Below are 46,205 nucleotides of genomic sequence, written 5' to 3'. Positions count from 1 at the left end.
TAGGTCGGCCGAGAGGTCAGGTAGGTCGGCCGAGAGGTCAGGTAGGTCGGCCGAGAGGTCAGGTAGGTCGGCCGAGAGGTCAGGTAGGTCGGCCGAGAGGTCAGGTAGGTCGGCCGAGAGGTCAGGTAGGTCGGCCGAGACGTCATCTCGTGCCAAGTCGGCTGACCGCAGTGACGCCTCGGCCGACCGCAGTGACGCCTCGGCCGACCGCAGTGACGCTTCGACCGACCGCGGTGACGCTTCGGCCGACTGCGCTGACGCCTCGGCCGATTTTGGTGACGTCTCGGCGGGAGGGGGAGGATGGCGGGGTGAGCGAGCCCTTCGACGTACCCATCAGCGACGAGGTCATCCGCCTCGGTCAGTTCATGAAGCTGGCCAACCTGGTCGAGACCGGCTCCGAGGCGCGACCGGCGATCACCGCCGGCGAGGTGAAGGTCAACGGTGAGATCGAGCTCCGCCGCGGCCGTCAGCTCCGCCTCGGCGACGTCGTGGAGTACGCCGGCCAGGCGGCCCGGGTCTCCGACGAGGCCGACTTCGACGTCCCCTGGTGAGACGCGCCCCGGTGAACCGGGCAAGAACGAGAAACGAGGCGGTGACCCCGAAGGGTCACCGCCTCGCTGCCTACGTGCTGCTTACTTCTCGACCTTGACCAGGTCGCAGACGAAGATCAGGGTCTCGCCGGGCTTGATCGCGCCGCCGGCACCGCGGTCGCCGTAGCCCAGGTGGGGCGGGATGACGAGCTGGCGGCGGCCGCCGACCTTCATGCCGAGGATGCCCTGGTCCCATCCCTGGATGACCTGGCCGATGCCGACGCGGAAGTCGAGCGGCTCGCCGCGGTTGTAGGACGCGTCGAACTCCTCACCGGTGGACAGCGCGACGCCGACGTAGTGCACCGATACGCGGTCGCGCTCGGTGGCCTCCTCGCCGTCGCCGACGGTGATGTCCGTGATGACGAGGTCGGTCGGAGGGGTGGGGTCGACGAAGTCGATCTCAGGCTTCTGGCTCATGAAATCAGTCTACGTATCGAATCTCGCTGGGGCACACCGCCGCCGCGTCGACCGACGTGGCGTAGACCGGGGTCAGGCCGTCGGCCCGCTCGCGGCCGAGGTTCCACTCCAGCCAGTCGCCCTCGCGGTCGTTGGTCCCGAGCACACAGCTGCGCATGTCCTCGGGCAGCTTCTTCAGGGCCGGCACCGCATCGTCGCTGAGCCCGGAGAGGAAGTCGGTGTCGATCTTCCCGGTCTCCGCGTAGCGCGAGACGTTGTGCTCGGCGATCCACGCGTCCGGGTTGATCGCGGCGATCCCGAGCAGCGCGACAGCACCACTGACCAGCGCGAACCGCCCGAGCCACAGCCCACCGGCGATGGCGCGACCGGCCACTGCGGCGACCAGCCCGGCGATCACCAGCACACCCAGCCAGGCCTCGAAGACATCGACGAGCAGGCGGAGCTGGGTGAAGCCGTACGCCTCCTGGTAGAGGTGCATCCGATACAGCGCCGACCCGACGACGACCAGGGCCTCCGCGGCGAGCAGCCCGAGGGCGATCCGCAGCCACAGCCGGTCGGCCGTGGTCTCCACCGGTGCCTTGCGCGCGGCCGCCCAGATCACCAGCAGGGTCAGTGCGGTCGCGACGGTCAGCTGGCCGAACCCCTGGTGGACGTACTCGGCGTAGGTCAGTCCCGTCGTCTCGCGCAGGTAGTCCTCACCGCCGAAGACCGCGGTCGCCTGCGCGGTCAGGAACGCGGCGAACACGGCGACCACGACACCGACCGGAGCCAGCCACTCGTAGCGGTTGGCGACGGGCTGGGACGTACGCTCGCCGCGGTCGATCCGGGGCGGGTTCACGGCGAGGTACGCAGCGGCCAGCACGATCCCGAAGACGAAGACGGTCATGAAGATCCGGGCTGCGAAGGTGTCGGGCCGTACGTCCGGCACGAACTGGTCGACCCAGCTGCCCAGCACCGCGTCGGCGGTGGTGAACAGGAGCCCGAAGATCACCAGGCCGAGCAGTGAGAGCACCGTCGTGCGGGCGACCGCCGCCCCGTGCCCCTTGCCGGAGACGCTGGTCAGCGTGCGGCCCAGCCACGGGATCCCGCGCAGCCCGGCCAGGGGCCAGGAGATCCCGGTCAGCATGATCCCGAGCAGGGTCCTCGCCCGGGTGGAGGCACACAGGATCACCGTGACCGCCGTGAGCAGGCACAACGCGACGAGCCATTCGGCGTCGCGGAGCACCGCGACCGAGGAGAGCAGCGCGAACAGGACGTAACAGACGACCGGGAACCAGCTTCGACGCTTCTCGTTCGCCAGCATCACGACTCCGCCGGCGGCGAGCATCACGATGACGGTGCCGAGCCCGGCGTTGCGGTCGGGGATCAGCAGCCCGCCGAGCAGGCCGGCGACGACGGCGCCGATGAAGAGCCCGAACCTGCCCGCGACGCCTGAGTCGGGCCAGTAGGTGCCGAAGATGTCGTCGAGCACCGACGGGGTGGCATAGACGGCCTTGGGGTCCGTGGTCGGATTGTCGACCGGCTTGGCAAGCTCAGCGGGTTCGGCGGGTTCGGCGGGGTCGGCCGCCGGGGGAGTGGTGGACATCTGGCTCTCCTCATGGGTGGGGGTGAGATGACTGGGGCCGGGATGATCGGAGACCACGCGTGCGGATGGCCGCAGCGGAAGCTCGACGCGTACCCGGGCGCCCGAGGCACCGGGGAGCGGGTCGAGAAAGGCGATCGTGCCCCCGTGCAGGTCGGTGACCCACCGGGCGATGGCGAGCCCGAGCCCGGTCCCGCCGCCCTCGCCGGAGGCGCTGAGCGTGCCGAAGGGTTCGAAGACGCGCCCCCGGTCGGTGGGCGAGATGCCGGGTCCGGAGTCGAGGACCTCGAGGTGGTAGCGCTCGCCGTCGACTCCGGCACGCACGGTGACGATGCCGCCGCGGGGACTGTGCCGGGAGGCGTTGTCGAGCAGGTTGACGACGAGCTGGCTGAGGCGATCGGGGTCCGCGTCGACGACCAGGTCGGCCGGTACGTCGATCTCGTAGCTGACCGGCCGCCCGTTGACCCGCGTCTCCGCGACGCAGGCCTCCAGCAGCGGCCCGAGCTCGACCGAGGCGGTGCTCAGCGGAGCCTTGCCGGCATCGACACGTGCCAGGTCGAGCAGGTCCTCGACCAGCCGGCTCAGGCGCTCGGCCTGGCCGAGCGCGGTCTGCAGCGCGGCCGGGTCCGATCCGACGCCGTCGACGAGGTTCTCCAGCACCACGGTGAGAGCAGCCAGCGGCGTACGCAGCTCGTGGGAGACGTTGGCGACCAGGTCACGGCGCTGGCGGTCGACGGCGCCGAGGTCGCTGGCCATCGTGTTGAACGCACGCCCCAGCTGACCGACCTCGTCGGCACCGACGGCAGGCACCGAGACCGAGTAGTCACCCCGCGCCATCCGCCGCGCCGCACGCGTCATCTGCCGTAGCGGCGAGGTCATCCCCGCAGCCAGCAGCTGGGTGACGGCGAGGGCGATCCCGATCGTGACCGGGATCGAGATCCACGGTGAGACCCCGGCGACCCGCCCGACCGAGCCGACGATCGCCGCCACCAGGGCGCTCGCGGCGACCAGGAGCCCGAGCTTGACCTTGATCGAGGAGACCCGCTCCAACGGGGTCATGCGCCGGCCTCGAGCGCGTAGCCGACGCCGTGCACGGTCCGCACCCGCTCGGACCCGATCTTGGCCCGCAGCCCCTTCACGTGGCTGTCGACGGTGCGCGTGCCGGAGGCGTCGTTCCAGCCCCAGACCTCGGAGAGCAGCCGCTCGCGCGTGACCACGGCGCCCGGGTCGGCGGCCAGGCAGACCAGCAGGTCGAACTCGGTCGGGGTGAGTCGGACCTCGTCGCCGTCGACCCACACCCGTCGGGCGGCCGGATCCATCCGCAGCCCGCCGATCTCAGCCGTACGCCGCGGGGCGCCCGCCAGCTCGGCCGCCCGCTCCACCCGCCGCAGGAGCGCGTTGACCCGGGCGACCAGCTCGCGGGCCCGGAAAGGCTTGGTCAGGTAGTCGTCGGCCCCGACCCCGAGCCCGACGAGCACATCGGCCTCCTCGACGCGCGCGGTGAGCATGAGCACCGGCACGGGGCGTACGGCCTGGATCCGGCGGCACACCTCGAGGCCGTCGTAGCCGGGCAGCATCACGTCGAGCACCACCACGTCCGGGGATGTCGACTCGAAGCAGGAGACCGCCCCGGGGCCGTCCCATGCCCGGACGACGTCGTAGCCCTCCGCCGCGAGCCGGTCCGAGACAGCCTGGTTGATGACCGGCTCGTCCTCGACGACGAGGACCCGGCGCGTCACATGTTCTGGCACATGCTCAGGCTAGAAGCCGAAGCGGCCGGAAAGGCTGCAGAAGTTGTGCAGGTCCTGTGAAGGTCGGGCCGACCGCTCAGGTCTGGTGGACGTATGCCTCGAGCTGGTCGCGCTCGAAGGCGAGCTGGTCGATGCGGTGCTTGACCAGGTCGCCGATGCTGACGATGCCGACCAGGCCGCCGTCGGGGGAGACGACCGGCATGTGCCGGATCCGCCGCTTGGTCATGATCGCCAGGATCTCGTCGATGGTGGCCTCGGGGGCACAGGTCTCGACCTCGGCGGTCATGATCGAGGAGACCTCGGCGGCGAGCAGCGCGTCGTTCTCGTGGAGGCGCCGGACCACGTCGCGCTCGGAGACGATCCCGGCGACAGCGGAGCTGTCGCTGCTGACGACACAGGCGCCGATGCCGTGCTCGGAGAGCACCCCGAGCAGGTCACGCACGGTGGCGGTTGATGCGATCGTGACGACTTCTGCGATCGCCTTGCGAGTGAGTACGTCCGCGATCTTCATGCACCAACGGTAGCGGCCGTGACGCACGTCACGCCAGGGTCTGTTCCGGAACGTGCCTACTCGGTTCCCGGACGGCGGAACGCGGTGACCGACCCCGGCTGCGCGGCCGGCCAGTCGGCGTCGTTGTTGCCGTCGGGCAGCCCACCGAGGAACGAGAGCACGGCGTCGTGCAGGTGACCGTTGGTGGCCAGCGCGTTGCCGCCCCACGGCCCCGGGTCGCCGGCCAGCGAGGTGAACTGGCCACCGGCCTCACGCACGATGATGTCGAGCGCGGCCATGTCGTAGAGCTCGAGCTCCGGCTCCACCGCGATGTCGACAGCGCCCTCGGCGACGAGCATGTAGGACCAGAAGTCGGAGTAGGCACGCGTGCGCCAGCAGCTGCGCATCAGCGCCAGGAAGTCCTCGAGCCGCTCGCGCTCCTCCCAGCCGTGCAGCGAGGAGTAGGACAGCGAGGCGTCCTCCAGGCGGCGCACGTCCGAGACCTGGCAGCGGGTCGACTTCATCAGCGACTTGCCGGTGTGGGCGCCCTGGCCCTTCGCCGCCCACCAGCGCCGCCCGAGCTGGGGCGCGGAGACGACCGACATCACGACCTCGTTGTCGACCGCGAGCGCGATCAGGGTCGCCCACACCGGCACGCCGCGCACGAAGTTCTTCGTGCCGTCGATCGGGTCGACGATCCAGCGGCGGCTGGACGAGCCCGAGGAACCCGACTCCTCGCCGGTGATCGCGTCACGCGTACGCGCTCGAGAGAGCGTGCGCCGGATCGACTCCTCCACGGCCTTGTCCGCGTCCGAGACGGGGGTGAGGTCGGGCTTGGTCATGACGTGCAGGTCGAGCGCCTTGAACCGCGACGTCGACAGCGAGTCGGCGTCGTCGGCCAGCAGGTGCGCCAGCCGCAGGTCGTCGTTGAAGTCAGGAGTGCTCGCCACGAGGGTCCACTCTAGTGGTTACGGCCCCGGAGCGAACCCTCCCCAGGTAACCGGTTCCCCACGAAAACACCGCCTGGGGCATGGCGGGATCGACCAGGTCAGAGCGCGTACGTCGGCACCGACCGCGCCTCGAGCAGGCGCCGGAACGAGGCGACCCGTTCCGGATCGAGCCTGCCGTCCTCGATCGCGATGTCAAGCCCGCACTCCGGAGAATCCGCGGAGTGCGAGCAGCCGCGCGGGCACTCCGTCGTCGCCTCCTGCAGATCGGGGAAGGAGACGATGAGCCGTTCCGGCTCGACGTGAGCCAGCCCGAACGTACGGATTCCCGGGGTGTCGATGATCCACCCGGCGTCGCCGGGCAGCGGCAGCATCAGCGCCGAGGTGGAGGTGTGCCGCCCGCGCCCCGTGACCGCGTTGACGTGCCCGACCTCCCGCCCTGCGTCGGGGACGATCGCGTTGACCAGCGTCGACTTGCCCACGCCGCTGTGGCCGAGCAGGACCGACGTACGCCCGTCGAGCTCGTTCTGCAGCGCGCTCATGTCGCCGCCGCGCTGGGTCACCACCCACGGCACGCCCAGCGAGCGGTAGGTCGAGACCAGCGACTCCGGGTCGGCCAGGTCCGCCTTGGTGATGCACAGCAGCGGGTCGATGCCGGCCTCGTAGGCGGCCACCAGCGCGCGGTCGATGAACCCCGTGCGCGGCTCGGGGTCGGCGATCGCGGTGACGATCACCAGCTGGTCGGCGTTGGCCACCACGACCCGCTCGACGGGGTCGTCGTCGTCGGCCGTACGCCGCAGCACGGTCTCCCGGGGCTCGAGCTCGACGATCCGGGCCAGTGCCCCCTCCGCGCCCGAGGTGTCGCCGACGACCTTCACCCGGTCGCCCACGACGACTCCCTTGCGGCCGAGCGGGCGGGCCTTGACCGCCCACACCTCGACCTCGGGTGCCTCGTCCATGACCAGCGTGAACCGGCCACGGTCGACGGTGATCACCCGGCCGAGGTCGGCGTCGTCATAGCTGGGCCGGTCCTTCGTCCGCGGCCGGGTCCGGCGCCGGGGACGGTCGTAGTGCTCGACGTCCTCGGTCCCGTAGCGCCGCTGTGCTTTCGCCATCAGGTGCTCAGAAGAGCCCAGCCCAGAAGGGCGCGAAGTCGGTGAAGGTCTTGGAGGTGGTGGTGATGTTCTCGACCAGGACGCCGTCGACGGCAGCCCCGATGATCACCCCGGCGTGGGCCATCCGGTGGTCGGCGTAGGTGTGGAACACCCCGCCGTGCAGCTGCGCCGGCCGGATGGTCAGCCCGTCGGGATGCTCGGTGACGTCGGCCCCGAGCCCACCCAGCTCGCGCGCGAGCGCGGCGAGCCGGTCGGTCTCGTGGCCACGGATGTGGCCGATCCCGCTCAGGTGCGACGGGGTCTCCGCGAGCGCGCACAGTGCCGCGACGGCCGGGGTGAGCTCGCCGATGTCATGCATGTCCAGGTCGATCCCGGTGAGCCGCTCCGGCCCGGTCACGGTGAGCCCGTCGTCGGTGACCAGCACCTCGCAGCCCATCAGCGAGAGCACCTCGCGCAGCTGGTCGCCGGGCTGGTCGGTGGCCTGCGGCCAGTCGCGCACCGTCACGGTGCCGCCGGAGATCGCGGCGAGCGCCAGGAACGGTGCCGCGTTGGAGAGGTCCGGCTCGATGGTGCGGTCCAGTGCCTTGATCGGCCCCGGTGCGACCGTCCACCGGTTCGCGTCAGCGTCGTCGACCGCGACGCCGTGCTCGCGCAGCATCGCGACCGTCATGTCGATGTGCGGCAGCGAGGGGACGGGCTTGCCGTCGTGGCGGATGTCCACGCCCTGCTCGTAGCGCGCACCCGCCAGCAGCAGCGCGCTGATGAACTGGCTCGAGGCCGAGGCGTCGACCACCACGGTCCCACCGGGCACGGTGCCCTGGCCGTGGATCGTGAACGGCAGCCCCTCGCCGTCGATCTCGACACCCAGGTCGCGCAGCGCGCGCAGCACCTCACCCATCGGCCGGTTGCGCATGTGCGGGTCGCCGTCGAAGGCGACCGTGCCGGTGGAGAGCGCGGCCACCGGAGGTACGAACCGCATCACCGTCCCCGCCAGCCCGCAGTCGATCTCGGCGTCGGCGCCGAACGCCCCGGGCGTCACGACCCAGTCGTCGCCGTCGGTGTCCACGTGCGACCCCAACGACGTCAGCGCCGCCGCCATCAGCAGCGTGTCGCGGGACCGAAGCGCCCGACGTACGACGCCGGGTCCCTCCGCGATCGAGGCCAGCAGCAGCGCCCGGTTGGTGAGCGACTTGCTCCCCGGCAGCGACACCGTCGCCGTCACCGGCCCGTGCGCTCGGGGCGCCGGCCAGGGGTCGGCCGGCCCGTTGGCAGGGTCAGCGGAACGGTCGGTCGTCGTAGTCACAGGTCCAACTTTAGTGTCTGCGACCTGTCGAGCCTCAGCGCGTCCGTCGGCCAGGTGGATGAGATCAGCGCAGGCCGATCGCCTCGAGGAAACCCTTCCACGTCAGACCGCCCGTCTTCGCGCTGGCCTCGGACTCGGAGGCGTCGTCCTCGGGAACCTCGCTGGGAGCGCTGTCCTGGCCCGGGTCGGCCGGGCTGCCGGACGTGCTCGGGAAGCCGGGCAGGCTGGGACTGCCGGTCGGGGTCGGCACCTGGGGCACGTCGGGAGTCCCGGGCGGGGTGGGCACCTGGGGGACGTCCGGGATCCCGGGCGGGGTGGGCACCTGGGGCACATCCGGGGTCTCGGTCGGCGTGGGCGACGGCTGCGGAGAGACGGTGCCCGAGACGGTGGCCGAGTCGTTGCCCGACGCGGGATCGTTGTAGCCCACGGGGGTGAGGCGCGCCGTCACGTTCCAGTCGCCTTCGGGGACGAAGTCGAGGTGGAGGACGCTGGTGCCGTTGTCCGCGCTCGTCAGGGTGCACGTGCCGGAGACCTGGCCGTCCTCGCCAGGGGCGACCTCCTGCGAGCAGGCGGACATCGACTGGTTCGGGTAGGGCTCGGCGATACCGGACGCCTCATAGGAGAAGGTCGCCTCGTAGGCGCCCTCGGGGATGCCGGAGACCGTGACCTCGACGTGCTCGTAGGCGCCGTAGGGGATGTGCGCCATCGTGAGCCCGGAGTCGTGCTCGGGTGCCGCCTCGAGAGTGAGTTCCACCGCGGCGACGTCGGTGCCGCCGTGACCGTCCTCGATCTTGTAGCTGAAGGAGTCCGAGCCGGCTTCCGTGCTCTCGTCCCTGGTGTAGCGGACCGTGCCGTCCTCGATGACCGCCGTTCCGTGCGTCGGCCCGTCGGTGATCTCGGCGATCTGGAGCGTGTCGTCGCTGTTGTCGTCGGTGTCGTTGGCGAGCACGTCGATCGTGATGGGCTCCGGCTCGGCGCCGGAGTGTGGCACGACCGCGCTGTCGCCGACGGCCTTCGGGTCGGCGTTGGGGGTGATCACGTCCACCGAGCCGGCGACGTCGCCGCCGTTGCCGTCGGTCAGGACGTAGTCGATCGTGTCGGTGCCGCGCCAGCCCACATCGGGCTGGTAGGTCACCGTGGTGACCGGCTCGTCGGCCATCCGTAGACCGCCGAAGACGGCGCCGCTGACGCCGCCCCCCTTGCCGCCCGACGGCGCGCTGCCGCCCTTGGTCACGGTGCCGTGCGCCGGTGAGGCGACGGTGGCCGACTTGACGGTGAGCGGGTCGCCGTTGGCGTCGGTGGCCCCTTGGGTCAGGTCGATGACCGACTTGCCGCCGGGCGTGCCCTTCACGTCGGCGATCGGAGCAGTGATGACCGGCGCCTGCTGCGCCTGAGTGGGTGCCGGGTCGGCAGGCGGGTCGGCGGGCTGGTCCGCGGGCTGGTCGGCAGGCTGGTCCGCCGGCTGGTCTGCCGGCTGGTCTGCCGGGGGAGCGGCCGGAGGAGCAGCCGGGTCGGCGGGATCCGCGGGAGCGGCCGGGGGCGGGTCGACAGCGGCCGGCGCCTCGGCGGCGGGCTCGTCGGCAACCGGCGCCTTCGGGGCCGGGTCACCGCCGGTGAGCGCGAAGCCGGCGACCACTGCCGCGGCAGCCGCTGCGGCGACACCCGCGCCGACCCCGACCGTGCGTCCGACCGGGTCGCCCAGCACCCAGTCCCTGGCCCGCCCGAAGAAGAGCAGCAGACCGCCCTTGGCGGCGACGCCGCTTCCGACGGCGAGATAGCCGGCACCCGCGGCGCCGAGGAGGGCAGGAGCGAGCCAAGCACCCATCCCGGAGTTGACCTCGGTGAGCTCGAGGTAGATGGCGGTGCACGGACGGCAGTCCTGCAGGTGGTCGTCGACCTTCGTCGAGTCACGCTTGGACAGACCGTTGCGGATGTAGGCGCCCAGGTTGGCGCGGGTGGTGGCGCAGGCCTCCTCGCCGGCGTCCTGCGCGTGCATCGAGATGAACGCCTGCTTGAGACCCTCGCGAGCCCGGTAGGCGAGCGCGGAGACCGAGTTGGCCGACATGCCGAGCATCGGCGCGATCTCGGCCGGCTTCTGGCCCTCTACCTCGGTGTGCCACAGCACCTGCTGCCAGCGCTCCGGAAGCTGCTGGAACGCCTTCGCAGCGGCCTGGTTGTCGAAGCCCGACACCGCGGTGTCCTCGAACGGCACACCCGGGTCGAACGGGGTCAGGTCGTCGGTGGTGGTCAGCTTCGAGGCGGCGCGGATCTTGTCCACGTGCAGCCGGCGCAGCGACGTCAGCAGGTAGGCGCGGAAGGCCAGGTCCGGACCGCCGCCCCGCTGCAGCACGTTGAGCACCTTGGCGAACGCCTCGGAGACGAGGTCGTCGGCGTCGCCGGGCGACACCAGCTGGCGGGCGAGGCGTCGGGCAGCCTCGACATGGCGCTCGAACAGCGTCCCGTACGCATCCAGATCACCACCACGGACAGCGGTGATCAGCTCGGCGTCGCCAGGGGCGTCGAGGGTAGGTAGAGAGGTGGGGGTCGATTCGCTCACAGCACCAGAGACGTTAGAAGGACGGAGGTATGACGCGGGTTGCGCCAACGGGAGGCATGCGCTGTGCTAACGACCGCGGAAGCCCGCACGTCACGCTCCCTCCCCGGATCTGACAACAAGTTTCGCGAAACCCAGAAAATGTGGGTCGCTACCGCGTCATGGTTGCCGATTCGGTACGTCAAGTCCATGTGCAGCGCGGTAGATCGGCGCGCGCACCACTGTATCGATGACCCAGCAATTTCGGACAAGGAACGACACCAACGCCAGGAAACACGAGAAAAGAGGTGAGTTGTGCGGCTGTTCTCCCGAGGTCGGCGTGCGCCTGCATCCACCTCGCCTGAGATCACCGAGCTCTCCGACGGGCAGCGCGCGGCGCTCCCGCCGCGCTTCGAGGCCGTCGCCGAGGCGCTCGCCGAGCACAGCAACTACGTCGCCGAGGCCTGCTGGGTCGTCGGCCATGACCTTGCCGAGTCAGGTGTGCCCCTGGGCGAGAGCCTCGAGGACCTTCGGCTGACCACGCAGGCCGTGGACGACCGCGACCCGGCGTTCGTCGAGGTGCACGCGCTGTCCGTAGCCTGGAGCGAGGCGACCCTGGGCTACCTGCACACCATCTCCTGCGCAGACCCGCTCACCGGTCTCGCCACCCTCGCGCACCTGCGAGAACGCATCTCGGACCTCTACCGTGAGGCCACCGCGCGCAGTCACGCGCTGGTCGTCACCGACGCCCATCTCCCGGGCGTCCCCGGCGGGAAGACCGACAGCATCGCCACCGCCCGCCGGATGTCGCTGCTGGGCCAGACCGCCCGGTCGGTCTTCGCGACGGCGGCTGCCGTCGGACAGGTCGGCCACAGCCGGATGGTCGTGGTCGCCCCGCGTGACGAGACGCTGGTCAAACGGCTCGGCCTCCTCAAGCGGATGGTCGAGCACAGCGCCGACCGGATCTGGATCGAGGGACTCCCCGAGAACGACAGGTCGGCGGGCTTCCTGCTCGACGAGCTCGCCCGCGGAGCCTAGAAATACCGCCGAACACCACCTGCCCCCGGCGCTAAGGTGAACGTATGTGCGGTCGTTACGCGTCCAGCCGCCAACCCGACGAGCTGGCCGAGGAGTTCGAGATCGATGAGCTGCGTCTTCAGGAGCCGCTCACCGAGAGCTACAACGTGGCCCCGACCGACGACGTCTATGCCGTCGTCGAGCGACCTCCGCGAGAGGAGGACGCGCCCACCGAGCGCCAGCTCCGTTCCGTACGTTGGGGCCTGGTCCCGTCCTGGGCCAAGGACGTCAAGATCGGCAACCGGATGATCAACGCCCGGATGGAGACGGTGAGCGACAAGCCGGCCTATCGACGGGCGTTCGCCAAGCGGCGTTGCCTGCTCCCGGCCGACGGCTACTTCGAGTGGTACGCCACCGAGGCCAAGGACGCGAAAGGAAAGCCCCGCAAGCAGCCCTACTTCATCACCCCGAAGGACGGGGGCGTGCTGGCGATGGCCGGCCTCTACGAGCTCTGGCCCGACCCGGCCAAGGCCGAGGACGACCCGGCCCGCTGGCTGTGGTCGTGCACCGTGATCACCACCGAGGCGGAGGACTCCCTGGGGCGGATCCACGACCGGATGCCGCTCATGGTGGAACCCGAGCGCTGGGACCAGTGGCTCGACCCGACGCGTCCGGGCGACCTGGATCTGCTGACCCCGGCGGCGCCCGGCCGGCTGGAGGCCTACCCGGTCTCGACGCTGGTGAGCAACGTACGCAACAACGGCCGCGAGCTCGTCGAGCCGCTGCCGATCGAGGAAGCCTGGGGATGACATGGGTGGAACCACGACGCAGATGATCGACACGCCCTACGGACAGGGGCGGCTCTACACCCGCCGGGCGCGGCGACCACAGGCGACCCTGCTGCTCTCCCACGGTGCCGGCAACGGCATCGACACCCACGACCTGATGGCGCTCAACGACGCGCTGCCGGCCCAGGGGATCACCGTGGTCCGTTTCGAGCAGCCCTGGCGGGTCAAGGGGAAGCCGGTGGCCACGCCGCCCAAGTCGCTCGACGCGGCGCTCACCCTGGCCGCCAACTGGATGCGGGTGCGCACCCCGCTGGTGGTCGGAGGCCGCTCCGCCGGAGCCCGCTCGGCGGTCCGTACGGCGCGCGGCTTCGGCGCCGCAGGGGCGCTGTGCCTGGCGTTCCCGCTGCACCCGATCGCCAAGCCGGGCATCTCGCGTGCCTACGAGCTTCTGGAGTCCAGGGTGCCGACGCTGGTGCTGCAGGGCACCCGGGACAGGTTCGGCAAGCCCGAGGAGTTCCCGGAGGGGATCGAGGTCACCCCGATCCCGGGAGCGGACCATTCCCTCGTGGTCGGCAAGCGTGGCCCGATCACGCAGGCCGACGCCGACGCGATCCTGGTCGAGTCCACCCTGGAGTGGCTGGTCCGCGAGGTCATCGTCTAGCGGGAATGTTTCTCGGCCGCCGCGGCGTTCACTCGACATGACCATCCTGCTCGAACGCCCTACGGTGAACGTGTCGCAGATGAGCGCCCCGATGCTCACGCGCGTACCCTGGGACGTGATGAGCGAAAACGAAGAGGTCGTCGACCTGGCCACCGAGACGCCCGAGGAGCGTGCGCTGCGCTTCGAGCGGGACGCGCTGCCCTTCCTCGACCAGCTCTACTCGGCGGCGATGCGGATGACCCGCAACCCGTCCGACGCGGAAGACCTGGTGCAGGAGACGTTCGCCAAGGCGTACTCCTCCTTCCACCAGTTCAAGCCCGGCACCAACCTGAAGGCCTGGCTCTACCGCATCCTCACGAACACCTTCATCAACACCTACCGCAAGAAGCAGCGCCAGCCGCAGCAGTCGATGTCCGAGGACGTCGAGGACTGGCAGCTGGCGCGGGCCGAGTCGCACACCTCGACCGGTCTGAAGTCCGCGGAGATGGAGGCGCTCGAGCACCTGCCCGACTCCCAGGTGAAGGACGCCCTGCAGCGTCTCCCGGAGGAGTTCCGGCTCGCTGTCTACCTCGCCGACGTCGAGGGATTCGCCTACAAGGAGATCGCCGAGATCATGGAAACCCCGATCGGCACCGTGATGTCGCGGCTTCACCGCGGCCGGCGCCAGCTGCGCGATCTTCTCTCCGACTACGTTCGCACCAACGACCTCACCGGCGCTCGTGGAGGTGCGTCATGAGTGCCCACAAACATGACGCCTCACCCACCGACTGCGCGGACTTCCTCGAGCAGATCGTCTTCCTGATCGACAACGAGCTCGCCGCGGCCGACGCCGACCAGGTCAAGCTCCACCTGCAGAGCTGCAACCCCTGCCTGGAGACCTACGACCAGCAGCGCATCGTCAAGGCGGTCGTGGCGCGCTCGTGCACCGAGGTCGCCCCGGGCGAGCTGCGCGCGAAGATCATGGTCCAGATCCAGGAGCTCCGCACCAGGTCCTGAACCGGTCCCAGACGCGACGAGAGCCCCAGCCGAATGGCTGGGGCTCTTACGTCTTGACTGCTCTGACCTCGTGAAGAGGACAGTGGTCAGGCGTTGGGGCGCTTGCCGTGGTTCGCGCCCTTCTTGCGGCGCGCGCGGCGCTTGCGGCCAGTCTTGCCCATGATGATCTCCTCCATTGGGGTACGTGGACCCCGAGGGGCCTCGGGACAGTCTCTCAAACCCATGCGCGGGAGGGCGAATCTCGACCCGCAGTCAGGTCAGGTACGTGGCGTTCGACTTCTTCAGCGCCGCGACCACGACCAGCAGCAGGTCTCCGCGGATCTGCGGGATGTCGTTGCTGAGCGCGAGCTGGATGTAGAGGGCCCGCAGGAAGGCCTCGGCGTTGCCGGTGAGCAGGAACGGGTCGCGGTCGGGCGTCTCCGGGGTGGCGGTGGCGACGGTGACGATCCGATTGATCCACGGCTCCATGATGTTGAGCGGGACCAGGTTGCGGCGCAGCACGGACATCGTGGCTGCCGCCAGCCGGTCGGGCTCGCCGTGGGCGTAGATGGTGTCGCCTCGGGCGAGCACCCGGTCGGCGACCACGTCGAGGATCACCGTCAGCTCGGGCTTGCCGAGGTGCTCGGAGGCGGCCAGGGTGCCGAGCGCGTCGGCGCCGCGGGCAACGGCGTGCGCCCAGCCACGCTCGGGAACGAAGGCTCGCAGGTCGCGCTCGCGCAGCAGCCAGGTGGCGATCCGGTCGCCCCACTCCAGCACCTTCTCCGCGCGCACCAGCGAGCGGGCGTTGTCGCGGGCGATGCACTGAGCCAGGGCCTCGACCGAGGACGCCCGGCGGAAGACACCGTTGTTGCCGGAGTCGCCGAGACCGACCACCAGCCCGGCCGCCATGCCGTCGCCCAGACCCCCGAGCAGGTCGTCGTAGACGCCGCGCTGGATCCACGTCGACAGGGCCGGCACGGCCAGCCCGCTGCGTACGTCCGGGTCCGGGTCGCCGAGCATCCGGGTGAGCTCGATGGTGAGGTCTCCCAGCGGCCGGTCGGTGGGTACGGCGAGACCGGTTGAATGAACCTCGCGCCAGTACGCCTCCGACATGGGGAACATCCTGCCAAACCCGGCCACGCGCCGACCACCGACCCGCGCAATGCGCATACCAAGGTCTACATCTACGCTGTCGGCGTGCCGACCCTGAGTGAGCTCGCGCAGAGCCACACCGAACTCGACAGCGAAGATGTCGAGTGGCTTCAGCTGCTCATGGCCGACTGGCAGATCCTGGCCGACCTCTCCTTCGCCGACCTGGTGCTGTGGCTACCGGACAAGTCCGGGAACGGCTTCTGGGCGGCCGGTCAGATGCGTCCCACGACCGGTCCGACGGCCTATGTCGACGACATCGTCGGCATGTTCGTGCCGAAGGGGCGTCACGCCACCCTGGACGATGCCGTCGACGCCGGCCGGCTCGTTCGTGAGGGCGACCCGGAGTGGCGCGACGACCTCCCGGTGCGGGTCGAGACCATCCCCGTACGCCGCGCCGGCCGCATCATCGCGGTGCTGAGCCGCAACACCAACCTGCTCGGCGTACGCACGCCCTCCAAGCTCGAGCTGTCCTACCTGCAGACCGCCGCCGACCTGACCCAGATGGTGGCCAACGGCTACTTCCCGGCGGTCGGCCAGCGCAGCGACCACACCGACACCCCTCGGGTCGGGGACGGGTTCGTGCGGGTGGACGCCGACGGCGTCGTCGACTACGCCAGTCCCAACGCGCTCTCGGTCTTCCGCCGGCTGGGGCTCTCCGGCGACCTCGCCGGCCAGTCCCTGGCCGGGATGACCCGGGCCCTGGTGCCACCGCGCAAGCGCCCCGACGAGGAGACGCTGAGCGCGGTCCTCGGCGGTCGGGCACACCGCGACACCGAGATCGACACCGGGGTGATGGCGATCATCATGCGCTCGATCCCGCTGCGGCCACGTGGCGAGGCGATCGGTGCGCTGGTGCTGCTGCGCGACGTCACCGACCTGCGCCGACGCGATCGTGAGCTCGTCACCAAGGACGCCACGATCCGCGAGATCCACCATCGGGTGAAGAACAACCTACAAACCGTGGCTGCGCTGCTGCGGATGCAGTCTCGCCGGGTCGACTCCGGAGTCGCACAGGATGCGCTGAACGAGGCCGTACGGCGTGTGGGGTCCATCGCACTGGTCCACGAGATCCTCTCCCAGCAGGCCGTCGAGGAGACCGTCGAGTTCGACGAGATCGCCGACCGGCTCGCCTCGATGGTGGGAGAGGTCACCTCGGTCGGCGTCGCCGTGCGGGTACGCCGTGAGGGCTCGTTCGGGTCGCTGCCCTCGGAAGTGGCCACGCCGATGGCGATGATCGTCACCGAGCTGCTGCAGAACGCGGTTGAGCACGGCTATCGCGGCAACGGTCCGGGCGACCCCGAGACCGGCAAGATCGTGCTGTCCGTACGACAGCAACCCGCCGGGCATCTCCAGGTGACCATCGAGGACGACGGTCATGGACTACCCGACGGGTTCAGTCTCGACACATCGACAAACCTGGGGTTGTCGATCGTGAAGACTCTCGTCGAAGGCGAGCTCGGGGGCCGGCTCTCGTTGGGGCCCCGGCCGGATGGCCATGGGGCGAGAGCTGCGGTCGAGCTGCCGTTGGAGCTCTAGGTGGATCGCTAGGGGTTGATGGCCTCTAGGGGTAGGTCAGACGACGGTGCGGACACGGGAGCGGGCGTTGCGGCGCTTCAGCGCACGACGCTCGTCCTCGCTCAGTCCACCCCACACGCCGTGGTCCTGACCGGCCTCAAGAGCCCACTGAAGACACTGCTCCCGGACGTCGCAACGCCGGCAGACCTGCTTGGCTTCCTCGATCTGGAGGATGGCCGGACCGGTGTTTCCGATGGGGAAGAACAGTTCCGGGTCTTCATCGAGACAAGCCGAACGGTGGCGCCAATCCATGGCTGGGTAGACCCTCTTTCTGACGTAGGATGGGCAAGGCCCTGGTGGTTCGAGACCCTGCGAGTCGGCACGTGGCGGGGATGTGTGAATGTCTTCACGTGCGTGCTGGTCTCTAGAGTTCCAAGAAATGGACTCCGAAACAACCCCTAACCAGTGTCTGGTTCGTCACCGGACCGTAACACTCAGTCTTCCTGGGGCTAGACAATTCGGTAACGCGGTGAGTTACCCGCAGAACCGGTGGTGTATGCTCTCGCCGCTTTCACGCCCGTGAGCCTCAGTCTACGGGGATGGCCTAGGCTGCTGAGGTGACCGCGCCGCATCGCCCCTGGACTCTTTTGCTGACCCTGATCGCCGCAGGCGTCGAGGCCGTGGCGATGCTGGTGTGGGCAGCGCTGGAGTTCGTGCGCATCCCCGACGCCGCCTCGCTCACGACCGCGATCGCGGGCGGCCTGTTCTTCCTGCTCTGCGCCGCCGGCATCGGCTGGTGTGCCGCCATGCTCTGGCGACTGGAGTCGTGGGCGCGGGCGCCGTTGGTGCTCGTCCAGCTGATCGTGCTCGGCCTGGCCTGGAACCTGCGCGACGATCTGGCGATCGCAGGCGGGCTGGCCCTGGTCGCGGTCGTCGCCCTCGTCGGCATCTTCGCGCCGCCGAGCATCGCCGCGCTCGAGGAGCGCTAGTCCTCCTCCAGCGCCTTGCGCAGCTGGAGGAGCGATCGGTTGAGCAGCCGGGAGACCTGCATCTGGGAGACCCCGAGCTCGGCGGCGATCTCGGTCTGGGTCTTGTTACGGAAGAACTTCAGCATCAGCACCTGCTTCTCGTGGGCGGAGAGGCTGTCGAGCACGGGCTTGATCGACTCCCGCACCTCGACGTCGTCCAGGCGCAGGTCGTGGGCGGTCAGCGAGTCGAGCATCGGCGCGGTCTCATCGGTCTCGGAGTCGAGGGACAGCGCTGCGTACGCATTGCTGGACTCCAGGCCCTCCACGACGGTCTCGAGGCTGACCCCGAGCCGGGTGGCGAGGTCGCGGGCCGTGGGGGAGCGGCCGAGCTCCTGGGAGAGCTCGGCGGTGGCGTCGCGGAGGTTCTGCTGCAGATCGCGAAGGCGACGGGGAACGCTGACGGCCCACCGGCTGTCGCGGAAGTAGCGCTTGATCTCGCCGAGGATCGTGGGCACCGCGTACGTCGAGAACTCCACGTCGCGGGAGAGGTCGTAGCGGTCCACGGCGTTGAGGAGGCCGACGACGCCGACCTGGACGAGGTCCTCGTGAGGCTCGCCGCGACCGTAGAACTGGGAGGCGCAGTATTCGACCAGCGCCATGTTGAGGTGGACCAGCTCGTCGCGTGCGGCGGTCCGTTCCGCGTCGGGCAGGTCCGGCCCGGCGAGGGCCCTGAAGAGCTCCCGGGAGCGTGCGCGGGCGTCATCCACCTCGCTGGTGCTCCTGGACCTCGACGACCGGATCGTCTCCTGCGCCATGTCAGCGCGCGGCTCCAAGCGGGGTCGCTCCCGCGACCAAGGAGATCCTGAGCTGATCACCGTCGGGGGTGGCGGTGACCTCCCTGGCCAGCGTGGTGAGCACCTGCCAGGCGAAGCTCTCCTCGTCGATCTCCGCCTCGAGATCGCGGGTCGTGGTCACGGTGACCCCGATGGTGTCCTCGCCGAGGTCGAAGACGACGTCCAGGTCAGCGGCCTCCGCGGCGCACTCCAGGCAGATCGCCGCCGCCTCGCTGACCGCCATCCGCAGGTCCTCGATGTCCTCGAGCGTGAAGTCGAGGCGCGCGGCCAGCGCGGCCGTCGTCGTACGCAGCACGGAGACGTAAGCGCCTTCTGCAGGAAGGCGCAGCTCGACCTGGGGCATCTGGGTTGTCAGTCCTTCTGTGGGAGTCTCGATGATTATGCAACGAGACCGCTCTCTCCGGGCGGTTAACCCACCACAGCCGCCCCGAGATCGGAGCGGCTGTGGCGTACGGCTGAAACTCGAGAAGGTGTCAGGCCTTCTTGTCTTCAGATCCCGGCTGGCGCCGTGATCTGGCTTCTCGCAAGTCGGCCTTCGTGCCTCAGGCCTTCTTGGTCGCCCAGAAGATCTCGGCGATCTCGTCGATCTTGGCGAGGAGCTTGTCGGCGACCTCGATGTCGAGGGTGCCCTTGGTGCCGGAGGCGCCGGCGAGCTTGGTGGCCTCGTTGACGAGGGTGTGGAGCTGGGGGTAGGCCTCGAAGTGCGGGGGCTTGAAGTAGTCGGTCCACAGCACCCAGAGGTGTTCCTTGACCAGGTTGGAGCGCTGCTCCTTGATGATCACCGCACGGGTGCGGAAGTCGGGGTCGTCGCTGTCCAGGGCCTTGGCGATGACGGCCTTGACGGACTCGGCCTCGATGCGGGCCTGGGCGGGGTCGTAGACGCCGCAGGGCAGGTCGCAGTGGGCCGAGACCTCGATGGTGGGAGCGAAAAGTCGCGCGAACATGCGGGTCCTCTCAAAGAGTGTTCATGTGTCCTACGGATTGCGACACTACTCCGCATGGAAGACATCGCGGCCAGGGCACCCCGACACAGCTGGGGGATGGCGAAGGTCGTAGGGGTCTCGATGGAGCCGACGCTGCGAGCGGGGGACCGGTTGTGGGTCTCCTACGGACGTACGCCGGTGCCCGGGTGCGTGGTCGTCGCCCGGCTCGCCGACGGGGCGGTCGTGGTGAAGCGGGCGGTGGAGCGGCGTACGACCGTCTCCGGGCGCTCCGGGCGCTCCGGGTGGTGGCTCCTCTCGGACAACCCGGCTGCTCCCGGCGTGATCGACTCCCGTCACCGGGGGCCGGTCGCGGACGCCGACGTGATCGGCGTCGTCGTGGCCCGACTCTGGCCGAGCCCACGCATCCTGGGGCAAGTATCTGGATGAGGGCTCCAGATGAGGCCTTGATCACCTTGTAGGAAACATCAACCGCTTCCTCCGGTAGCCTGTGGGAAACTGCCATCCGGGCATCACATCCCTGTAGATGGCGCCTTGCGCGGCTCCACCCCTCGGCTCGCGTTCGACCGCCCGACGTCCGAGTCCGTAGTTTCTGGAGGCCCCCAATGACCGAGTCCACCCTGTCCACCGAGAGCACCGCCTATGAAGGCGACCCGGTGTTCGAGCTTCACCGCGGCGGCAAGATGGCGATCGCGGCGACCGCATCGGTCTCCGACAAGGCATCGCTGTCGATGGCCTACACCCCGGGTGTCGCCCGGGTCTGCACCGCGATCGCCGAGAACCCGGAGCTGGCCCAGACCTACACCTGGGTGCCGAACACCGTCGCGGTCGTCACCGACGGCACCGCGGTGCTCGGCCTCGGTGACATCGGCCCGTCCGCCGCGATGCCGGTGATGGAGGGCAAGGCGGTGCTGTTCAAGGAGTTCGGCGGCGTCGACTCGATCCCGATCTGCCTGGACACCACCGACGTGGACGAGATCGTCGAGACCGTCATCCGGATGGCGCCGAGCTTCGGCGGGATCAACCTCGAGGACATCTCCGCGCCGCGCTGCTTCGAGATCGAGGACCGCCTCAAGGAGGCGCTCGACATCCCGGTCTTCCACGACGACCAGCACGGCACCGCCGTGGTCACGCTGGCCGCGCTGATGAACGCGCTGAAGCTGACCGGCCGCAACCCGGAGTCGACCCGTGTGGTCATCTCGGGTGCCGGCGCCGCCGGCGTCGCGGTCGCCAAGATCCTGCTCGAGTTCGGCATCAAGGACCTGGCCCTGCTCGACCGCAAGGGCGTCATCTCCTCGACCCGCTCGGACCTGACCGAGTCGAAGAAGGCGATCGCCGAGGTGACCGCGGACGTCACCGGCCGCACGGGGTCGCTGGCCGACGCGCTGGCCGGCGCCGATGTCTACGTCGGCGTCTCCGGCGGCACCGTCCCCGAGGAGCTCGTCGCGACCATGGCGCCGCAGGCGATCGTCTTCGCGATGGCCAACCCCAACCCCGAGATCCACCCCGACGTGGCACACAAGTACGCCAGCATCGTCGCCACCGGGCGCTCGGACTTCCCCAACCAGATCAACAACGTCCTCGCCTTCCCCGGCATCTTCCGGGGTGCGATCGACGTGCGCGCCTCCTCGATCACCGAGGGCATGAAGCTCGCCGCCGCGCAGGCCCTGGCCGCTCTGGTCGCTGACGAGCTGGCCGCGGACAAGATCATCCCCGAGCCGTTCGACCCGCGCGTCGGCCCCGCGGTCTCTGCTGCGGTCGCCGAGGCCGCCCGGATCGACGGGGTCGCTCGCGCCTGAGTGTTCCTTCGTCAGGGTATGCAGACGAAGGCACACATCCCCGGCGGAGCTCCGCCGGGGATGTGTCCCGCGATCTGCACACCTTGATCGAGGAATCGCCCAGGTCGGTAGGGTCGGGACATGTTCGCTGCGTACGCCGAGAAGTTCTCATCCGACGATCCGATCTCCGGCCTCGTGCTGGGGGAGCGGCCCGACCCTGTCGCTCCGGACGGGTGGACGACGGTCACCGTCAAGGCGGCCTCGCTCAACCACCACGACCTGTGGTCGCTGCAGGGGGTCGGCCTCAAGGCCGAGGCGCTGCCGATGATCCTCGGCTGCGACGCCGCCGGGCTCGACGAGGACGGCAACGAGGTCGTCGTGCACTCGGTGGTCTCCTCGCCCGACTGGTCCGGCGACGAGACCCTCGACCCGAAACGGTCGCTGCTCTCCGAGCGTCATCAGGGCACCTTCGCCGAGAAGGTCGTCGTGCCACGACGCAACGTCGTGCCGAAGCCCGCCGGGATGTCGTTCGAGGAGGCCGCTTGCCTGCCGACGGCGTGGCTGACCGCCTACCGGATGCTGTTCACCCAGGGCGGGCTCAAGGCCGGCGACTCGGTGCTGGTCCAGGGCGCCGGCGGTGGAGTCGCCACCGCGGCGATCACGCTCGCTCGGGCGGCCGGCCTGAAGGTCTACGCGACCTCGCGTGACGAGGCGAAGCAGAAGCGCGCCCTCGAGCTCGGTGCCCACGAGGCCCTGTCGTCGGGGGAGAGGCTGCCGGTCAAGGTCGACGCGGTGATCGAGACCGTCGGGCGCGCGACCTGGAAGCACTCGGTGCGCTCGCTTCGTCCGGGCGGGTCGATCATCATCAGCGGCACCACGTCGGGGGCGAACCTCGACGACGCGCTGCTGACCAACATCTTCTTCCTGCAGCTGAAGGTGATCGGCTCGACGATGGGCACCCGCAGCGAGCTGGCGAGCCTGGTCTCGCTGCTCGAGGCCACCGGCGCCCGACCGCTGATCGACCGCACCATGCCGCTGACCGAGGCCAAGGCCGGTTTCGAGGCGATGCACGCCGGTGACCTCTTCGGGAAGGTCGTCTTCACTCTGTGACGCCGGCTGTGTGACGTACGGAATATCGTTCGACTCCCCCCGGTTCTGCAAGGGACCATTGAGTGTCAGCGCCGGGGGGCTCGAAAAGTTTCTCGTGGCGTGATGTCGAAATCGGCCCCGCCCGTTCGATCTATGTATGAGAGCGGGCGGCAACGGGCCCCTGCATACGACCCGAGGAACACGTCATGACTGCTGCCGTCACACCATCACACCGTCCGATCGACGGTGAGAAGCGGCGTACGCCTGCCGTCATCACCCTGCTCGTGCTGGCCACCTTCGTGGTGATCCTCAACGAGACGATCATGCTCAACGCGATCCCGAACCTGATGAACAGCTTCGGGGTCACCGAGCACGCCGCTCAGTGGGTCTCGACCGCGTTCATGCTGACCATGGCGTCGGTGATCCCGGTGACCGGGTGGTTCCTGCAGCGGGTGACGACCAGGACGGCGTACGCGACGGCCATGGCTGTCTTCATCGCCGGCACCCTGATCTCGGCGATCGCGCCGGTCTTCGGGATCCTGCTCGCCGGCCGGGTCATCCAGGCGGCCGGCACCGCGGTGATGATGCCGCTGCTGATGACCACGCTGATGACGGTGGTCGACGAGAGCGACCGCGGCCGGGTGATGGGCAACGTCACCATGGCGATCTCGGTCGCGCCGGCGCTCGGGCCGACGATCTCCGGGCTGATCCTGGGCTTCGGCTCGTGGCGGCTGCTCTTCCTGCTGGTCCTGCCGATCGCCATCGGCGTCGCCTGGTCCGGGCTGCGCCGGCTGGAGAACGTCAACGAGCCCGCGGAGTCCAGCGTGGACTGGGCCTCCGTGGTCATCGCGGCGCTCGGGTTCGGCTCGCTCGTCTACGGGCTGAGCCGGTTCGCCGAGGGCGAGGTCGGTCTTCCGCTGGTCATCGCGGCCTTCGGGGCTCTGCTGATCGTCGGGTTCGTGCTGCGTCAGCTCCGGCTGCAGCGGGTCGGATCGCCGCTGCTCGACCTGCGCGCTTTCCTGCACCCCACCTTCACCAAGTCGCTGGTCCTGATGGCGGTCGCGTTCCTGGCGATGATGGGCTCGATGATCCTGCTGCCGCTCTACCTGCAGACCGTGCGCGGGCTCTCTCCCCTCTACACCGGTCTGCTGGTGATGCCCGGCGGTCTCGCGATGGGTCTCCTCGGGCCGACCGTGGGGCGGATCTTCGACAACTACGGTGGCCGGGTGCTCGTGATCCCGGGCTCCGTCGGCATCGTGGTCGCTCTCGGCGGGCTCTCGCAGATCTCGCTGACCACGCCCTACCTGCTCGTGCTGGTGCTGCACCTGGTCCTGATGGTCAGCCTGGCCGCCGCCTTCACGCCGGTCTTCACGCTGGGTCTCGGGTCGCTTCCCTCACACCTCTACTCCCACGGCTCCTCGATCCTGGGCACGCTGCAGCAGGTCGCGGCCGCGTTCGGCACCGCCCTGGCGGTCACCGTGATGTCCGTACGCAGCGACCAGGTCATCGACGAGGTCGGTGCCCTCGCGGCCCAGGTGAGCGGTCTGCAGGCCGCGTTCCTGGTCAGCGCCGGGCTGGCTCTGATCGTGGTCGTGATGGCCGTGCTGCTGCCGGCTCGGGCCGAGGGGCACGAGGAGCCCGTCGAGGGGCCCGTCGGGGAGCCCGAGGCGGATCTCGACGCCGAGCTGGCCGAGCTGTGCGAGCACGGGCGCGAGCCCGCGGTGTGCGGCTGCTGAGTCGGTCCTACGACTCCGAGCGCCACTGATAGACGCCGATCAGCAGCATCCTCAGCTGGGTGCGTACGGTGGCGACGATCTGCTCCTCCTGCTCGGGACGGGAGGTGGAGAGGATCTGCTCCGCGGTCGCGACCAGGACGGTCACGAACAGCGACGAGAGCACGTGCAGGTCCTTGGCCGTCCAGGTGTCGGTGCCGGTCATCAGCGCCAGGTCGGTGGCGAGCTCGCGCTCGCAGAGCTCGATCTCGCGCCGGATGGCCTCGCGCACCGAGCGTGGCCCGGCGACACGTTCGCGGGCGATGAAGCCGAAGTGGTCGCGGCGCCGGTGGACGTGGTCGACGAGGGCATCGATCGAACCATCGACGACGTCCTTGTCTGCCCGCGCGTTGCGGCGTACGTCGCGGAAGAGGTCGCGCAGCGAGTCGAAGGACTCCTCGACCAGCGCCAGCCCGAGCGACTCGATGGAGTCGAAGTGGCGGTAGAACGCGGTCGGGACGATGCCGACCTGTTTGGCGACCTGGCGCAGCGAGAGCGCCGTCAGCGAGCTGTCGGTGCACAGCTCCAGCGTCGCGTCCAGGATCGCTCGCCGGGTCCGGAGCTTGCGCTCCGCACGGCTCTCCGGCTCCGCACCCGTCTCGATCACCAGACCATCCTAGGCGCAGCGGCCGGCGGACCGTCAGGTGCACACCTGTACACCGTGATCTGGACCACGTCCGTGGTGTCTTGACGCGTGCTGTGGTGACCCGCCATGGTTGTCGGTGTACAGATGTTCACTGAAAGGCGAAACTCATGGCACTCGACCTCGGCGGCCGGATCCTCCGCTCCCGCACGGTTGCGGCGCTCGCCTCACCGCACGGCATCGACCGCTACCTGACCCAGATCGACCCGATGCTGGCCGCGCACGAGGTGCGCGCCCGCATCACCGACATCCACCCGGAGGTGAGCGCGCCCGGCGCGCCCCGGGTGGCGACCGTGACGCTCCAGCCCACCTCGACCTGGCGCGGCCACCGTGCCGGCCAGCACGTGACTGTCGGCATCGACACGGGGGAGGGGCGGCGTACCACCCGCGTCTTCACCGTCTCCAACACCGAGGGCAAGCCGGGTGAGCCGCTCACGATCACGGTGCGCGCCCACGACGACGAGCACGCGACCCCCTACAGCATCTCCAAGTTCCTGACCGAGCGGGCCACCGTCGGCACCCTGGTGCACCTGTCCCAGGCCGAGGGCGACTTCGTCCTCCCCGACCGCGTGCCCGAGCACATCGTGCTGATCTCCGGCGGCTCCGGCATCACCCCGGTGATGTCGATGCTGCGCTCCCTGCAGCGGCGTACGCACCGGGGCATGGTCACCTTCCTGCACTGGGCCCCCAGTGCCGACCGCCAGATCTTCGCCGACGAGCTCGAGGAGATCCGTCACCAGGGCCACGGCGTCGACCTGCACATCCTCCACACCGCCGACGGGGCGCCCTACCTCTCCCCGGCGCTGCTCTCGAAGCTGGTCCCGGGATATCGAGACCTGCCGACCTGGGCGTGCGGGCCGGCTTCGCTCATCGAGGCGGCGCAGGCGGCGTACGACGGCACCGAGTCGCTCCAGGTGGAGTACTTCAAGCCGCCCAGGAACGCCGGCGTGGCCGGCGGCGAGATGGAGTTCGCGCGCGCCGGCAAGACCGTCGCCAACGACGGCGCCACGATCCTCGATCAGGCCGAGGCCGCGGGGCTGACCCCCGAGTCCGGCTGCCGGATGGGGATCTGCTTCTCCTGCACGACCAACAAGAGCTCCGGACGGGTCCGCAACGTCCTCACCGGCGAGACCTCTGAGCTCCCCGACGAACAGATCCGGATCTGCGTGAGCACGCCCGAGGGCGACTGCTCCGTGGACCTCTGACACCTCTCTCAAGGAGACCCCCATGACCACCGTTGAGAACACCGGCAACCGCCGCCTCTCGGCCGAGGAGCTCGAAGCCTTCGGTGCCGAGATGGACGCGATTCGCCAGCGGATCGTCGCCGACCTGGGCGAGAAGGACTCGGCGTACATCTACGACATCGTCAAGAAGCAGCGCGCCTTCGAGCTCGCCGGCCGCGCGCTCTTCTACCTCCCGGTCATCGGCTGGGTTCCGGCCGTCGCCTGTCTGTCGATCTCCAAGATCCTCGACAACATGGAGATCGGGCACAACGTCATGCACGGCCAGTACGACTGGATGGGCGACCCCGACCTCAACTCGCGCATGTTCGAGTGGGACAACGTCTGCCCCTCCGACCAGTGGAAGTACTCCCACAACTACATCCACCACACCTTCACCAACGTCCTCGGCAAGGACCGCGACATCGGCTACGGCATCCTGCGGATGGACGAGGACCAGAAGTGGCACCCCTACTTCCTGGGCAACCCGGTGTACGCCTTCCTGCTGATGGTCTTCTTCGAGTGGGGCGTCGCGATGCACGACCTCGAGGTCGAGAACATCGTCGCCGGCAAGCGCAAGATGTCGGACAACGCCGAGCTGCACCGCGGCCTCATGAAGAAGGTCAAGCGCCAGGCGCTCAAGGACTACGTCCTGTTCCCGCTGCTCACCGGTCCGCTGGCGCCGCTGACGTTCCTCGGCAACGGTGTCGCGAACCTGGTGCGCAACATCTGGGCGTTCAACATCATCTTCTGCGGCCACTTCCCGGCCGGTGTCGCCACCTTCTCGCAGGAGGAGTGCGAGGACGAGGCCCAGGGTCACTGGTACTACCGCCAGCTCCTCGGCTCCGCCAACATCACCGGCGGGCGGACCTTCCACATCATGTCCGGGAACCTGTCCCACCAGATCGAGCACCACCTCTTCCCCGACCTCCCCGCCCGCCGCTACCCGGAGATCGCCGAGGAGGTCCGCGAGATCTGCTCGCGTTATGGGCTCGCCTACAACACCGGCCCGCTGCACCAGCAGCTGTGGGGCGTCTTCAAGAAGATCTGCAAGTACGCCCTCCCCGACCGCAAGCGCCCCGTCGCCGACCGCGTTGAGACCGCTCCCGCGTATCAGGAGGTCGCGGCATGACGCCTGAACAGCCACAATGGGTTGTCATGGAGCCCGAGCTGAGCAAGAACGAGATCCGCAAGGATGTCGCGCAGAGCGCCGTCGAGGTCACTGCGACCACCGTCGGTCAGGTCGCGGTCATCATCACCGGCGCCGTACGTGACGTGGCCGGTGCCATCGGCGGCATGGCGACCGAGCTCTTCGAGCTCCGCGCCGCCGCGAAGCGAGCCGAGAAAGACCTCGCCGAGTAGTCACCCCCGTCGGCCGAGGCGTCACTCAGGTCGGTCGAGTTGGCAGCTGGATGCCAACTCGGCCGACCTGTTTGGCGTCTCGACCTGCGTACGTGACGTCTCGGCGGGGCTTGTCAGTCCTCGGGGTCGTCGAGGCGGGCGAGCCAGGTGGCGAGTCGCTCGATCGCCGTCTCGTGCTCGGGGTGTACGTCGACGAAGGCCTGGAGCTGCTCGGCGAGCCAGGCGAGGGTGACCTCGTCGTCGCCCCGACGGGTGACGAGCTCCTCGATGCCGCGGTCGGTGAAGTACATGGGCTCAGTCTTTCATTCGGTGCTCAGGGGTGAGTCGGAGGCCGGGCCTCCGGAGAGGCCGCGTACGACCATGCCGAGGGTGACGTTGATGAGCCGGTCGCGCTCGGGCACGGGGACGTGGCGGTAGGGGCCGTCGACGAAGAGGACCGACAAGCCGTGGACGGCCGACCAGGCGGCCGTCTCGGCATCGGGACGGAGCTCGGGCGCAAGCCAGCCGGCATCGACCAAGTCGTCGAGAGCGGTCGTGAGGAAGGCGTACGGCGGGGCTTCCGCGAGGACCTGGGAGAGCTCCTCGGTCGGATGCTCGTCCTCCGTGGCGGGACGGCAGAACGCGGTGCGGAACAGTCCGGGCTGAGCGAAGGCGAAGTGGACGTACCCCCGTCCGGCCGCCGCGAGACGCTGCACCGCGGCCTCGGCCGGGTGGGGTGCGGGGGTCTCGGCGGCCAGGAGGTCGAGGATCGTCGCGGTGAGCCGGTCCATCGCCTCGTGCTTGGCCGCGTGGAGCAGGTCGGACTGGTTGGCGAAGTGCCGGTAGGTCGCGGTCGGGGTCACGCCGACGGACCGCGCCGCGGCTCGGATGGTCACCGCGTCCGGGCCGCCCTCCTCGGCAAGCGTCGCGGCCGCATCGACCAGCGCGTTCCGGAGGTCGCCGTGGTGGTAGGGCCGGGCGCCCTCGTCCGAGCTCTCAGAAGATTTCACGGAATTCATGTTGACACCTGCCCACATCAAAGGGAAAGTTAACACCTACCAAGTTTACACCTGCCCACATTCATGCTGGAGGAATCGTGTTCCACCGACTAGGCACCCTCGTGGTGCGAAATCCGCGCCGGGTCCTGGTGATCGGCCTGGTCGCCCTCCTCGGCGCGATCTACCTGGCCACCTCGGCCTTCGGCAAGCTCGACGACGCCGGCTTCGACGACCCCGCCTCGGAGAGCAGCCGCGCAGCCACCGCACTCGAGGAGGGCTTCGGCAACGAGGCCGGCTTCCTCTTGACCGTCAGCGCCGCGGACGGCGCCGTGACCGAAGGCACCGCTGCGAAGGACGCTCAGGCGCTCGTCGACCGTCTACGAGCCGATGACGACCTGACCGACGTCGTCTCCTACCTCGATGCCCCTGGTCCCGGCATGACCTCAGAGGACGGCGCCCACGGACTGATCTCAGTCGGCGCCAAGAACCCGGACACGGTCGACGCAGCCGCGGTGATCGACCGCTACACCGACGAGACCGCGAACGACGGTGCCACGGTCCACGTCGGCGGCCAGCTCGCGACCTTCGAGGAGGTCGGCACTCAGATCGGCGCCGACCTCGCCCTTGCCGAGGCGATCGCGATCCCGCTGATGATCGCGCTGCTGGTCCTCGCCTTCGGCAACGTCGTCGCCGCCTTGGTCACGATCGGCGTCGGCGGGTTCGCCATCGCCGGCACCTTCGCCGAGCTCTCGGTGCTCGGCAACTTCACCGACGTCTCCATCTACGCCCTCAACCTGACGACCGGACTCGGGCTCGGCCTCGCAGTGGACTACGGCCTGCTGATGGTGGCGAGGGTCCGCGAGGAGCGAGCCGCCGGAGCCGAGCACGCCGACGCCGTCGTGCGCGCCGTGGAGACCGCCGGCCGCACGATCGTCTTCAGCGCCACCACGGTCGCCGTCTCCCTGGCCTCGCTGCTCGCCTTCCCGCTCTACTTCCTGCGTTCCTCGGCGTACGCCGGCATCGGGGTTATGGTGATCACCGCGGTGGTCGCCGTCGTGCTGCTCCCCGCCACGATCACCCTCCTGGGCGACCGGATCGACGCCCTCCGCGTCCCCGGGGTACGCGGTCTCCGTGGAGGCGCCGCGCCGTTCTGGACGCGGCTGGCCGGCTTCGTCACCAGGCGGCCGTGGGTAGCGCTCCCGGTCGTGGCCGTCCTGCTCGCGATGGCCGCGCCGCTGGCCGGCATCGAGTTCGGCACTCCCGACGACCGGGTCCTTCCGGCATCGGCGGGGAGCCGTCAGGCCGGCGATCTGCTTCGCGAGGAGTTCGACGGCGACGGCACCAGCCCCATCCGCGTCGTGACCACCTCGACCGTCGATGAGGAGAGCCTGGCGACGTACGCCGCAGATCTCTCCCGGGTCGAGGACGTCGACCGTGTCGACACCCGCGTCGGGACGTACGTCGACGGTGCCCTCGCCTCGACGACACCTGCCCTCCCGCCCGGCGACGACGCCGACGAGCTCGCCGTCGTCAACCAGCTCGACCGCCAGTCCGAGGAGGCGCGCGACCTGGTCCGTGACGTACGCGCCGTCCCCGTCCCGGCCGGGACGGAGGCACTCGTCGGCGGCGGCGCCGCGGAGCTGCTGGACTCCCTCGACGCGATCGGCGCCAAGCTCCCGTACGCCGTCGGCGGGCTCGCGATCGCGATGGTGGTGATCCTGTTCCTGTTCACCGGCAGCCTGGTGCAGCCGCTGCGGGCGCTGGTGCTCAACGTCATCGGCCTCGGCGCGACGGTCGGGACGACCGTGCTGATCTTCCAGGAGGGATTCGGTGCCGACCTCCTCGGCTTCACCGCGATGCCGCTGAACGTCTCGATGGTCGTCCTGCTGCTGGTGATCGCGTTCGGGCTCTCGATGGACTACGAGGTCTTCGTGCTCGGCCGGATCACCGAGATGCGCCGCCGCGGCCTGAGCAACGTGGATGCGGTGGTGCAGGGCCTGGCCCACACCGGTCGGATCGTCACCACGGCCGCCGCCCTGATCGCGACCAGCTTCTTCGCGTTCATGGTCAGCGACATCAGCTTCATGAAGTTCTTCGGCCTCGGCGTCGGCCTGGCGATCCTCATCGACGCGTTCCTGATCCGCGGCATCCTCCTCCCGGCGGCCATGCGGATGCTCGGGGAGGCGGCCTGGTGGGCGCCGCGTCCGCTGCGCCGCCTGCACCGCAAGGTCGGGCTGAGCGAAGAGCCTGAGCCGGTCCCGGTCCCCGTCTGAGCCGACCGGAGCCAGAGAACGACGAAGCCCCTCGGTGTCGGACACCGAGGGGCTTCGCGTGTGCTGATGTGTGGGTTTCGACTCGCGGTCACGGCCTCGCAGGCTCGGCCGTGCGCTCGCTCAACCCGCCAGGCCTACGCGGAGCGCTCCTGCGTCGCGCTCCGCTGGCCAGGCGATCAGGCGAAGGCGCGGTCGATGAGCTCCTTCTGCTCGACCGTGTGCCGCTTGATGGTGCCGACGGCGGTGGTGGAGGACGCCGGACGGGTGATCGGCTCGACCTCGCGGCCCAGCTCGGGAACCACGTTGAGGTAGTAGCTCGGCCACGGGCCCTGGTTGAAGGGCTCGTCCTGGACCCACTTGACCTTTGCGTTGGGGTACTTCGCGAGCTCGGTGGCCAGCTCGTCGGTCGGCCACGGGTAGAGCTGCTCGACGCGGACGATCGCGACGTCGTCGCGGTCCCGCTTCTTACGCTCGACCGTGAGATCCCAGGTGAGACGGCCGGAGACCAGCAGGACGGTGTTGACCTTCGAGGCGTCCGCCTCGGTGTCGGCGATGACCGGCTGGAACGAACCCGAGGTGAAGTCGGCCGGCTGGGAGGCGGCCTCCTTGCGGCGCAGCATCGACTTCGGGGTGAAGACGATCAGCGGCCGGTGCTCGGCGCCGAGGGTGTGCGTACGAAGCAGGTGGAAGTAGGACGCCGGCGAGGACGGCTGCGCCACGACCATGGCCTCGTCGGCGCACAGCGTGAGGAACCGCTCGATGCGTGCCGAGGAGTGGTCGGCGCCCTGGCCCTCGTAGCCGTGCGGCAGCAGCAGCACGACACCGGAGTCCTGGCCCCACTTGGTCTTGCCTGCGGAGATGTATTCGTCGATCACCGACTGGGCGCCGTTGACGAAGTCACCGAACTGCGCCTCCCACAGGACCAGCGAGTCCGGCCGGGCGACCGAGTAGCCGTACTCGAAGCCGAGAGCGGCGTACTCCGAGAGCAGCGAGTCGTAGACATAGAACTTCGCCTGGTCCTCGGTGAGGTTGTTCAGCGGGGTCCACTCGTCGGCGTTCTTGCGGTCGATCATGGTCGCGAAGCGCTGCACGAAGGTGCCGCGACGCGAGTCCTGACCGGCCAGCCGCACCGGGCGCCCGTCCATCAGGAGCGACCCGAACGCGAGCGTCTCGCCCGTGCCCCAGTCGATGCCGCCGTCGGTGATCTGGGTCGCGCGGCGCTGCAGCTGCGGCATCACCTTCGGGTGGACCGTGAAGCTCTCCGGCGGGGTGACGTACGAGTCCGCGATCCGCTTCAGCACATCGCTGGTGATCGCGGTGACGGTCTCGCCGGCAGGCTTCTCGGGGTAGTCCGGGACGGTCTCCCAGGCCTGCGGCATCTTGTCGGCCTCGCGCACCTCGGTGAAGACCTGCTCCAGGCGAGCCTGGTAGGCGGCCAGCACCTGCTCCGCCTCCTCGATCGTGATGTCACCACGACCGATCAGCGACTCGGTGTAGAGCTTGCGGACCGAGCGCTTCTGCTCGATCAGGTCGTACATCATCGGCTGGGTGAACGACGGGTCGTCGCCCTCGTTGTGACCGCGGCGGCGGTAGCAGATGAGGTCGATGACGACGTCCTTGTTGAACGCCTGGCGGTATTCGAAGGCGAGCCGCGCGACGCGCACGCAGGCCTCCGGGTCGTCGCCGTTCACGTGGAAGATCGGCGCCTGGACCATCCGCGCGACGTCGGTCGCGTAGAGGGACGACCGCGACGACCCGGGAGACGTCGTGAAGCCGACCTGGTTGTTGATGACCAGGTGGACGGTGCCACCGGTGCGGTAGCCGCGCAGCTGGGACAGGTTGAGCGTCTCCGCGACCACACCCTGGCCGGCGAAGGCAGCGTCACCGTGGACCAGCAGCGGCAGGACCGGGAAGACCGCGCCCTGGTCGAGCACGTCCTGCTTGGCGCGGGCGATGCCCTCCAGGACCGGGTCGACGGTCTCGAGGTGAGACGGGTTGGCGGCGACGGAGACCTTGATCGTGTCGCCCAGGTCGGAGAGGAACTCGCCCTCGGCGCCGAGGTGGTACTTCACGTCGCCGGAGCCCTGGACCGTGCGCGGGTCGATGTTGCCCTCGAACTCGCGGAAGATCTGGTTGTAGGACTTGCCGACGATGTTGGCGAGCACGTTGAGGCGGCCGCGGTGGGCCATGCCGATCGTGACCTCGTCCAGACCGGCCTCGGCAGCTGCCTCGCAGACCTCGTCGATGACCGGGATCGCGGTCTCGCCGCCCTCGAGGGAGAACCGCTTCTGGCCGACGAACTTGGTCTGCAGGAAGGTCTCGAAGGCCTCGGCCTCGTTGAGCTTCGACAGGATCCGGAGCTGCTCCTGGCGCGGGGTCTTGTCGTAGGGCCGCTCGACGCGGTCCTGGATCCACTGGCGCTGCTCGGGGTCCTGGATGTGCATGTACTCGATGCCGGTGGTGCGGACGTAGGAGTCACGCAGGACACCGAGGATCTCGCGCAGCTTCATGAACGGCTTGCGGCCGCCGGCGAAGGAGCCGACCGGGAACTCGCGGTCGAGGTCCCACAGGGTCAGCCCGTGCGACTCGATCTGCAGGTCGGGGTGCGAACGCTGCTTGTACTCCAGCGGGTCGGTGTCGGCCATCATGTGACCACGCACGCGGTGGGCGTGGATGATCTCGCCGACCTTGACCTGCTTGGAGATCTGGTCGTCGTGGGTGGTGTCGATGTCCTGGTTCCAGCGGATCGGCTCGTAGGGGATCCGCAGCGACGCGAAGATCTCGTCGTAGAAGTCGTTCTCGCCGAGCAGGAGCCGGTGGACCGTGGCCAGGAACTCGCCCGACTGCGCGCCCTGGATGACCCGGTGGTCGTACGTCGAGGTCATCGTCATGATCCGCGAGACCGCGCTCTTGGCCAAGGTGGCGTTGGACGCGCCCTGGAACTCCGGCGGGTAGTCCATCGAGCCGACGCCGATGATCGCGGCCTGGCCCTGCATCAGCCGCGGCACCGAGTTGTTGGTGCCGATGCCGCCGACATTGGTCAGGCTGACCGTGGTGCCGGAGTAGTCGGCCATGGACAGCTTGTTGTCCTTGGCCTTGCGGACGATGTCCTCGTACGCCGTCCAGAAGCCGGCGAAGTCCATCAGCTCGCAGCCCTTGATGGACGGCGCGACGAGCTGGCGGGTGCCGTCCTTCTTCTGCTGGTCGATGGCCAGACCGAGGTTGATGTGCGGCGGGGTCACCTGGGTCGGCTTGCCGTCGACCTCGGCGTAGGTGTTGTTCATCGCCGGCATCGCCTTGATCGCCTTGATGATGGCGTAGCCGATGAGGTGGGTGAAGGAGACCTTGCCACCGCGAGCGCGCTTGAGGTGGTTGTTGATGACCGTGCGGTTGTCCCACAGCAGCTTGACCGGCATGTTGCGCACGGAGGTCGCGGTCGGCACCGAGAGCGACACGTCCATGTTCTTGGCCGTGGCGGCGGGGATCCCGCGCAGCGTGGTGTAGGTCGGCTCGTCGGTGACGGCGACGGCGGTCGGCTTCGGGGCGTCCTTGGGAGTGGGCGTCGCGGTGCCCTTCGCCGGCTCGGCGGCCTGCGCGGCCGGGCGCGGCTTCGCCTTCGGGGCCGGAGCCGCCTTGGCGGCCGGCGCCTCCGCGGAGGCGGGGGTGGTCGGCGCGGGGGCACTGGCCGGAGCGTCGGCCGGAGCGGTCGGGACCGGAGACTTGGGGGCAGGCGTGGCCGGGGCCGCTGCGGCGCCGTTCGGCGACGCGCCGGGCTGTCCGTTGGTCTCGAAGAACTTCACCCACACGGGGTCAACACTGCTGGGATCCTTCGTGTACTGGTCGTACATCTCCTCGACCAGCCACTCGTTGGCGCCGAATTCCGCTGGGATGTCGGCAGTGTTGGGGGACGGGGTGCCTGAGGACACGGCTTGATTCGCCTCTTCCGAATTTTCGCACTGTAAGAAATGGGTTGCCCACGGGCAAGGCTATCCCCACGAACACGCAAATGCCCGATGCAGGTTCTCCCTGTGGACAGGATGTAATCCGTCCCACATCTTGCGTTACCTACCGGGTGTGCGCGCAACCCGGGTCGGTATGCGTACAGTGGCCCGGTCCCGGAGCAGGTCGATGAGACGGATTCCCCACATGACGAGCAGCAGTACGCGACGCCTTCGGCGCGTCGCAACGGCACTCACGGCGGCGGCCCTGAGCAGCACCTTGGCGCTCACCGGATGCGGCGGCGAGCCCGATAAGCCGGCCGCGTCGCCCTCCCCGTCGCCGACCCCCGCGCCCACGGTGAAGTCGGCCGCGAAGCTCGTCCACGTGCAGGGCAAGTTCCCCAAGAGCAGGCACCAGGCGGTCGCCACCAACGTGGCCAAGGTCGTCGACCGATGGCTGCAGGCTGCGTACGTCGGGGGCGACTACCCGCGTGAGACCTCGACCTTCACCGCGAAGTCCTTCCCGGGGTTCTCGAAGGGCACGATCGCCCAGGCCGGCAAGCAGATGAGCCTGATGAGCAACGCCACGATCGCTCCTCACATCGACGGGGTCGAGGTGGCCGCCAGCGACGTCCACGTCGATCTGCTGGCCAACAACAACTACCCGGTCGGCGCGGTCGCGCGGGTGCGGCTGGTCTACGACACCACGGGTGAGCGCGCGTCGCGCCAGACCGTCCGCGGCACCCTCGACATGGTGCCGACCAAGACCTCCTGGGCCGTCTTCGGCTTCAACATCACCCGCGAGGAGAAGTTGGCCACGCCGTCCGCCTCGCCGAGCCCGTCGGGAGACAAGTCATGAGCCGCATGACGATGTTCGTACGCCGGTCCGTACGCCGCCGCCTCCTGACCACGCTGGCGCTGGGCGTGGTGCTCGCGCTGACCGCGGTCCTCGTGCCCGACGCCGAGGTCGCCGAGCCGCGCGCGGAGCTGATCGCGACCAAGTGGGCCAAGGGTCTCGACGTCGCCAAGTTCACCCGCAAGGGCGGCACGATCTGGGTCCTCGCCGTCGGCTCCGACGCCCGCCCCGGCCAGAAGGTCACCCGCACCCGCGGCGACGCGCTGCACCTGATCGGCTTCAACCCGTCCTCGGGCTACGCCACCGACATCAGCATCCCGCGCGACTCCTACGTCAACATCCCCGGCCACGGGCGCGACAAGATCAACTCGGCGCTGCTCTACGGCGGCCCGAAGCTGATGGGCCGTGCCGTCGGCAACCTGGTCGGCGTGCAGCCGCAGTACGTCTTCGTCACCTCCTTCTCCGGCATGAGCGACATGGTGATCGGGGTCGGCGGCGTCGACGTCGACAACCCGCGTGCCTTCAGCGATCCGTACGTCGCGCCCTACGGCTTCAAGAAGGGTCGGATCCACATCAGCGGTCCGCACTCGGTCGACTTCGCGCGAGCCCGCAAGACGCTGCCCGGCGGTGACTTCGACCGTTCGGCCAACCAGTCCCGGGTCATCCGTGGCATCCACCGCAAGATCGTCGCCCGGCAGTACGACATCGGCTTCAAGGCCAAGGGCGTCTCGCTGGTGATGAAGAAGATGCACACCACCGGCCTCTCCGGCCGCGACCTCTACCAGCTCGCCAACGCGGTCGCCGCGATCAACCCGGGCAAGGTGCGCACCTGCGTCGTTCCCGGTGGGATCGGCAACGCCGGCGCCGCCAGCGTCGTCTTCCCCAACGTCGGGGCAGCCCGGGCGATGGGCAAGGACGCTCGCAACGACGGTCGGCTCAACCGCGGCTGCCGGGGTTGAGCTCGTGGTGCGCGGCGACGAAGTCGCGCACCAGCGGAGCGATCCGCTCGGGATGATCCGCGACCACCCAGTGTGAGCCGGCGACCTTGCGGACCGTCAGGTCCGCGACGTACGGCTGCGGAGCCTCGGTCGCCAGTGCCCGGCTGACGTAGACGTCACCGACCGGGGCGATGACCTGGACCGGGACGGTGACCGGCCGTGGCCGCGGGCGTCTCATTCGAGCGATGGCGTTGGCGCGATAGAGCTCGAGGCCGTTGATCCGGTCGGCCCGGGTGCGGTCGACGGCCGAGCCGCCGACGATCCGGTCGAGGACGCCGGAGCGCCAGGCGAGCTCGGGGAGCAGCGGTGCCTGGAAGAACCCGATGTAGGCGGCCTCGGCGCCCTGCTTGAGGCGCTCGAGGACGCCGCGGGCGGTCCTGCCGGGCGTACGCAGCCAGGCCCCGGTCTGGTCGAGGCTCGGTCCTGAGATCGAGGTGAACGACGCGATCCGCTCGGACGGTACGTTGCCGGCGACCGCCTCCCAGGTCTGGGTCGAGCCCCAGTCGTGGGCCAGCAGGTGCACCGGTGACGACGGGCTGACCGCGTCGATGACGGACTGCAGGTCGGCGTTGAGCCGCTCGATCAGATAGCCCTCGCGCGTCGCCGGCGCCTGCGAGCTGCCGTGGCCGCGTACGTCGTAGGTCACCATCCGCAGCTCGCTGCCGAGGATCCTCACCAGCGGGAGCCAGACGCTGGCGTTGTCGGGGTAGCCGTGGACGCAGACCAGCGTCGGGTGGGTGTCGCCGGGAGACCCGAAGTCGGTGACGGCCAGCCGGAGCCCGTCGGTGGTCGTCACGTAAAGCGTGCTCACACCGGCGAGGCTAGTCGGGCCGCGTTCACACCGACGTGACACGATTCGCCCCATGGACATCAGCTATCCGGTCACGATCGCCGCGGCTCGCACCTGGTTCAAGCTCGGCGACATCAAGATCAACATGACCGGCGCGGAGCACATCCCCGAGTCGGGCGGTGCCCTGCTGGCGGTCAACCACCTCTCCTTCGTCGACTACGTCATGGCCGGGTTCCCCGGGGCCGAGCGCGGCCGGCTGACCCGGTTCATCGCCAAGAAGGAGGTCTTCGACCACCCCGTCGGCGGCCCGGTGATGCGCTCGTTCCACCACATCCCGATCGACCGCAGCTACGGGGCGGCGGGCATGAAGAAGGCCGTCGAATACCTCAAGGACGGTGAGGTCGTCGGGATCTTCCCCGAGGCCACGATCTCCCGCTCGTTCCTGATCAAGGACCTCAAGACCGGCACCGTACGCATCGCCGCCGACGCCGGGGTCCCGCTGATCCCGGTCGTGCTGTGGGGCACCCAGCGGATCATGACCAAGGGTCAGAAGGTCGACCTGTCGCGTCACAAGACGATCGGCATCGAGATCGGCCCGCCGCTGCCGGTGACCGGGGAGGACCCGGCCGCGGAGACCGCGGCGCTCAAGTCGCAGATGGAGGCCATGCTCGACCGGCTGATCAAGGCACACCCCGCCGACGAGCAGCCCTCGGGCTCGTGGTGGCTGCCGAAGGCGTACGGCGGCTCGGCCCCCACGCTCGAGGAGGCCGAGGCGATGTACGCCGAGGAGCGCCGGCTGCGCGCCCAGCGGAAGGCTGCGAAGCGGCAGGCCAACAAGAAGAGGGCCTAGGTGGGGACGCCCGCGTGCTCGACCGCGGTCATCGCGGTGATCGCAACGTCGAGGAGCTCGTCGACGACGTCGTCGTAGCTGTGGGTGTTGCCCAAGAGTGGGTGCGGTCGAGGGTTCTGTCCGGTGGCTCCGATGAGTGCGGAGATGGCCTCGCCGGCCTCTTCGCTCACCTTCGCAACTCTCCCCCAGAGAACGGCCTCCGCGTCGCGATCGCCCTGGGGCTCATCGAGCCACCGGGACAGATACGCGAGCAGAGCCGGCGTAGCGTCGGTCATGCGGTCGGAGTCTAGGGCGGTCCCGGTAATTCGGTCGAGCCTTAGGTTTAAGGACTATCCCGCGGGTTGGTAGACGCCGAGCCGGTTCCCGGACGGGTCGGTGAAGATGAACCGACGCCCGCCGGGGTAGTCGTAGGGCGCCTCGGTGATCGTGCCGCCGGCCTTCTCGACAGCCGCGACCGCGGCCTCGAGGTCGTTCGAGCGGATCAACGGGAGCGGGGCGACGGAAGTCTCGGAGGCGTACATCCCGCCGTCCTCGTCGTTGCCGTCGGGCCCCGCGATCCCGGCGTACATCCCGCCGTAGTCGTTGAAGGACCAGCCGAAAGCGGACTCGTAGAAGGTGCGCGAGCTCGGGAGGTCGGTGACCGCGAGCTCGAGATAGTCGATGTGGAGTGCGTTCATGCCCATCGACGCTACTCGCGACCACCGACACTCAGGACTCAGCCGAAGGCGATCTCGAAACCCTTGCCACGGAAGGAGCCGAGCTTGGTGGCATCGCGGAGGTAGGCGAGCGGGCCGTCGGGGTCGAAGCTCCAGCTCCCGCGCGCGGGCAGGAGCTTGGCGCGGCCTTTCATGGTGAGCCAGGCGGTGTCGGGGTGCTCCTCGATGCCCGGCTGCTCCACGTTGCCCTGCATCGGCAGGCGCGGAGCGATCTGGGTGACATCGTTGAACTTGGCCGTCGCGATCGGACCCTCGTCGTAGCTCGCCTCCCAGGTGTGGGTCGCCACCGGTCCCTTGGTGGACGACCCTCCGCTGAACTTGGCCAGCCCCTTCGGGATCGCCCACAACGTACGGCCGCCGGCCACGGAGTCGGGGGAGTCCACCCAGATGTCGACGACGCTCACCGCCTTCTTCCCGTTGGACGCGGTGATCACCCGGGCCGAGAGGAGCTCGTGGTAGGTCAGCGGGCTCGGCTCGGTGTAGTCGACCAGGGCGACGGCGTAGATGCCCTTCGGGTGCTGCGCGTCGGCGTCGTCGGCGAGCCGGTAGACCGAGAGCCACATCGATCCGTGCATGTTCCAGGGGGCTGGGGGATAGCTGGTCACGTGGGTCTCCCGAATTTCTGTTGTGGTCGTGTCGAAGCGGTCATGCTCGGTTCGACGCGTAGGCAGTGGCGATCGTCGCCACGATGCACCCAAGGAGACCAGAGATGACCGACCAGGTGAAGGGCCCCGCCGCCTACTTCCCGTCCATCGAGAAGAAGTACGGCCGCCCGATCGCGGAGTGGCAGCAGATCATCCGCGAGTGCGGGATCACCAAGCACATGCAGATCGTGGCCCACCTGAAGAGCGAGTACGCCCTCGGGCACGGTCACGCCAACGCCCTCGTCGCCCACACCCTCGCCGAGGGTCTCTGACCCGGCAGGCGCCTCAGAGATCTAGCGCGAGATAGGGCGCGGGCACCGTATCCGTCAGCCAGACGTCGTTGTCGGTGCGCCAGAAGATGAGTCCGGCGGCGTGCATCGCGGCCGCGTCGACCCGGAAGACGACGAAGTCACCGCGGCGGGCGCCGACGCGCTCTGCGGTCTCGCGGTCGGGGGAGAGGTGGACGTGGTGCCGCCGGCGGCGGTCGAGGCCGGTGGCGAGGATCGATTCGATGTTGGCGCGTGGTGTGCCGTGGAAGAGCACCGCCGGCGGATCGGAGGGGGCGAGAGCCAGGTCCACCGCGACGGTGTGTCCCTGCCTCGCCCGGATCCGGTCCAGCGGCGCGTCGATCTCGAAGCGTTGCTTGTCGTTGCCGAGGACGACCCGGTCGATGTCGTCGCGAGTCATCGGGGTGCCGTGGGTGGCGAGCGCGTCCAGGAGGGCGGGCAGGGCCACCCAGCCCTGCGGGTCCAGCTCGATGCCCACGGACCCGGGTCGGTGCCTCAGCACCTGGGAGAGCCGCTTCGAGCGGCGTACATCTGTCTTGTCCATGCTGGCCACAGGATGGCATGTCGACGGCCTCGGCCGCTGCCGGTTATCGACGAGAAATGAAAGAAACCGCTGGTCACCCAGCGGTTTCAACTGTGCCCCCGGCAGGAATCGAACCTGCGGCCTACGGTACCGGAAACCGGCGCTCTATCCCCTGAGCTACGGAGGCGGTGCACCGCCTGAGCAGTGCAGAGGGAACCCTACAGGCTGGGACGGATAACGAGGAAACCGACTCACACTTATACGCTGGACCCCGTGACTCCTGAGCAGCTTTCCACCGCGGTCGTCGATGTCCTCACCGCGCTCGTCGATGAGGGTGCGATCACCCTTCCCGACGGCGTTCCGAGCACTGTCACGGTGGAGCGACCCCGGCAGAAGGGCCACGGCGACTACGCCACCAACGTGGCGCTGCAGCTGGCCAAGAAGGCGGGGATGAACCCGCGCGCGCTGGGGGAGCAGGTCGCCGAGAAGCTGAAGGCGACCGACGGGATCGCGGACGTCGAGATCGCCGGCCCGGGCTTCCTGAACATCTCCGTCGAGGCCGGTGCCCAGGGCAAGCTGGCGGGCGAGATCGTCACCGCTGGGGCTGCGTACGGCAACAACGAGACCTTCACCGGCCACAACATCAACCTGGAGTTCGTCTCAGCGAACCCGACCGGCCCGCTGCACCTCGGTGGTGTCCGCTGGGCCGCGGTCGGGGACGCGCTCGGTCGTGTCCTGGAGGCGTCCGGCGCAGAGGTCACCCGGGAGTACTACTTCAACGACCACGGCGGCCAGATCGACCGCTTCGCGCGGAGCCTGCTCGCCTGGGCCCAGGGCCAGCCGGTCCCGGAGGACGGCTACGGCGGTGCGTACATCGAGGAGATCGCCAAGCAGGTCCTCGCCAAGGAGCCGAACGCGCTCGAGAGCGACGACCCGCAGGAGGTCTTCCGGTCGATCGGCGTGGAGCTGATGTTCGCCGAGATCAAGCAGAGCCTGCACGACTTCAACGTCGACTTCGACGTCTACTTCCACGAGGACAACCTCCACAAGTCCGGGGCCGTGGAGCGCGCCATCGAGAAGCTCCGCGAGCTCGGCAACGTCTATGAGAAGGACGGCGCGATCTGGCTGGCGACCGAGAAGTTCGGTGACGACAAGGACCGCGTCGTCATCAAGGCAGACGGCAACGGGGCCTACTTCTCCGGCGACCTGGCCTACTACCTCGACAAGCGCGAGCGCGGCTTCGACCGGTGCTTCATCATGCTGGGCGCCGACCACCACGGCTACGTCGGCCGGATGATGGCGATGTGCGCCGCCTTCGGCGACACGCCCCACGAGAACCTCGAGATCCTGATCGGCCAGATGGTCAACCTCCTCAGGGACGGCCAGCCGATGCGGATGTCGAAGCGTGCCGGCACCGTGGTCACCATCGACGACATCGTCGAGGCGATCGGCGTGGACGCGGCCCGCTATGCGCTGGCCCGCTACTCCAGCGACTCCAACATCGACATCGACCTGGACCTGTGGGCCAAGGCCGACAGCGCCAACCCGGTCTACTACGTGCAGTACGTCCACGCGCGCACGTGCCGGATGATGGCCAACGCCGCCGACCACGGCATGGCGATCGACCTCGAGACCTTCGACCCGTCGCTGCTCGTCCACGAGCGCGAGGGCGAGCTGCTGCGTGCGCTGGCCGAGCTGCCGCGTGTGGTCGCGACTGCCGCCGAGCTGCGCGAGCCGCACCGCGTCGCCCGCTACCTGGAGGACACCGCCGGGATCTTCCACCGCTGGTACGACGATGACGACTGCCGGATGCTGCCCAAGGGCGACGAGCCGGTGGCGCCCGTCAACCTGGCCCGGCTGGCGCTCGTCTCCGCCGCCCGCACCGTCTTCGCCAACGGCCTCGGTCTGCTCGGTGTCTCCGCCCCGGAGCGGATGTGAGCAGCCACAGCTCCCCGGGCTCGTTCACCGGCACCTCGCCGGTGTGGCTGAAGACCCCGGACGACGTCAACGCCCTCGTGCCCGCGCTGTGGTCGGCGACGGCGGAGAAGGACGCGAGCGGCGTCCTCACCGTCGGTGGCGTCGCGGTGCCCGACCTGGTCGCGAACATCAACACCCCTGCGTACGTCTTGGACGAGGCCGACTTCCGCGAGCGCGCCCGCGCGTTCCGTGACGCCTTCACGGGCTACGACGTCTACTACGCCGGCAAGGCGTTCCTGTGCACCGAGGTGGCGCGCTGGGTGGCGCAGGAGGGGCTCAGCCTCGACGTCTGCTCCAACGGCGAGCTGTCGGTGGCGCTGCGGGCCGAGGTCGACCCCGCACGCATCGGCTACCACGGCAACAACAAGACCCCGATGGAGCTGCGCCGGGCGATCGTCGCGGGCGTCGGACGGATCATCGTCGACTCCTTCCACGAGGTCGAGCGGGTCGCCGAGATCGCCGCCGAGACCGGCATCACCGCCCGGGTGATGGTGCGGGTGACCGCCGGCGTCGAGGCCCACACCCACGAATACATTGCCACCGCCCACGAGGACCAGAAGTTCGGCTTCTCGATCTCGTCGGGCGACGCCTTCGAGGCCGTACGCCGGCTGCTGGACGCTCCGAACGTCGAGATGCGCGGGCTGCACTCCCACATCGGGTCCCAGATCTTCGACTCCTCCGGGTTCGAGGTCGCCGCGCGGCGGGTGCTGGCGCTGCAGGCCCGGATCCGCGACGAGCTCGGCACCGAGCTGCCCGAGATGGACCTCGGCGGTGGCTTCGGCATCGCCTACACCACCCAGGACGACCCCTCGACGCCCAAGGCCCTGGCCGAGGAGCTCACCGCGATCGTCGAGCACGAGTGCCGTGGCTTCGGCCTCGCGGTGCCGCACCTCTCGATCGAGCCGGGCCGCGCGATCGTCGGGCCCTCGATGTGCACCGTCTACACGGTCGGCACCGTCAAGGAGGTCGCCCTCGACGGCGGCGTCACCCGGACCTATGTCAGCGTCGACGGCGGGATGAGCGACAACATCCGCACCGCCCTCTACGACGCCGACTACTCCGCGACCCTCGCCGGCCGGGCCTCGTCCGCCGGGCCGGTGCTCGGCCGGGTCGTCGGCAAGCACTGCGAGGCCGGGGACATCGTGGTCAAGCACGAGTTCCTGCCGGCTGACATCGCCCCCGGCGACCTGATCGCGGTCCCCGGCACCGGTGCCTACGGCCGCTCGATGGCCTCCAACTACAACCACGCCCTGCGGCCTCCGGTCGTCGCGGTCCGCGACGGCGAGTCGCGGGTCATCGTCCGGCGCGAGACCGAGGACGATCTCTTCGCCACGGACCTGGGCTGATCGGCGCGTTCCTTCGTCAAGGCGGTGTCCTGAGCTTGTCGAAGGGTATGCAGACGAAGTCGCACATCCCTCGCGGAGCTCCGCGAGGGATGTGTGCTTTTCCCTGCATACCGTGACGAAGGAGCAGCCTCACGCCCGCAGCGCCCGAAGCACCGCCCGCCCACGCAGCGAGAGGCGGTAGCCGACGGGGAGTGACTCGGTGAGACCGAGCTCCTTGAGCCGGCGGATGTCGGCCTTGAACGGCTTCTTCTCCCGTCCGATCGAGGCCGCGATCGTCTCGGCCAGCTCACCGGGCCGGGCTTCGATGAGCTCCAGGTGCTCGCGCGTCCACGGGCCGCGACGGCTGCGCCGGTCCATGTCGGCCAGCTTCGCGATCAGCGCGGCGGTCTCCTTCTTCCCGGGGCGCTTCGCACGCAGAGCGACACGCTCGTCGTCGCCCCCGAAGCGCATCTCGATGCGATAGACCTCGCCGTCCTTGCGAGACAGAAACGCCAACAGCGAGGCAAGCGTGGTGCCCGCCCGACGGGCATCGTCCTCGGTCAGCGAGCCGGGGGAGACCGGCGCGACGGAGACGAACTCGACCACGCCGATCCGGGTGCGCTGGCGGCCGCCCGCGACGTGCATCGGACGTTTCCAGCGGCGGAAGGCGAGGTCGACCTCGCCGGTGCGGATGCGTTCGAGGTCGGCGTTGGGGAACAGCACGCACCCATCAAACCGCGTGGCATAGGAAATTCGGTTTCGCCTTCCCGAAATCCCGTGGTCCGTGAGCCTACGATGGGGCGCATGCCGAGGGGGGTCTACTCAGAGAGACCGCTCGCGACGCCGTCCCAGGCGCCGCGAGCGTCTGTCGCCCGGCTGACGAAGGAGCGGCGCGACAGCGTGACCCGAGCGGCGCAGACGTTCGGCTGGCCGGTGGTGACCGGCAAGGCCGCCGCGCAGCGGCCGGTGCGGTGGGAGGTGCTCGGGCCGGACGTACGCGCCGAACGCTGTGACTTCGTCGTCGACGGCACGTGCGACGGGATCCTCGTCGAGTACTGGCATGGCAAGGCGTCTCCTGGGAAAGGTCCTTGGCGGCCGGCACGCTGGGTCGTGGTGCGGGTCCCCGCCCACCTGCCGAAGACGGCCGCGATGATCGGCCTCTCGCCGGGCTCCGGCAACGCCGGCACCGGCCGGGTGCCCACGCCGGTCTTCTTCCCGCCGGAGTTCCGTGCCAAGACCAACGTGACCACGCCCGACGGTGCCGTCATCGCCGCCGAGGAGGAGCACGCCCGCTCACTGGCCCGGTTCGCCAGCCACGTCGTCGACGAGCGGCTGTGGGTGGTGGCCCGTGACGACGCGATCACGGTCACCACCGACGTGGAGCCGGATGCGGAGGAGCTGCTCCGTCGCGTACGGCTGGCGCGCGATGTCGCTGTGGTGCTCCGGCCGATCACGGAGCTCGCCTGAGGCCTGAGCTCATCCAGGGCCTGGGGAAACCCCTTGACCTCAAGTGAGCTTGAGCATGTTGACTCGAGACATGCGAGCGATCAGACAGCACGAGTTCGGCGGCCCGGAGGTCCTGCGCCTCGAGGAGGTGCCCGACCCGACACCAGGCCCGGGCCAGGTACGCATCAGGGTGGAGGCCGCGGGCATCCACCGCCTCGACACCTCGATCCGGGCGGCCGACCTACCACCCACGATGCCCCGACCGGAGCTCCCGATGACTCCCGGCCGTGAAGTTGCCGGCGTGGTCGACGCGGTCGGTGAGGGCACCGACGAGGCCTGGCTGGGCGCGAAGGTCGTCGCGCACCTCGGGCCGGGAAGCAGCGGCGGCTACGCCGAGCTCGCGGTCGCCGACGAGACACAGCTCTACCTACGCCCCGACGGGCTCGAGTCGGCCGAGGCCGTGGCCGCGATCGGCACCGGCCGCACCTCGGCCGCGGTGCTCGAAGCCGCCCAGATCACTCCCGACGACGTCGTCGTGGTCACCTCGGCCGCCGGTGGCATGGGCGCGATCCTGCTCCAGAGCATCCGCAACGCGGGCGCTCGCGCGGTCGGCCTCGCGGGGTCCGGCGCCAAGCTCGAGATCGCCCGTGGCTTCGGTGCGCAGACGGCCATCGACTACCGACGCGACGGCTGGCTCGAGACCCTTCGAGAAGAGGAGCCCCGGATCACGGTGCTTCTCGACGGAGTCGGGGGTGACGTACCCAGGCAGGTCTACGCCCTCCTCGAGAACGACGGGCGGATGGTTCGGTTCTCCGGTGACCAGGACGGCTACGAGGGCGCCGCGAAGATCGTCGACATCCTCGGCCCCTGGGTCCAGGGCCGGATCAAGGAGTTCGAGCAGGCCTCGCTCGAGGCCGCCGCGGACGGCACGCGGAAGCCGTACGTCGGCTCCGCCTTCCCCCTGGCCGAAGCCGCGGCGGCCCACGCCGCCCTCGAGAACCGTGAGACGACGGGGAAGGTCGTCCTGGTGACCGGCTGAGCTGGGTTGTGAAGCTGAGAGTGGGGGGTAATGCCCCCGCAACATAACAAACCCCCCCCCCGGGGGGCGGCCCCAGGGGGCGCGGGGGGGCCCGGGGGGGGGC

Annotated in this window: 48 protein-coding genes and 1 tRNA gene; 24 read left to right on the top strand and 25 right to left on the bottom strand. The window is 69.4% G+C overall.

Translation table 11 applies throughout. From position 1 onward, the window contains the following. The first annotated feature begins 308 nt into the window (after positions 1–308). The gene (locus tag ACFV9G_RS08190; protein WP_378726602.1) at positions 309–551 is read left to right on the top strand and encodes an RNA-binding S4 domain-containing protein; all 243 of its coding nucleotides are present in this window, start codon (positions 309–311) and stop codon (positions 549–551) included. Positions 552–632: 81 nt separating this feature from the next. Here the strand turns inward: ACFV9G_RS08190 and ACFV9G_RS08185 are convergent, their stop codons facing one another. From ACFV9G_RS08185 to ACFV9G_RS08150, 8 genes are all read right to left on the bottom strand, one after another. Next, positions 633–1,007, bottom strand: coding sequence for an FKBP-type peptidyl-prolyl cis-trans isomerase (locus ACFV9G_RS08185; RefSeq protein WP_378726600.1), 375 nt, complete (start codon positions 1,005–1,007; stop codon positions 633–635). A gap of 4 nt (positions 1,008–1,011) precedes the next feature. Further along, the gene (locus ACFV9G_RS08180) at positions 1,012–3,648 is read right to left on the bottom strand and encodes a DUF4153 domain-containing protein (protein ID WP_378726598.1); all 2,637 of its coding nucleotides are present in this window, start codon (positions 3,646–3,648) and stop codon (positions 1,012–1,014) included. Continuing rightward, positions 3,645–4,340 carry a response regulator gene (locus tag ACFV9G_RS08175; RefSeq protein WP_378726596.1) on the bottom strand — a complete coding sequence of 232 codons (696 nt, stop codon included), beginning with the start codon at positions 4,338–4,340 and terminating at the stop codon, positions 3,645–3,647. The genes ACFV9G_RS08180 and ACFV9G_RS08175 overlap by 4 nt, the downstream gene beginning before the upstream one ends. A gap of 76 nt (positions 4,341–4,416) precedes the next feature. After that, entirely contained in the window at positions 4,417–4,851 is a 435-nt protein-coding gene (locus ACFV9G_RS08170) for a CBS domain-containing protein (protein ID WP_378726594.1), read from the bottom strand. 56 nt (positions 4,852–4,907) lie between these two features. Continuing rightward, positions 4,908–5,780 (bottom strand): inositol monophosphatase family protein, encoded by an 873-nt coding sequence (locus ACFV9G_RS08165; RefSeq protein WP_378726592.1) that lies wholly within the window; start codon positions 5,778–5,780, stop codon positions 4,908–4,910. Between the two features lie 98 nt (positions 5,781–5,878). Further along, complete coding sequence (rsgA, locus tag ACFV9G_RS08160; RefSeq protein WP_378726590.1) at positions 5,879–6,892, bottom strand: ribosome small subunit-dependent GTPase A; 1,014 nt, start codon at positions 6,890–6,892, stop codon at positions 5,879–5,881. A 7-nt stretch (positions 6,893–6,899) separates the two neighbouring features. Then, a complete protein-coding gene (gene aroA / locus ACFV9G_RS08155) occupies positions 6,900–8,195 on the bottom strand; it encodes a 3-phosphoshikimate 1-carboxyvinyltransferase (protein ID WP_378726588.1) in 1,296 nt (431 codons plus the stop codon). 64 nt (positions 8,196–8,259) lie between these two features. Further along, complete coding sequence (locus ACFV9G_RS08150) at positions 8,260–10,752, bottom strand: sigma-70 family RNA polymerase sigma factor (protein ID WP_378726586.1); 2,493 nt, start codon at positions 10,750–10,752, stop codon at positions 8,260–8,262. A gap of 291 nt (positions 10,753–11,043) precedes the next feature. Here ACFV9G_RS08150 and ACFV9G_RS08145 point away from each other — a divergent pair, with 291 nt between their 5' ends. The 5 genes from ACFV9G_RS08145 (at position 11,044) to rsrA (ending at position 14,190) form a co-directional block, all read left to right on the top strand. Next, entirely contained in the window at positions 11,044–11,766 is a 723-nt protein-coding gene (locus tag ACFV9G_RS08145) for a hypothetical protein (protein ID WP_378726584.1), read from the top strand. Between the two features lie 44 nt (positions 11,767–11,810). After that, positions 11,811–12,554, top strand: coding sequence for an SOS response-associated peptidase (locus ACFV9G_RS08140; RefSeq protein WP_378726582.1), 744 nt, complete (start codon positions 11,811–11,813; stop codon positions 12,552–12,554). Position 12,555: 1 nt separating this feature from the next. Further along, the gene (locus ACFV9G_RS08135) at positions 12,556–13,194 is read left to right on the top strand and encodes an alpha/beta family hydrolase (protein ID WP_378726580.1); all 639 of its coding nucleotides are present in this window, start codon (positions 12,556–12,558) and stop codon (positions 13,192–13,194) included. Between the two features lie 91 nt (positions 13,195–13,285). Continuing rightward, entirely contained in the window at positions 13,286–13,930 is a 645-nt protein-coding gene (locus ACFV9G_RS08130) for a sigma-70 family RNA polymerase sigma factor (RefSeq protein ID WP_378726670.1), read from the top strand. Continuing rightward, positions 13,927–14,190 (top strand): mycothiol system anti-sigma-R factor, encoded by a 264-nt coding sequence (gene rsrA, locus ACFV9G_RS08125; protein WP_091050880.1) that lies wholly within the window; start codon positions 13,927–13,929, stop codon positions 14,188–14,190. The genes ACFV9G_RS08130 and rsrA overlap by 4 nt, the downstream gene beginning before the upstream one ends. Positions 14,191–14,276: 86 nt before the next feature. Here the strand turns inward: rsrA and ACFV9G_RS08120 are convergent, their stop codons facing one another. Both ACFV9G_RS08120 and ACFV9G_RS08115 read right to left on the bottom strand, forming a co-directional pair. Continuing rightward, positions 14,277–14,351 carry a 50S ribosomal protein bL37 gene (locus ACFV9G_RS08120; RefSeq protein ID WP_369797015.1) on the bottom strand — a complete coding sequence of 25 codons (75 nt, stop codon included), beginning with the start codon at positions 14,349–14,351 and terminating at the stop codon, positions 14,277–14,279. Positions 14,352–14,442: 91 nt separating this feature from the next. Further along, entirely contained in the window at positions 14,443–15,282 is an 840-nt protein-coding gene (locus ACFV9G_RS08115) for a DUF2785 domain-containing protein (protein WP_160027663.1), read from the bottom strand. Between the two features lie 84 nt (positions 15,283–15,366). Between ACFV9G_RS08115 and ACFV9G_RS08110 the strand changes: the two genes are divergently transcribed. Further along, positions 15,367–16,857 carry a sensor histidine kinase gene (locus ACFV9G_RS08110; protein WP_378726577.1) on the top strand — a complete coding sequence of 497 codons (1,491 nt, stop codon included), beginning with the start codon at positions 15,367–15,369 and terminating at the stop codon, positions 16,855–16,857. Between the two features lie 36 nt (positions 16,858–16,893). Here ACFV9G_RS08110 and ACFV9G_RS08105 read toward each other — a convergent pair whose 3' ends face one another. Further along, on the bottom strand, positions 16,894–17,148 hold the full coding sequence (locus tag ACFV9G_RS08105) for a WhiB family transcriptional regulator (RefSeq protein ID WP_378726575.1): 255 nt from the start codon (positions 17,146–17,148) through the stop codon (positions 16,894–16,896). A 305-nt stretch (positions 17,149–17,453) separates the two neighbouring features. On the opposite strand from ACFV9G_RS08105, the gene ACFV9G_RS08100 reads away from it, so the two are divergent. Continuing rightward, a complete protein-coding gene (locus ACFV9G_RS08100; protein WP_378726573.1) occupies positions 17,454–17,825 on the top strand; it encodes a hypothetical protein in 372 nt (123 codons plus the stop codon). Here the strand turns inward: ACFV9G_RS08100 and ACFV9G_RS08095 are convergent. The 3 genes from ACFV9G_RS08095 to sodN form a co-directional block, all read right to left on the bottom strand. After that, entirely contained in the window at positions 17,822–18,571 is a 750-nt protein-coding gene (locus tag ACFV9G_RS08095; protein WP_378726571.1) for a SigB/SigF/SigG family RNA polymerase sigma factor, read from the bottom strand. The two genes, ACFV9G_RS08100 and ACFV9G_RS08095, sit on opposite strands and share 4 nt — an antisense overlap. 49 nt (positions 18,572–18,620) lie before the next feature. After that, complete coding sequence (locus ACFV9G_RS08090; RefSeq protein ID WP_378726569.1) at positions 18,621–19,001, bottom strand: anti-sigma factor; 381 nt, start codon at positions 18,999–19,001, stop codon at positions 18,621–18,623. A 199-nt stretch (positions 19,002–19,200) separates the two neighbouring features. Then, positions 19,201–19,602: a superoxide dismutase, Ni gene (gene sodN / locus ACFV9G_RS08085; protein WP_378726568.1), complete on the bottom strand. Its 402-nt coding sequence runs from the start codon at positions 19,600–19,602 to the stop codon at positions 19,201–19,203. 54 nt (positions 19,603–19,656) lie between these two features. Between sodN and ACFV9G_RS08080 the strand changes: the two genes are divergently transcribed. The 4 genes from ACFV9G_RS08080 (at position 19,657) to ACFV9G_RS08065 (ending at position 24,202) form a co-directional block, all read left to right on the top strand. After that, entirely contained in the window at positions 19,657–20,028 is a 372-nt protein-coding gene (locus tag ACFV9G_RS08080) for a S24/S26 family peptidase (protein WP_378726566.1), read from the top strand. A 176-nt stretch (positions 20,029–20,204) separates the two neighbouring features. After that, complete coding sequence (locus tag ACFV9G_RS08075; RefSeq protein WP_378726564.1) at positions 20,205–21,398, top strand: NADP-dependent malic enzyme; 1,194 nt, start codon at positions 20,205–20,207, stop codon at positions 21,396–21,398. Positions 21,399–21,518: 120 nt separating this feature from the next. Beyond that, the gene (locus ACFV9G_RS08070; RefSeq protein ID WP_378726562.1) at positions 21,519–22,487 is read left to right on the top strand and encodes a zinc-binding dehydrogenase; all 969 of its coding nucleotides are present in this window, start codon (positions 21,519–21,521) and stop codon (positions 22,485–22,487) included. A gap of 185 nt (positions 22,488–22,672) precedes the next feature. Continuing rightward, a complete protein-coding gene (locus ACFV9G_RS08065) occupies positions 22,673–24,202 on the top strand; it encodes an MDR family MFS transporter (protein ID WP_378726560.1) in 1,530 nt (509 codons plus the stop codon). Between the two features lie 7 nt (positions 24,203–24,209). On the opposite strand, the gene ACFV9G_RS08060 is transcribed toward ACFV9G_RS08065, so the two are convergent. Next, on the bottom strand, positions 24,210–24,845 hold the full coding sequence (locus tag ACFV9G_RS08060; protein WP_378726558.1) for a TetR family transcriptional regulator: 636 nt from the start codon (positions 24,843–24,845) through the stop codon (positions 24,210–24,212). A gap of 146 nt (positions 24,846–24,991) precedes the next feature. Between ACFV9G_RS08060 and ACFV9G_RS08055 the strand changes: the two genes are divergently transcribed. From ACFV9G_RS08055 to ACFV9G_RS08045, 3 genes are read left to right on the top strand one after another with little or no spacing between them, the layout of a single operon-like run. Further along, positions 24,992–26,086: a flavin reductase family protein gene (locus ACFV9G_RS08055; protein ID WP_378726557.1), complete on the top strand. Its 1,095-nt coding sequence runs from the start codon at positions 24,992–24,994 to the stop codon at positions 26,084–26,086. Between the two features lie 22 nt (positions 26,087–26,108). After that, entirely contained in the window at positions 26,109–27,233 is a 1,125-nt protein-coding gene (locus ACFV9G_RS08050; protein ID WP_378726555.1) for a fatty acid desaturase family protein, read from the top strand. Next, a complete protein-coding gene (locus ACFV9G_RS08045) occupies positions 27,230–27,463 on the top strand; it encodes a hypothetical protein (protein WP_378726553.1) in 234 nt (77 codons plus the stop codon). Before ACFV9G_RS08050 ends, ACFV9G_RS08045 begins: the two co-directional genes overlap by 4 nt. A 113-nt stretch (positions 27,464–27,576) precedes the next feature. Here ACFV9G_RS08045 and ACFV9G_RS08040 read toward each other — a convergent pair whose 3' ends face one another. Further along, positions 27,577–27,753 carry a DUF6104 family protein gene (locus ACFV9G_RS08040; protein WP_357338702.1) on the bottom strand — a complete coding sequence of 59 codons (177 nt, stop codon included), beginning with the start codon at positions 27,751–27,753 and terminating at the stop codon, positions 27,577–27,579. Positions 27,754–27,765: 12 nt separating this feature from the next. Continuing rightward, positions 27,766–28,452: a TetR/AcrR family transcriptional regulator gene (locus ACFV9G_RS08035; RefSeq protein WP_378726550.1), complete on the bottom strand. Its 687-nt coding sequence runs from the start codon at positions 28,450–28,452 to the stop codon at positions 27,766–27,768. 86 nt (positions 28,453–28,538) lie between these two features. On the opposite strand from ACFV9G_RS08035, the gene ACFV9G_RS08030 reads away from it, so the two are divergent. After that, complete coding sequence (locus ACFV9G_RS08030; protein ID WP_378726548.1) at positions 28,539–30,713, top strand: MMPL family transporter; 2,175 nt, start codon at positions 28,539–28,541, stop codon at positions 30,711–30,713. A gap of 176 nt (positions 30,714–30,889) precedes the next feature. Here ACFV9G_RS08030 and ACFV9G_RS08025 read toward each other — a convergent pair whose 3' ends face one another. Further along, on the bottom strand, positions 30,890–34,561 hold the full coding sequence (locus tag ACFV9G_RS08025) for a multifunctional oxoglutarate decarboxylase/oxoglutarate dehydrogenase thiamine pyrophosphate-binding subunit/dihydrolipoyllysine-residue succinyltransferase subunit (protein ID WP_378726668.1): 3,672 nt from the start codon (positions 34,559–34,561) through the stop codon (positions 30,890–30,892). A 298-nt stretch (positions 34,562–34,859) separates the two neighbouring features. Here ACFV9G_RS08025 and ACFV9G_RS08020 point away from each other — a divergent pair, with 298 nt between their 5' ends. Next, complete coding sequence (locus tag ACFV9G_RS08020) at positions 34,860–35,510, top strand: hypothetical protein (protein ID WP_378726546.1); 651 nt, start codon at positions 34,860–34,862, stop codon at positions 35,508–35,510. Then, entirely contained in the window at positions 35,507–36,466 is a 960-nt protein-coding gene (locus ACFV9G_RS08015; protein WP_378726544.1) for an LCP family protein, read from the top strand. Before ACFV9G_RS08020 ends, ACFV9G_RS08015 begins: the two co-directional genes overlap by 4 nt. Here ACFV9G_RS08015 and ACFV9G_RS08010 read toward each other — a convergent pair. After that, complete coding sequence (locus ACFV9G_RS08010) at positions 36,444–37,316, bottom strand: alpha/beta fold hydrolase (protein ID WP_378726542.1); 873 nt, start codon at positions 37,314–37,316, stop codon at positions 36,444–36,446. The two genes, ACFV9G_RS08015 and ACFV9G_RS08010, sit on opposite strands and share 23 nt — an antisense overlap. A gap of 52 nt (positions 37,317–37,368) precedes the next feature. Here ACFV9G_RS08010 and ACFV9G_RS08005 point away from each other — a divergent pair, with 52 nt between their 5' ends. Next, complete coding sequence (locus ACFV9G_RS08005; RefSeq protein WP_378726540.1) at positions 37,369–38,145, top strand: lysophospholipid acyltransferase family protein; 777 nt, start codon at positions 37,369–37,371, stop codon at positions 38,143–38,145. On the opposite strand, the gene ACFV9G_RS08000 is transcribed toward ACFV9G_RS08005, so the two are convergent. Genes ACFV9G_RS08000 through ACFV9G_RS07990 form a run of 3 tightly spaced genes read right to left on the bottom strand, consistent with a single transcriptional unit; the run spans position 38,142 to position 39,466 of the window. Then, positions 38,142–38,420, bottom strand: coding sequence for a MazG-like family protein (locus tag ACFV9G_RS08000; RefSeq protein ID WP_378726538.1), 279 nt, complete (start codon positions 38,418–38,420; stop codon positions 38,142–38,144). The two genes, ACFV9G_RS08005 and ACFV9G_RS08000, sit on opposite strands and share 4 nt — an antisense overlap. A 54-nt stretch (positions 38,421–38,474) precedes the next feature. After that, positions 38,475–38,822, bottom strand: a complete 348-nt coding sequence (locus tag ACFV9G_RS07995; RefSeq protein WP_378726536.1) for a VOC family protein — start codon at positions 38,820–38,822, stop codon at positions 38,475–38,477. A 38-nt stretch (positions 38,823–38,860) separates the two neighbouring features. Continuing rightward, positions 38,861–39,466, bottom strand: a complete 606-nt coding sequence (locus ACFV9G_RS07990; RefSeq protein WP_378726534.1) for an acetoacetate decarboxylase family protein — start codon at positions 39,464–39,466, stop codon at positions 38,861–38,863. A 104-nt stretch (positions 39,467–39,570) separates the two neighbouring features. Here ACFV9G_RS07990 and ACFV9G_RS07985 point away from each other — a divergent pair, with 104 nt between their 5' ends. Then, positions 39,571–39,777, top strand: a complete 207-nt coding sequence (locus ACFV9G_RS07985) for a DUF4287 domain-containing protein (protein ID WP_378726532.1) — start codon at positions 39,571–39,573, stop codon at positions 39,775–39,777. Between the two features lie 13 nt (positions 39,778–39,790). Here the strand turns inward: ACFV9G_RS07985 and ACFV9G_RS07980 are convergent, their stop codons facing one another. Then, positions 39,791–40,336 carry an RNA 2'-phosphotransferase gene (locus ACFV9G_RS07980; RefSeq protein ID WP_378726530.1) on the bottom strand — a complete coding sequence of 182 codons (546 nt, stop codon included), beginning with the start codon at positions 40,334–40,336 and terminating at the stop codon, positions 39,791–39,793. Between the two features lie 93 nt (positions 40,337–40,429). Next, positions 40,430–40,502 (bottom strand) — tRNA-Arg (locus ACFV9G_RS07975). Between the two features lie 86 nt (positions 40,503–40,588). On the opposite strand from ACFV9G_RS07975, the gene argS reads away from it, so the two are divergent. Next, positions 40,589–42,253 carry an arginine--tRNA ligase gene (gene argS / locus ACFV9G_RS07970; protein WP_378726528.1) on the top strand — a complete coding sequence of 555 codons (1,665 nt, stop codon included), beginning with the start codon at positions 40,589–40,591 and terminating at the stop codon, positions 42,251–42,253. Then, the gene (gene lysA, locus ACFV9G_RS07965; protein ID WP_378726526.1) at positions 42,250–43,638 is read left to right on the top strand and encodes a diaminopimelate decarboxylase; all 1,389 of its coding nucleotides are present in this window, start codon (positions 42,250–42,252) and stop codon (positions 43,636–43,638) included. Before argS ends, lysA begins: the two co-directional genes overlap by 4 nt. A gap of 129 nt (positions 43,639–43,767) precedes the next feature. Here the strand turns inward: lysA and ACFV9G_RS07960 are convergent, their stop codons facing one another. After that, positions 43,768–44,340: a hypothetical protein gene (locus tag ACFV9G_RS07960; protein ID WP_378726524.1), complete on the bottom strand. Its 573-nt coding sequence runs from the start codon at positions 44,338–44,340 to the stop codon at positions 43,768–43,770. Between the two features lie 81 nt (positions 44,341–44,421). Here ACFV9G_RS07960 and ACFV9G_RS07955 point away from each other — a divergent pair, with 81 nt between their 5' ends. Beyond that, positions 44,422–45,084 (top strand): hypothetical protein, encoded by a 663-nt coding sequence (locus tag ACFV9G_RS07955; RefSeq protein ID WP_378726523.1) that lies wholly within the window; start codon positions 44,422–44,424, stop codon positions 45,082–45,084. A gap of 70 nt (positions 45,085–45,154) precedes the next feature. Further along, positions 45,155–46,102, top strand: a complete 948-nt coding sequence (locus ACFV9G_RS07950; RefSeq protein ID WP_378726521.1) for a zinc-binding dehydrogenase — start codon at positions 45,155–45,157, stop codon at positions 46,100–46,102. Positions 46,103–46,205 lie beyond the last annotated feature (103 nt).

Origin of the sequence: Nocardioides sp. NPDC059952 (assembly GCF_042730435.1) — a bacterium.
In the GTDB taxonomy this organism is placed as follows: domain Bacteria; phylum Actinomycetota; class Actinomycetes; order Propionibacteriales; family Nocardioidaceae; genus Nocardioides.
This window is presented reverse-complemented; position numbering and strand designations above follow the sequence as displayed.

Coding starts and splice junctions, on each gene's coding strand:
- ACFV9G_RS08185 (WP_378726600.1), bottom strand. CDS start 1,007: ATGAGCCAGAAGCCTGAGATCGACTTCGTCGACCCCACCCCTCCGACC.
- ACFV9G_RS08180 (WP_378726598.1), bottom strand. CDS start 3,648: ATGACCCCGTTGGAGCGGGTCTCCTCGATCAAGGTCAAGCTCGGGCTC.
- ACFV9G_RS08170 (WP_378726594.1), bottom strand. CDS start 4,851: ATGAAGATCGCGGACGTACTCACTCGCAAGGCGATCGCAGAAGTCGTC.
- rsgA (WP_378726590.1), bottom strand. CDS start 6,892: ATGGCGAAAGCACAGCGGCGCTACGGGACCGAGGACGTCGAGCACTAC.
- ACFV9G_RS08140 (WP_378726582.1), top strand. CDS start 11,811: ATGTGCGGTCGTTACGCGTCCAGCCGCCAACCCGACGAGCTGGCCGAG.
- ACFV9G_RS08135 (WP_378726580.1), top strand. CDS start 12,556: ATGGGTGGAACCACGACGCAGATGATCGACACGCCCTACGGACAGGGG.
- ACFV9G_RS08130 (WP_378726670.1), top strand. CDS start 13,286: ATGCTCACGCGCGTACCCTGGGACGTGATGAGCGAAAACGAAGAGGTC.
- rsrA (WP_091050880.1), top strand. CDS start 13,927: ATGAGTGCCCACAAACATGACGCCTCACCCACCGACTGCGCGGACTTC.
- ACFV9G_RS08115 (WP_160027663.1), bottom strand. CDS start 15,282: ATGTCGGAGGCGTACTGGCGCGAGGTTCATTCAACCGGTCTCGCCGTA.
- ACFV9G_RS08105 (WP_378726575.1), bottom strand. CDS start 17,148: ATGGATTGGCGCCACCGTTCGGCTTGTCTCGATGAAGACCCGGAACTG.
- ACFV9G_RS08090 (WP_378726569.1), bottom strand. CDS start 19,001: ATGCCCCAGGTCGAGCTGCGCCTTCCTGCAGAAGGCGCTTACGTCTCC.
- sodN (WP_378726568.1), bottom strand. CDS start 19,602: ATGTTCGCGCGACTTTTCGCTCCCACCATCGAGGTCTCGGCCCACTGC.
- ACFV9G_RS08080 (WP_378726566.1), top strand. CDS start 19,657: ATGGAAGACATCGCGGCCAGGGCACCCCGACACAGCTGGGGGATGGCG.
- ACFV9G_RS08075 (WP_378726564.1), top strand. CDS start 20,205: ATGACCGAGTCCACCCTGTCCACCGAGAGCACCGCCTATGAAGGCGAC.
- ACFV9G_RS08070 (WP_378726562.1), top strand. CDS start 21,519: ATGTTCGCTGCGTACGCCGAGAAGTTCTCATCCGACGATCCGATCTCC.
- ACFV9G_RS08065 (WP_378726560.1), top strand. CDS start 22,673: ATGACTGCTGCCGTCACACCATCACACCGTCCGATCGACGGTGAGAAG.
- ACFV9G_RS08055 (WP_378726557.1), top strand. CDS start 24,992: ATGGCACTCGACCTCGGCGGCCGGATCCTCCGCTCCCGCACGGTTGCG.
- ACFV9G_RS08050 (WP_378726555.1), top strand. CDS start 26,109: ATGACCACCGTTGAGAACACCGGCAACCGCCGCCTCTCGGCCGAGGAG.
- ACFV9G_RS08045 (WP_378726553.1), top strand. CDS start 27,230: ATGACGCCTGAACAGCCACAATGGGTTGTCATGGAGCCCGAGCTGAGC.
- ACFV9G_RS08040 (WP_357338702.1), bottom strand. CDS start 27,753: ATGTACTTCACCGACCGCGGCATCGAGGAGCTCGTCACCCGTCGGGGC.
- ACFV9G_RS08025 (WP_378726668.1), bottom strand. CDS start 34,561: ATGTACGACCAGTACACGAAGGATCCCAGCAGTGTTGACCCCGTGTGG.
- ACFV9G_RS08020 (WP_378726546.1), top strand. CDS start 34,860: ATGACGAGCAGCAGTACGCGACGCCTTCGGCGCGTCGCAACGGCACTC.
- ACFV9G_RS08015 (WP_378726544.1), top strand. CDS start 35,507: ATGAGCCGCATGACGATGTTCGTACGCCGGTCCGTACGCCGCCGCCTC.
- ACFV9G_RS08005 (WP_378726540.1), top strand. CDS start 37,369: ATGGACATCAGCTATCCGGTCACGATCGCCGCGGCTCGCACCTGGTTC.
- ACFV9G_RS08000 (WP_378726538.1), bottom strand. CDS start 38,420: ATGACCGACGCTACGCCGGCTCTGCTCGCGTATCTGTCCCGGTGGCTC.
- ACFV9G_RS07995 (WP_378726536.1), bottom strand. CDS start 38,822: ATGAACGCACTCCACATCGACTATCTCGAGCTCGCGGTCACCGACCTC.
- ACFV9G_RS07985 (WP_378726532.1), top strand. CDS start 39,571: ATGACCGACCAGGTGAAGGGCCCCGCCGCCTACTTCCCGTCCATCGAG.
- ACFV9G_RS07980 (WP_378726530.1), bottom strand. CDS start 40,336: ATGGACAAGACAGATGTACGCCGCTCGAAGCGGCTCTCCCAGGTGCTG.
- ACFV9G_RS07955 (WP_378726523.1), top strand. CDS start 44,422: ATGCCGAGGGGGGTCTACTCAGAGAGACCGCTCGCGACGCCGTCCCAG.
- ACFV9G_RS07950 (WP_378726521.1), top strand. CDS start 45,155: ATGCGAGCGATCAGACAGCACGAGTTCGGCGGCCCGGAGGTCCTGCGC.